51 protein-coding genes and 2 tRNA genes are annotated in these 49742 nt (G+C 54.0%); 31 read left to right on the forward strand and 22 right to left on the reverse strand.

The window, feature by feature from the left end:
• Positions 1-36: 36 nt before the first annotated feature.
• Positions 37-216 (reverse strand): hypothetical protein, encoded by a 180-nt coding sequence (locus H586_RS0110840; RefSeq protein ID WP_027182031.1) that lies wholly within the window; start codon positions 214-216, stop codon positions 37-39.
• Between H586_RS0110840 and H586_RS0110845 the strand changes: the two genes are divergently transcribed.
• From H586_RS0110845 to lptG, 3 genes are read left to right on the forward strand one after another with little or no spacing between them, the layout of a single operon-like run.
• The gene (locus H586_RS0110845) at positions 215-409 is read left to right on the forward strand and encodes a hypothetical protein (RefSeq protein ID WP_027182032.1); all 195 of its coding nucleotides are present in this window, start codon (positions 215-217) and stop codon (positions 407-409) included. The genes H586_RS0110840 and H586_RS0110845 overlap by 2 nt on opposite strands.
• Positions 409-1602, forward strand: a complete 1194-nt coding sequence (gene lptF / locus H586_RS0110850; RefSeq protein ID WP_155891382.1) for an LPS export ABC transporter permease LptF — start codon at positions 409-411, stop codon at positions 1600-1602. Before H586_RS0110845 ends, lptF begins: the two co-directional genes overlap by 1 nt.
• Positions 1599-2678: an LPS export ABC transporter permease LptG gene (lptG, locus tag H586_RS0110855; protein ID WP_027182034.1), complete on the forward strand. Its 1080-nt coding sequence runs from the start codon at positions 1599-1601 to the stop codon at positions 2676-2678. Before lptF ends, lptG begins: the two co-directional genes overlap by 4 nt.
• Before the next feature lie 40 nt (positions 2679-2718).
• Here lptG and yihA read toward each other — a convergent pair whose 3' ends face one another.
• Positions 2719-3375 carry a ribosome biogenesis GTP-binding protein YihA/YsxC gene (gene yihA, locus H586_RS0110860; protein WP_027182035.1) on the reverse strand — a complete coding sequence of 219 codons (657 nt, stop codon included), beginning with the start codon at positions 3373-3375 and terminating at the stop codon, positions 2719-2721.
• Positions 3376-3530: 155 nt separating this feature from the next.
• Between yihA and H586_RS0110870 the strand changes: the two genes are divergently transcribed.
• The 4 genes from H586_RS0110870 (at position 3531) to lolA (ending at position 7863) form a co-directional block, all read left to right on the forward strand.
• Positions 3531-3995: a type II 3-dehydroquinate dehydratase gene (locus H586_RS0110870; RefSeq protein ID WP_027182036.1), complete on the forward strand. Its 465-nt coding sequence runs from the start codon at positions 3531-3533 to the stop codon at positions 3993-3995.
• A 51-nt stretch (positions 3996-4046) separates the two neighbouring features.
• Positions 4047-4604: an elongation factor P gene (gene efp, locus H586_RS0110875; RefSeq protein WP_011367867.1), complete on the forward strand. Its 558-nt coding sequence runs from the start codon at positions 4047-4049 to the stop codon at positions 4602-4604.
• Positions 4605-4713: 109 nt separating this feature from the next.
• Positions 4714-7173 (forward strand): DNA translocase FtsK, encoded by a 2460-nt coding sequence (locus H586_RS0110880; RefSeq protein WP_027182037.1) that lies wholly within the window; start codon positions 4714-4716, stop codon positions 7171-7173.
• Between the two features lie 15 nt (positions 7174-7188).
• Positions 7189-7863, forward strand: coding sequence for an outer membrane lipoprotein periplasmic chaperone LolA (gene lolA / locus H586_RS0110885; protein ID WP_027182038.1), 675 nt, complete (start codon positions 7189-7191; stop codon positions 7861-7863).
• A 168-nt stretch (positions 7864-8031) separates the two neighbouring features.
• Here lolA and H586_RS0110890 read toward each other — a convergent pair whose 3' ends face one another.
• Both H586_RS0110890 and yedF read right to left on the reverse strand, forming a co-directional pair.
• Entirely contained in the window at positions 8032-8910 is an 879-nt protein-coding gene (locus H586_RS0110890; protein WP_081701831.1) for a pseudouridine synthase, read from the reverse strand.
• Positions 8911-8972: 62 nt separating this feature from the next.
• The gene (gene yedF / locus H586_RS0110895; protein WP_027182040.1) at positions 8973-9599 is read right to left on the reverse strand and encodes a sulfurtransferase-like selenium metabolism protein YedF; all 627 of its coding nucleotides are present in this window, start codon (positions 9597-9599) and stop codon (positions 8973-8975) included.
• Positions 9600-9717: 118 nt separating this feature from the next.
• Here yedF and msbA point away from each other — a divergent pair, with 118 nt between their 5' ends.
• Genes msbA through H586_RS19005 form a run of 3 tightly spaced genes read left to right on the forward strand, consistent with a single transcriptional unit; the run spans position 9718 to position 13086 of the window.
• A complete protein-coding gene (msbA, locus tag H586_RS0110900; RefSeq protein WP_027182041.1) occupies positions 9718-11526 on the forward strand; it encodes a lipid A export permease/ATP-binding protein MsbA in 1809 nt (602 codons plus the stop codon).
• An 11-nt stretch (positions 11527-11537) separates the two neighbouring features.
• Positions 11538-12179, forward strand: coding sequence for a lysophospholipid acyltransferase family protein (locus H586_RS0110905; protein WP_011367873.1), 642 nt, complete (start codon positions 11538-11540; stop codon positions 12177-12179).
• Positions 12172-13086 carry a lysophospholipid acyltransferase family protein gene (locus H586_RS19005; protein WP_051363988.1) on the forward strand — a complete coding sequence of 305 codons (915 nt, stop codon included), beginning with the start codon at positions 12172-12174 and terminating at the stop codon, positions 13084-13086. Before H586_RS0110905 ends, H586_RS19005 begins: the two co-directional genes overlap by 8 nt.
• 1591 nt (positions 13087-14677) lie before the next feature.
• On the opposite strand, the gene H586_RS0110915 is transcribed toward H586_RS19005, so the two are convergent.
• From H586_RS0110915 to H586_RS0110925, 3 genes are read right to left on the reverse strand one after another with little or no spacing between them, the layout of a single operon-like run.
• Positions 14678-14980 carry a TRASH domain-containing protein gene (locus H586_RS0110915; protein ID WP_011367875.1) on the reverse strand — a complete coding sequence of 101 codons (303 nt, stop codon included), beginning with the start codon at positions 14978-14980 and terminating at the stop codon, positions 14678-14680.
• A gap of 24 nt (positions 14981-15004) precedes the next feature.
• Positions 15005-15559 (reverse strand): 2-amino-4-hydroxy-6-hydroxymethyldihydropteridine diphosphokinase, encoded by a 555-nt coding sequence (folK, locus tag H586_RS0110920; protein WP_337955688.1) that lies wholly within the window; start codon positions 15557-15559, stop codon positions 15005-15007.
• The gene (locus H586_RS0110925; protein WP_027182042.1) at positions 15538-16704 is read right to left on the reverse strand and encodes an LL-diaminopimelate aminotransferase; all 1167 of its coding nucleotides are present in this window, start codon (positions 16702-16704) and stop codon (positions 15538-15540) included. Before H586_RS0110925 ends, folK begins: the two co-directional genes overlap by 22 nt.
• A 220-nt stretch (positions 16705-16924) precedes the next feature.
• On the opposite strand from H586_RS0110925, the gene xerD reads away from it, so the two are divergent.
• The 11 genes from xerD (at position 16925) to H586_RS20465 (ending at position 28786) form a co-directional block, all read left to right on the forward strand.
• Entirely contained in the window at positions 16925-17854 is a 930-nt protein-coding gene (gene xerD / locus H586_RS0110930) for a site-specific tyrosine recombinase XerD (protein ID WP_027182043.1), read from the forward strand.
• 16 nt (positions 17855-17870) lie between these two features.
• Positions 17871-20567, forward strand: coding sequence for a CBS domain-containing protein (locus H586_RS0110935; RefSeq protein WP_027182044.1), 2697 nt, complete (start codon positions 17871-17873; stop codon positions 20565-20567).
• Between the two features lie 173 nt (positions 20568-20740).
• Positions 20741-21241, forward strand: coding sequence for an HIT family protein (locus H586_RS0110940; protein ID WP_011367880.1), 501 nt, complete (start codon positions 20741-20743; stop codon positions 21239-21241).
• Between the two features lie 10 nt (positions 21242-21251).
• The gene (locus H586_RS0110945) at positions 21252-21632 is read left to right on the forward strand and encodes a lipopolysaccharide assembly protein LapA domain-containing protein (protein WP_011367881.1); all 381 of its coding nucleotides are present in this window, start codon (positions 21252-21254) and stop codon (positions 21630-21632) included.
• A gap of 17 nt (positions 21633-21649) precedes the next feature.
• Entirely contained in the window at positions 21650-22789 is a 1140-nt protein-coding gene (locus tag H586_RS0110950) for a tetratricopeptide repeat protein (protein WP_034619153.1), read from the forward strand.
• Between the two features lie 80 nt (positions 22790-22869).
• Positions 22870-25584, forward strand: a complete 2715-nt coding sequence (gene mutS / locus H586_RS0110955; RefSeq protein ID WP_011367883.1) for a DNA mismatch repair protein MutS — start codon at positions 22870-22872, stop codon at positions 25582-25584.
• A complete protein-coding gene (locus tag H586_RS0110960; RefSeq protein ID WP_011367884.1) occupies positions 25574-26050 on the forward strand; it encodes a hypothetical protein in 477 nt (158 codons plus the stop codon). The genes mutS and H586_RS0110960 overlap by 11 nt, the downstream gene beginning before the upstream one ends.
• A 22-nt stretch (positions 26051-26072) precedes the next feature.
• The gene (lysA, locus tag H586_RS0110965; protein WP_011367885.1) at positions 26073-27320 is read left to right on the forward strand and encodes a diaminopimelate decarboxylase; all 1248 of its coding nucleotides are present in this window, start codon (positions 26073-26075) and stop codon (positions 27318-27320) included.
• A gap of 13 nt (positions 27321-27333) precedes the next feature.
• Positions 27334-27777 carry a methylglyoxal synthase gene (locus H586_RS0110970; protein ID WP_011367886.1) on the forward strand — a complete coding sequence of 148 codons (444 nt, stop codon included), beginning with the start codon at positions 27334-27336 and terminating at the stop codon, positions 27775-27777.
• Positions 27778-27852: 75 nt separating this feature from the next.
• Entirely contained in the window at positions 27853-28545 is a 693-nt protein-coding gene (locus tag H586_RS0110975; protein WP_234702958.1) for a LexA family transcriptional regulator, read from the forward strand.
• A gap of 79 nt (positions 28546-28624) precedes the next feature.
• Positions 28625-28786, forward strand: a complete 162-nt coding sequence (locus H586_RS20465; RefSeq protein ID WP_011367888.1) for a hypothetical protein — start codon at positions 28625-28627, stop codon at positions 28784-28786.
• A gap of 142 nt (positions 28787-28928) precedes the next feature.
• Here H586_RS20465 and H586_RS20150 read toward each other — a convergent pair whose 3' ends face one another.
• The 9 genes from H586_RS20150 to rimI form a co-directional block, all read right to left on the reverse strand.
• Positions 28929-29522, reverse strand: a complete 594-nt coding sequence (locus H586_RS20150; RefSeq protein WP_011367889.1) for a PqiC family protein — start codon at positions 29520-29522, stop codon at positions 28929-28931.
• Position 29523: 1 nt separating this feature from the next.
• Positions 29524-30555 (reverse strand): MlaD family protein, encoded by a 1032-nt coding sequence (locus H586_RS0110990; protein WP_011367890.1) that lies wholly within the window; start codon positions 30553-30555, stop codon positions 29524-29526.
• Entirely contained in the window at positions 30552-31325 is a 774-nt protein-coding gene (locus tag H586_RS0110995) for an ABC transporter ATP-binding protein (protein WP_027182046.1), read from the reverse strand. Before H586_RS0110995 ends, H586_RS0110990 begins: the two co-directional genes overlap by 4 nt.
• A 3-nt stretch (positions 31326-31328) precedes the next feature.
• Positions 31329-32450, reverse strand: coding sequence for an MlaE family ABC transporter permease (locus H586_RS0111000; protein WP_011367892.1), 1122 nt, complete (start codon positions 32448-32450; stop codon positions 31329-31331).
• Between the two features lie 195 nt (positions 32451-32645).
• Complete coding sequence (locus H586_RS0111005) at positions 32646-33788, reverse strand: glycosyltransferase family 2 protein (RefSeq protein ID WP_027182047.1); 1143 nt, start codon at positions 33786-33788, stop codon at positions 32646-32648.
• Positions 33789-33868: 80 nt separating this feature from the next.
• A tRNA-Leu gene (locus H586_RS0111010) sits at positions 33869-33954 on the reverse strand.
• A gap of 6 nt (positions 33955-33960) precedes the next feature.
• Positions 33961-34290: a preprotein translocase subunit SecG gene (gene secG / locus H586_RS0111015; protein ID WP_027182048.1), complete on the reverse strand. Its 330-nt coding sequence runs from the start codon at positions 34288-34290 to the stop codon at positions 33961-33963.
• A gap of 48 nt (positions 34291-34338) precedes the next feature.
• Complete coding sequence (tpiA, locus tag H586_RS0111020) at positions 34339-35091, reverse strand: triose-phosphate isomerase (protein ID WP_027182049.1); 753 nt, start codon at positions 35089-35091, stop codon at positions 34339-34341.
• An 11-nt stretch (positions 35092-35102) separates the two neighbouring features.
• The gene (rimI, locus tag H586_RS0111025) at positions 35103-35585 is read right to left on the reverse strand and encodes a ribosomal protein S18-alanine N-acetyltransferase (RefSeq protein ID WP_027182050.1); all 483 of its coding nucleotides are present in this window, start codon (positions 35583-35585) and stop codon (positions 35103-35105) included.
• Positions 35586-35605: 20 nt separating this feature from the next.
• Between rimI and H586_RS0111030 the strand changes: the two genes are divergently transcribed.
• Positions 35606-36160, forward strand: a complete 555-nt coding sequence (locus tag H586_RS0111030; protein ID WP_011367897.1) for an NUDIX hydrolase — start codon at positions 35606-35608, stop codon at positions 36158-36160.
• Positions 36161-36166: 6 nt separating this feature from the next.
• On the opposite strand, the gene H586_RS0111035 is transcribed toward H586_RS0111030, so the two are convergent.
• Genes H586_RS0111035 through H586_RS0111045 form a run of 3 tightly spaced genes read right to left on the reverse strand, consistent with a single transcriptional unit; the run spans position 36167 to position 39086 of the window.
• Positions 36167-36970 (reverse strand): inositol monophosphatase family protein, encoded by an 804-nt coding sequence (locus tag H586_RS0111035; RefSeq protein ID WP_027182052.1) that lies wholly within the window; start codon positions 36968-36970, stop codon positions 36167-36169.
• A 56-nt stretch (positions 36971-37026) separates the two neighbouring features.
• The gene (gene mreB, locus H586_RS0111040) at positions 37027-38049 is read right to left on the reverse strand and encodes a rod shape-determining protein (protein ID WP_011367899.1); all 1023 of its coding nucleotides are present in this window, start codon (positions 38047-38049) and stop codon (positions 37027-37029) included.
• The gene (locus H586_RS0111045; RefSeq protein ID WP_027182053.1) at positions 38049-39086 is read right to left on the reverse strand and encodes a GAF domain-containing protein; all 1038 of its coding nucleotides are present in this window, start codon (positions 39084-39086) and stop codon (positions 38049-38051) included. Before H586_RS0111045 ends, mreB begins: the two co-directional genes overlap by 1 nt.
• Before the next feature lie 315 nt (positions 39087-39401).
• On the opposite strand from H586_RS0111045, the gene H586_RS0111050 reads away from it, so the two are divergent.
• The 8 genes from H586_RS0111050 (at position 39402) to H586_RS0111085 (ending at position 47330) form a co-directional block, all read left to right on the forward strand.
• On the forward strand, positions 39402-41114 hold the full coding sequence (locus tag H586_RS0111050) for a hypothetical protein (protein ID WP_027182054.1): 1713 nt from the start codon (positions 39402-39404) through the stop codon (positions 41112-41114).
• 62 nt (positions 41115-41176) lie between these two features.
• Positions 41177-42259 (forward strand): glycine cleavage system aminomethyltransferase GcvT, encoded by a 1083-nt coding sequence (gene gcvT, locus H586_RS0111055; protein ID WP_027182055.1) that lies wholly within the window; start codon positions 41177-41179, stop codon positions 42257-42259.
• 65 nt (positions 42260-42324) lie between these two features.
• Positions 42325-43041 carry a 16S rRNA (uracil(1498)-N(3))-methyltransferase gene (locus tag H586_RS0111060; protein WP_027182056.1) on the forward strand — a complete coding sequence of 239 codons (717 nt, stop codon included), beginning with the start codon at positions 42325-42327 and terminating at the stop codon, positions 43039-43041.
• A 23-nt stretch (positions 43042-43064) separates the two neighbouring features.
• Positions 43065-44291, forward strand: coding sequence for a replication-associated recombination protein A (locus H586_RS0111065; protein ID WP_034619189.1), 1227 nt, complete (start codon positions 43065-43067; stop codon positions 44289-44291).
• A gap of 4 nt (positions 44292-44295) precedes the next feature.
• Entirely contained in the window at positions 44296-44946 is a 651-nt protein-coding gene (locus H586_RS0111070; RefSeq protein ID WP_011367905.1) for a glycosyltransferase family protein, read from the forward strand.
• An 18-nt stretch (positions 44947-44964) separates the two neighbouring features.
• Entirely contained in the window at positions 44965-45510 is a 546-nt protein-coding gene (locus tag H586_RS0111075; RefSeq protein ID WP_011367906.1) for a BON domain-containing protein, read from the forward strand.
• Between the two features lie 32 nt (positions 45511-45542).
• Positions 45543-46355: a lysophospholipid acyltransferase family protein gene (locus H586_RS0111080; RefSeq protein WP_027182058.1), complete on the forward strand. Its 813-nt coding sequence runs from the start codon at positions 45543-45545 to the stop codon at positions 46353-46355.
• A 399-nt stretch (positions 46356-46754) separates the two neighbouring features.
• The gene (locus tag H586_RS0111085; protein WP_027182059.1) at positions 46755-47330 is read left to right on the forward strand and encodes a TetR/AcrR family transcriptional regulator; all 576 of its coding nucleotides are present in this window, start codon (positions 46755-46757) and stop codon (positions 47328-47330) included.
• A gap of 60 nt (positions 47331-47390) precedes the next feature.
• Here the strand turns inward: H586_RS0111085 and H586_RS0111090 are convergent, their stop codons facing one another.
• Together H586_RS0111090 and gluQRS are read right to left on the reverse strand one after the other, a co-directional pair.
• Entirely contained in the window at positions 47391-47783 is a 393-nt protein-coding gene (locus H586_RS0111090; protein ID WP_011367909.1) for a hypothetical protein, read from the reverse strand.
• Between the two features lie 68 nt (positions 47784-47851).
• Complete coding sequence (gene gluQRS / locus H586_RS0111095; RefSeq protein ID WP_027182060.1) at positions 47852-48841, reverse strand: tRNA glutamyl-Q(34) synthetase GluQRS; 990 nt, start codon at positions 48839-48841, stop codon at positions 47852-47854.
• Positions 48842-48974: 133 nt separating this feature from the next.
• Between gluQRS and H586_RS0111100 the strand changes: the two genes are divergently transcribed.
• Positions 48975-49051 (forward strand) — tRNA-Arg (locus tag H586_RS0111100).
• A gap of 72 nt (positions 49052-49123) precedes the next feature.
• Here the strand turns inward: H586_RS0111100 and H586_RS20470 are convergent.
• The coding region (locus tag H586_RS20470; RefSeq protein WP_034619192.1) for a DNA-methyltransferase at positions 49124-49742 on the reverse strand (619 nt) is incomplete at its 5' end.

Here is a 49742-nt window from a genome sequence, read left to right on the forward strand (position 1 = left end):
CCCTCCACAAGTCCCAGCACGGCAGCCGTAAGCAGATCAGTCATTAAACAACATCCGGTCGGAAGAGGTGAATAAAGAAGAAAACATCATCAGAGCACGCGAATAGCCTATGCCATGACCGGTTGCAAGCAGCATGGTGATGATGTAGAAAGCGGCATTCACCTGACGGGCGCAATGTGTGCCTGCCGCCAGCCTGCTTTTTCGGAGAGTTATCATGACTACCATTATGCCGAACAGCGAACTTGTGCGCAAAGCCGTCGAATACATTTTTCAGTCGGACAAGCAGAATTCTTCTGTGGAAGAACAGGTCGAGCAGGCGGGTATGCGCTTTAACCTGAGCCCGCGGGAATGTGAAATGCTGGAGCATTTCCTGAAGAAAAACATTGCGGGCGACACCCCGCAGGAATAGTGGAGGGGACTCTGTTCCGTTTTCATATAACGCTGTTGCAGAAGCAGCTGTTCAAAGAGCTTGTCTCTCTTTTCGGCCTCTGCCTCGGCTCACTTCTTTTTCTGATTCTTATCGGCAGAATGCTGCAGTTGCGCGAGCTGTTTCTGGGTCTCGACCTGAATGCGCTCGATATGGCGACACTTTTCGTATACCTGAGTCCGCTTTTTCTCACCCTGATAATACCCATTGCCTGCATGCTCAGCGTGTTTCTGGCTTTTCTGCGTATGAGTACCGACAGAGAGCTTGTGGCGCTCAAGGCCGGCGGGCTGAGCCTGTTTCAACTGCTTCCGGCGCCGCTGCTTTTCTGTCTGCTGTGCGGCCTGCTCAACCTGTATATTTCTCTCAGCGGTGTCGCCTGGGGAATGGGCAATTTTCGCCACACCATAATGGAAATAGCCAACACCCGTGCGAAGATAGTTCTCCAGCCGGGCGTGTTCAATCAGACTGTTCCCGGGCTTACGGTGTTTGCCCGCACGGTGGACAACAGTTCGGGCAAACTTGGGCATGTACTGGTTGAAGATAACAGCAGAGACGAAACAAGTATTCTCATTCTGGCCCCCCGGGGACAGCTGCGCTCGGATGAACAGCGGGGCGAACTGGTTTTTATACTCCACAACGGAAAAATATACCGCCAGCAGGAAGACAGCGTAAGCGTGCTCGACTTTAATGACTACACTGTCCGCCTTGACCTCGGCCAGATTTTCAAAGGGGTGAGTCTGGGAAAAGTAAAACCCAAAGAACTTTCATGGAGCGAGCTGCGCAGCATCGGTCCGGACCACCCGGAAGCCCGAAGGGACAGTAATTTTCTGCGCAAAGTTCATGTAGAGCTTCAAAAACGCTGGGTGCTGCCCATGGCATGCCTTGTTCTGGGGCTTTTCGCCATGCCGCTTGCATGCGCTTTTCAGGGACTGGACAAACAATTCGGCATTCTGCTGGCTCTGGGGATGTTTCTGATTTACTACACGATGCTTTCAGTAGGCCTTTCCACCGGAGAATCCGGCACCGTTCCTCCTGCCGTGGGGTTATGGATGCCTAACCTCATATTCCTTGCCGTAGGGCTTTTCTGGCTGGACAGGGCGGAAAGAGAACGCTCGCTCAATATCATGAGTTTTATTCTGCATGCGAACCTGTTCCGCAAAAAGAGGGCACAGTGAGCATCCTTTCCCGCTATCTGCTCAGAACAAACCTGTTTCTGACCATGCTGACACTGACCATCGGCACCGGTATCTATCTGCTTTCCGACCTGTTCGACAGGCTGGATGATTTTCTGGGAGCCGGGCTGGGCCTCAAAGTTATCCTGACGTACTTTGCGGTCAAAATACCGCTGATCATTTCTCAGATCCTGCCCGCCGTATTTCTGCTGTCGGCAGTCATCCAGCTGTGTGTCATGGCGCGGGACAGAGAGCTGGTAGCCCTTCAGGCGGGCGGCATCTCCTTCCTGCGCCTCGCGCGTTTCTTTATAATTTATGCACTCATCTGGTCAGCTGTTCAGCTGGGTTTTTCGCAGGTGCTGGGCATATACGGAGAACGGGAAGCCAGCAGAATCTGGAAGGAACAAGTCCGTAACCGGGAAATAGACGACGTGCAGCTTACCAACCTGTGGTTCACCGAGCATGGTCGCATCATCCATCTGGAAACGCTGCACCCTGCGGCCCAGAAAGGCTCCGGCATAACGGTCTACGAGCTCACGCCCGACGAGCTTTCCGTGCAGCGGGTGATCCGGGGCAAAAGTTTTCGTGCCGACTCTTCCGGCTGGACTCTTGACGGCTGCGACATTCTTATTCCGGGCAGTTACGAGGTGGCCGCCTCCGAATCGATTGTCCTGCCCATTGAACAGGACGTCAAAGCGTTTTCCATTGTCGATCCGAGAGGCGACCCTTCGCGTCTGCCCCTGTGGCAGCTGCAGGACGCCATAGCCCGCCTTACCGAAAGCGGCTCCAATGTTGAAGCCTTACGCACGGCATGGCACATGAAGCTCTCCTATGCATTTTCGCTGGTAACCATGGCTCTGCTGGCACTGGCACTTATAACATGGCGAGACAGCATATACATAAACGTGGGAACATCACTGCTGCTGGTATTTGTCTTTTACACGCTATTCACCGTAGGGGGTTCTCTGGGCGAGAACGGCATAGTCCCCCCATTGTTTGCCGCATGGACAGCCAACGCGTTTTTCAGCCTTTCAGCCATCGCCAGACTGATTTATGTATCCAGAGCCCGCGCCGCCTGACAAAAAGCCCCGCAGACATCGTCTGCGGGGCTTTTTGTGATCACTCAGCGCGTTCGCTTGCCGCTTCCGGCTCATCAGCCGGTTCCGGCGCCCCGTCTGACGGTGTGTCAAAAGCCATATCCGGAAAAGCCAGCCGGTGCAGTTCCTGCCACAATTTATCTTTCCCCATACCCGTCTTGCTGGAAAAGAGCAGGGGCACCTCACCACCCAGAATGGTCCGCCATTCCCGCTGACGCAGCGACCGTTCCTGCTGTTTGCATTTGTCGGCTTTGGTCAGCACTGGCAGCAGCGGCAGCCCGGCCTGCCGTGCAAATGCAGCCAGTTCCACATCAAGCTTCTGAGGTGAAAGACGGCAGTCGAGCAGAATGGCAATGGCACACACGGCAGGCGTTTCCACAAGGTAGCGACGGATGAGCTTTGCCCACTTTTCGCGTTCTGCCTTGCTGCAGCGTGCGTACCCGTAACCGGGCAGGTCGACAACATAATAGCCGTCGGGATCAACCTTGTAAAAATTGATACTTCTGGTCTTGCCCGGCGTGGAGCTGGTTCTTGCCAGCCCTTTACGTCCGGCAAGAGTATTCACAAGCGACGATTTACCGACATTGGAACGGCCCGCAAGAGCTATCTGGGGGGCGTTGAATGATATGAGCTGTTCCAGTGTGTAGATGGTATTTTCAAGTACTAGCTTTGGTTGCATAATATATGGTTCGTTAAAGGTGGTCGGAAAATGGCGGATAACGTGGTGCTTGACAAGATAATGACCTTGGGAAAAAATATTCCGCTTTTCGCAGGGCACCTTCTGTCAATGAATGCTAGCAGAACCGGCTTGCAAAAACAAAGAGGTTTTTTGCCGTGAACCGTTTCAGAATTCTCGTGATGAACGGGCCGAACCTCGGCCATCTGGGTCAGAGACAGCCGGAAATCTATGGCAGCACGGGCATGGACGCTCTTCCCGGTATGTTAAAGCGCCTGATGGGCGAGCAGGCAGAAGCGCTGGAACTGGAATATTTTCACAGTAACAGCGAAGGGGCTCTTATAGACAGGCTCGAACGGGCACGGCAGGACGGAACAGCCGGAGTTGTTCTGAACGCAGGAGCTTATACACACACAAGCCTTGCGCTGGCAGACTGTCTGGCATGGATAAACCTGCCGTGCGTGGAAGTGCACATAAGCAATGTTCTGGCACGGGCAGAGCAGCTGCGTCACCGCAGCCTCATCGGCCGTCATGTCATCGGCGTTGTGGCCGGTTTTGGCATGGCAAGCTATGCCCTGGGCGTGCAGGCGCTTGTAACGCACCTGCAGGACACTCAACAGTAAACTGGCATCACAGGCCTGCGGGCTTTATATCAACTTTTTCGGAGGCATCCCATGTATTCCACTACCGATTTCAGACGCGGCCTGCGTATCGAAATTGACGGCACCCCTTTTGAAATTGTCGACTTCCAGCACTTCAAGCCCGGCAAAGGCGGGGCCATTGTGCGTACCAAAATGCGCAACCTGCTCACCGGCCGCATTATGGACAACAACTTCCGTTCCGGCGAAAAAGTTGGCCGTCCCGACATGGAAAACCGCGACATGCAGTTTCTGTATCGTGAAGACGCCAATCTTGTTTTCATGGACATGACGACCTATGAGCAGATTTACATGCCGGAAGAAACCACGGAAGGTAAAGCAGGATTCCTCAAGGAAGGGCAAACCATCCGCGTACTGCTGTTCAACGGCACGCCGCTGGCCATCGAACTGCCTGCAGCGCTGGTGCTCGAAGTGACCGAAACAGAACCCGGTGCAAAAGGCGACACCGTCTCCAACGTGACCAAGCCGGCAACCCTTGAAACCGGTATCGTCATTCAGGTTCCTATTTTTGTGAACCAGGGAGACAAGGTTAAAGTAAACACGGACACCCGTGAATACATGGGACGGGAATAGCCCCCGGCGTCCTGTCCCGCCGGCGTTATTGCCCGCGGCTATGGACGCAGCATTTTGATTACGGTAAGGGATATGGCTGAAGAGGCTGTATCCCTTCTTTCTTTAACCTTTGATCTCTTTTTTCCGGAGGCCGACCATTTCAAAAGGCAACAGACTGGCGCGTGAAATTTTCGCGCTGTTTCTCGTCTTTTGCGGGGCAGTCCTGCTACTGAGTCTCATCTCATACAGTCAGGCAGACCCAAGCTTCAACCATGCCGTCAGCGGACGTTCCGGCTTTGACAACTGGGCAGGGCTCGCAGGTGCATATCTTTCCGGCCTGCTGGTCGACATTTTCGGCCTGTCCGCCTTTCTCTTTCCTGTCGCGGTATTCGTTTCCGCGGCACGCCATTATCTGAAAGCCGGCGACATTCTATGGTGGCGATGGGTGGGGCTTACCCTGCTGGGTATGTGCATAGCCTCCTTCACGTCGGCCATCCATATCGGCATAGGCGATATCACCGGCGGCGGGCTTATCGGACACGAGCTTTCGCGGCTGGGTCAGCGGTATCTTGGGACAGCCGGCGCTGTTATTCTGTGGATTTTCGCCTTTCTTGTGTCTGTACAGCTTGCCGTGGGATTCACATGGGTTGCACTCTTCGCAGTGCTGACAGAAGCTGCAGGCTCATTTCCCCTTCCTGAAGGCTTAAAAAAGCGCAGTTTCCGTTCTGCACGCAGCAAGGCTCTGCCGCAAGCCGACCTGATTGTCATGGCGCAAAAAGAGCCCGAAGAGCGCCCCCGAGGCGTTGCAATCGCGCGCCCCCGGCGTGCTGCGGCGGCCTTACGAAACTTCTGGCATATATTCTTTCCTGTCGAAAAACAGAGCCGGCCAGAAGCCCGGACGGCTTTTGCGCGGCTCGAATCTGACACGGAAGATGATTCGCCGTCGGAAAGCTCAGCCTCTGCCTCTCCGCTGCCGGCGGAAAACAGCGGGGCAGAAATATCAGCCGACGGCAATTCCGCGCAGTTCTACATCGGCCCTGAAAAAGACGAACCCGCCCCTCTGGCCGAGTTGCAACCGGAAACCGCACCTTCACAAGGCACGGCGGGCCGGACATCCTGCGGTGCAGGGCAGCGGCCCAGACGCAAGGTCAAACTGCCGTCCGCATCCATGCTGGAAACACCTAAAGGTATTGATAAAAAAACGCCCAAGGCAGTACTGGAAAGTAAAGGTCAGACACTTGTCTCTTGCCTTGCGGACTTCGGTATACAGGGAGAACTTGTCCGCATCACCCCCGGCCCCGTGGTCACCATGTTTGAAATCAGACCCGCTGCCGGGGTCAAAGTAAGCCGTATAGCCAATCTGAGCGACGATCTGGCTCTGGCACTCAAGGCCATTGCTGTCCGTATACAGGCCCCGATCCCCGGCAAAGACACCGTCGGTGTGGAAATTCCCAACGAGGATCGCGAAACAGTAAGCCTTAAAGAACTGCTGGGGTCAGAGCCTTTCGGCAAAGCGGAATCCTATCTGACCATGGCCATCGGCAAGGACATTTCCGGCATTCCCACTGTGGCAGACCTTGCCAAAATGCCCCATCTTCTGGTGGCCGGTGCCACTGGTGCCGGTAAAAGTGTATGCATCAACTCCATACTTATGAGCTTTCTGTTCAAAGCGCGACCGGAAGAAGTACAGCTGCTGCTGGTGGACCCCAAGCGCATCGAGCTGGCGGTTTATGCAGACCTGCCGCATCTTGTCCATCCTGTGGTCACCGACATGGCGCACGCTAAAAATGCTCTGGACTGGGCTGTGCATGAAATGGACAAACGATACGAAGCCATGGCCCGGCTGGGAGTTCGCAACGTCACCGGATACAATCAGAAAATCGAAAGCTTCGGCGATGCCGTACCTGCTGAATTCTGCGACCTTGAAAAGCTTCCTTATCTGGTCATCATCATTGACGAGCTTGCAGACCTGATGCTCACCGCGGCCAAGGAGGTCGAAACAAGCATCGTCAGGCTGGCACAGCTTGCCCGTGCAGCCGGAATCCACATGATTCTGGCCACGCAGCGTCCCAGCGTGGACGTTGTAACAGGGCTTATCAAAGCGAACTTCCCCTGCCGCATATCTTTTCAGGTCACCTCCAAACACGATTCGCGGACCATTCTCGATACCGTGGGAGCAGAACATCTGCTGGGACGGGGCGACATGCTGTTTAAACCGGGAGGAGGGCGTCTGCAGCGCATGCACGGTGCCTTTGTCTCCGACGAGGATGTGGCAGCCGTGGTTGAATACTGGAAAGAGCGTCAGGCCCCCAGCTACAGGGTAGACTTTTCGGAATGGGGCAGTCCGTCTGCCGACGATTCCGGCATAAACGGGGGCGCCGGGGACAGTCTGGGCGACGACCCGGTGTACGCCGAGGCAGTGCAGTTTGTCATGAGTCAGGGCAAGGCCTCGATATCTCTCATCCAGCGGCGGTTCCGGATTGGCTTCAACAGAGCCGCCCGCTATGTGGAGCAGATGGAGCAGGACGGTATCATAGGCCCGGCTGATGGCAGCAAGCCCAGAACAGTCCTCGGAGCCAGAGAGAATTAATTACCGGAGAATTCCATGCACAAACAACATATTTTAGCAATTGTCTTTTTTATCGCAGCGCTGGCTCTCACCGGTCAGGCCGCAGCAGCCCCTGACGCGGTAGCAGCGCTGGAAAAAAAAGTACGCAGCTATACTTCTTTTAAAGCAGATTTTGTACAAACACTCACCCACAGACAAAGCGGCACCACAGAAACAAGGCAGGGAAGCATCATCTTCCGCAAGCCGGATTCGCTGCGCTGGGAAACCGTACATCCTTCGCGCGAACTTATTGTTGTTACAGACTCGGCGGTGTGGAATTACATTCCCGACGAAGAGGTCGCCTACAAATATCCTCTTGATATTCTGAAAGATTCTGACACCATCATGCGCTTTATCACAGGCAGAACGAATCTTGATTCAGACTTTGAAATAGAAGTCGAAGAAGAGCAGGGCAGTACCAGAATCCATCTGTATCCTTATCATCCGCAGCAGACTCTCACGGAGGCTGTTCTCTGGGTGGACACACAAAGCGGTGAGTTGAAAAAAGTGGCCGTCACAGACTTTTACGGCAATGAAAACATGCTTGAATTTTCGGACATGCAGTTTGACATCGAGTCTGGAACAGACAGTTTCCGTTTTTCGCCGCCCGCCGGAACAGATATTGAAGACAGGACCTCGGACAAGGTGATGGAAAAAAAACTTTTTCAGTAAAAAATGCTGACAGGTTATTCAGTAAAAAGGCCCTCTGGTGGACAGCGTCCACCAGAGGGCCTTTTTATGCACAGCTTGGTTGCTGGCCACGCTGCAAGAGATATAAGAGGAATGAGCCAGAAGGCTACAGGCAGCCTCCCGACTGACAAGACAATCCACGCCAATGTCTTACAAATCCACAGAAGCCTTCAGCGCCGCAATTTCACTGTCAGTCAATTCCCGTACTTCACCCGTACGCAGTTCTCCCAGCGACAGCGGTCCCTGCCTGACTCTGTGCAAAGAAAGCACTGTCAGACCGGCATCCCTGCACATCCTGCGAATCTGCCGGTTGATACCCTGAAAAAGAGTCATCTCCAACAGCAGCCAGTCATGATGCCGGCTCAGCACCTCTACCTCTACGGGGGCAAGCTTTTCCCCCTCGGCAAGCGTCATCCCTTTTCGCATAGCCTGCAGATCGTTGTCCTGCACCACGCCTCTGACCTTTACCAGATATGTCTTGGGCAGATGCCAGGAAGGGTGAGTAAGTCTGTGGGTCAGCACGCCGTCATCTGTCAGCAAAAGCAGGCCCTCTGAAAAAAAATCCAGTCTTCCTACAGGAAAAAGTCTTTTTTTACGATGTAATGGGGGCAGAATATCAATGACAGTCCTGCGCCCTTCAGGATCACTGACGGTAGTGACCACTTCCACAGGCTTGTGCATCATCAAATAGGTATGGCTACGGGAGGAAGAAGACTTCAAGAAAATCTTTTTACCACGAACGCAGAGCTCATCCCTGTCCGGAACAACTTTCACGCCGGGGGTATCCACCACAACCCCGTTAACCGTTACAACCCCCTGAGCCACAAGTTCATCGGCTGCACGACGCGAACAGACTCCGGCATCGGCCAGTGCCTTGTTAATCCGCACAGACTGTTCCGCCTCATGTCCGGCAGGAGCATTGCGTTGTGCCAGTGCACCGGAACGGGCCGTACGCGGGGCGGAAAGGCCGCTGCGTGCAGGCTTTTGTCGTGCCCGCGCTTTATTTACGAGATCATTTTTTTTAGTCATATATTCTTCAAGTTAAACTTTAAGGCACAATTATATGCCCGCCCAGAACCGACCGGAAGCCGTCAGGGACGGATAACTTTTGTAGCCAATTGCAGACTTGTCACAACATCCAGCATGTTGGTCGTCTGTCCGGCCGCTTTGCGTTCCAGCAGACCGAAAAAGTCAAGGCACGTTCCGCAGACCAGAATGTCCACCCCGGCAGACTCAAGCTTCTGCAGTTCAGGAAGTGCTTCGTGGCCGTCCGAAGCGAGCTTTACGCCGCCGTTAAGCAAAACAACCCGCCACAAGGTACTGCCCAGCTCGGGCAGCGTTGCCAGAAAGTTTTTCATCAGCCTTGTTCCGAGTGTATCATCTCCGCTCCCCAGCACTTCAGTGGTAATCAGAACAACCGTTTTTTCATCCAGAGCACGCAGTTCTTCAGACGAAAGCACTTCGCACTGTTCGCAACCGCTCTGAGCCCCGACAGAAGGTTCAAGTACAGCTTGAAGTTTCCATGCCCCCTGCGGAGTTTCCGTTGCCGTCACCGCATACCCGCGGGTACCCAGAAAACGCGTTACATTCTCTTTTGCCGCAGCGTTATCCACAATGACAGCCATCTGTGCGGGAGACCGGGTATCAATACAATCCTTGCACTTCAGCACAGGCTGGGGGCAGGGAAGGTTCTGGCAGTTCAGTTCAATTTCTGGCATTATGCGACTCCTGTTTTGGACGGGTACAAGAATAAGTCCGGCGCACAACGTCCGGCAGAGCCTGATATTGACGGCATTAACCGCAAAAAGCAACGGCCGCACGCCGTAACGGATATCGATGTCTACAGCACAGCGAGAGCAGCACACAAAAAAATCGGAAGGGCGCATACTCTTCCGCCGGATACTCGGTTACTTCAGTTCCTACAAGCTTCATATAACCATTGCCACGCTGGGCATGCTTTCAGTGGCTGCGTGCACCGGTGCTGCCGCGTATCTGGTCAAACCGGCGCTGGACGACATATTCATCAGCAAAAACGAAACCATGCTGCTGCTTGTGCCCTTCGCCTATATTGTCATCATAACCATCAAGGGCCTGGGGCGCTATGTTCAGAACTATTTCATGCGCTACTGCGGGCTCATGGTGCTTGAACGCCTGCGTAACGAACTGTACCGGAAAATAATCTGCCTTCCGACCCGCTTTTACGAAGAAAATCAGGTCGGCATGCTGATGTCCAGAATAATAAACGATGTCATGCTGATACGGGCAAGCCTGCCGTCTGTCGTCATGATTGTACGACAGGTGATCACCATGTGCTGCCTCATCGGTGTGGTGTTCTATCAGGACTGGTTTCTTGCCATATGGGCTGTGCTGGTACTGCCGCTTGCGGCCTTTCCGTTCATCTACTTCGGCCGTAAACTGCGTAAGCTGAGCCGGCGCAACCAGAACAAACTTTCCGACATCTCTATCTTTCTGCAGGAAATTTTCAGCGGCATCCGGGTAGTCAAAGCCTTTGCCACCGAAGACAAGGAAGCTGCGCGCTTCAAGCAGGAAAACAACCGCCTTGTCAAAATAGCCATCAAAGAAACCGTCTTTAGCGAACTGTCTTCGCCTGTGATGGAACTGATAGGTGCGGTGGGGATAGGACTTGTCATCTGGTACGGCGGCAAACAAGTGATAGACGGCGTTTCCACACCGGGAACGTTTTTCTCGTTCGTTGCCGGACTGGTCATGTTATACGACCCTGTAAAAAGCCTGAACTCGGCAAACATGGACATCCAGCGGGCTCTGGCCGGTGCTGAAAGGGTATTTGAAATCCTTGATTCCAAAGATATTGTTGTAGAAAAAGACGGCACCGTACCTTTTTCCGGCAGCTTTGAAGAAATTCGGTTTGAAAACCTGACGTTTCACTACGCAGGCTGTCCCGCCCCCGTGCTGGACAACATAAACCTGACCGTCAGACAAGGAGAACGGGTTGCCATTGTTGGCCCCAGCGGGGCCGGAAAAACGACCTTTGTCAACCTGATACCGCGTTTTTATGAACAGACAGAGGGCCGGATTCTGCTGAACGGAACAGATATCAGAGAATACACCCTGGCCACACTGCGTCGTAACGTGGCCATGGTGTCGCAGGATTCTTTCCTTTTTAATATTCCTGTAATGGAAAACATTGCCTACGGCATGGAAAGCACCTCGGAAGAAGCAGTTTACGAAGCAGCCCGTGCGGCATACGCACACGATTTCATCCTGCAGCTTAAAGACGGGTACCAGACCGTCATCGGCGAAAGAGGCGTAAAGCTTTCCGGCGGGCAGAAACAGCGGCTTACCATCGCACGGGCGATTCTTAAGGACGCTCCGCTGCTGATTCTGGATGAAGCAACCAGCGCACTTGATTCCGAGTCGGAACGCATTGTCCAGAAAGCACTGGAAAATCTGATGGCACACCGGACGAGCATAGTCATTGCGCATCGTCTTTCCACCATTCTCGGAGCAGACAGAATTCTGGTGATGGAGAAGGGCAGGATGGTGTCGCAGGGACGTCACGAAGACCTGCTGGGATCGTGCCCGCTGTACACACGTCTGTACAATATGCAGTTTCAGACAGAGCACACAACCGAAGACAACGGTTGTGCACTGCCGCAGGCATAAAAAGGCGCAGTATGAAAATAAGTCCTTCTCTGGTCTGTCCGCCCTTGTATACGCTATACAAGTTATGGTGTTCCACACTCCGGTATTCCGAAACCGGCCGGGAAGCAGTGGACGCGCTGTGGAATCAGCGGACTCCCATGGTCTTTGCTCTGTGGCATGACGAGCTGTTTCCGCTCATGCACATCAAACGCCAGCTGGACATTGTAACGGTTGTCAGCCAGAGCAGAGACGGCGAGTATCTGGCCGGAGTACTGCGCAGACTGGGGCTGCGCACCGCGCGGGGCTCAAGCTCGCGCGGAGGAGTTAAAGCTCTGCTTCAGGCATCACGCATGATGCGCAATGAAGGCATCTGCGGCTGCGTGACCGTAGACGGCCCGCGCGGACCACGCCATGTGGTGAAAGAAGGGGCGCTGTTTCTTGCGGCCAGAACGCCCGCGCAGGTGGTTCCTGTGCGCATATTCATGCAACGGCGCAAGGTATTTGAAAAAGCGTGGGACCAGTTTCAGCTGCCTGTACCGTTCAGCAGCGTCCATATTGTCTTTGGTGAGCCGTATGCACCGCAGGCAACGGCTACAGACCAGAACATGCTGGCAAGTGCAGCGGCGCAACTGCAGACAAAACTCAACTCCCTGAAGAACCCGTACCATGTTTGATTTCGCCTCAGAAAGTGCACTCTTTATCGGTAGCAGAATAGGCTTTTCCACGGTTCGCAGATGCGGAAGGGGGCTTGGAACGCTGCTGTGGCACATTCTTCCGGACAGACGAAAGCTGGCCGTAGAATCTATACAAAAACGTCTGGGAGCCGGCAGACGGCAAGCAGAGGCAATCGCCAGAGAAAGCTTTAAAAGCAATTGTCAGTCGTTTGCCGAAATCCTGCTCAACCCCCGCCTGAAAGATTCTCTGCCCCCGCTGACCGACATTGACGATGCAGAGCAGCTGGCGCGCGTTCTGGCGCTGCCGCGCCCCATAGTGGGCATTACCGCCCATCTGGGCGCATGGGAAATGCTGACCGGCTGCCTGTCCCAACACGCACACTGCGGCAAAGAGCAGCTTGTGGTCACGCGCAGGCAAAAAAACATGTTTTTTCAAAAGGCTATTGTCGCTCTCCGCAGCGCAAACAATCTGCGTATAGTAGATCATAGAAATGCTGCGAGGCCCGTGCTCAAGGCGCTGAAAAACAACGCCATTGCCTGCTTTCTGGCAGACCACAACTGCAGCGAAGCCGAGGCATTGTTCCTGCCCTTTCTCGGCAAAACCGCAGCAGTCAACAGAGGCCCTGCCATTCTTGCTGTAAGAGCAAAAGCCCTTGTGCTACCAGCATTTATGATAAGAGCTCCAAACGGCAGATTCCGTTTTCATCACTTGCCGCCACTGGACACCACGGAGCTTGAGGGTACAGCCGACGAGCGCGTCGAGGCCGTAACGCGTTACTATAACAGTGCCATAGAGTCGATGGTCAAAAAATACCCAGAACAGTGGTTCTGGATGCACAAACGCTGGAAAACCCAGCCATCCGGGTCCCGCCGAGTCCAGACGGAGAAGAATCAGGGGACAGAATAAATGAATGCCGTAAAGGGATCTGCGGAGCTCTGCAGTCCCCGGCATCCATACCTCAAACAATCTGAAATTCCGGCGACGGAGCTGCCATTCCACAATTATAACAGGGTCCTGCGATGCGGAACGCTTATGATTACAGCATGTCCCGCTTGAAAGACTCCCGTTGAGCGATACAATAAAAGTCCTGCAACTACGCCTTGATCCCCAAAGCCTGACATCAAACTCCGGCATGTTCTGACACAGAACCATGCCATACAACTGAAAAAAGCCACTGGACCCCATCTTTTAAAACACAAAAGAGATGGGGTCGTTTAATTGTCTCCTCGAAAAGTGAATGCAGGGCAGTTGTGTAAATTGCCCGGCTACGCTGCCCCACAGCATGCCCCCAAAAAGCGGATAACAGCTGGTAACTCTTTCAAAATAATCACATTAAGCCTGCAGTCCGCAAACAGCAGCCGAAGCAGAGTCCCGACCGTAATAGCGCGGCTACAAGGCTTTATTTCAGGAAAAAATTAAAGAAATTGCCGGCAGAGAAACCTTCCAGATTTTTAGGGCAAATTACTCAAGAACGCCATCCCTCCCGTAACTCAGCAGTCTCGTATCCATACGGTGGCTCAGAAGCTTGCAACCGCGACGGGGGCAAATCAACAGGAGCAACAGGGGGGCATGGCAGGGCAGACCCGGAAGCAGATCCGCGATGGACAGACCTCGAAGGGTACGGACACATGGATTGTGAGCCGTATCCGGCCATTGCAGGCGCCCAAAACACGCAGACGCAAGATTATACACAATGACAAAAAAAAGGCCTTAGAAAGACATTTAAGCAGCCTTTTTCAAACACGACCAAATCCTTCAAGTGGGCACTTTAAATACATCACTTACCGATTGTTTCACAAAAAGTATTAAAAACATATTTGCTCTAAATAATTCAACATCTCATTACTTAAAGTTAACATAATTTACATTATGAGACATTAGTAAAGGTAAAGTTCAAGTCATTATCCCGCTTTTCTGTCAGCCTCCGCCGGCGTTTTTCCCTGCCCATCTTCAGACCTCAGACTCTTAAAATCTCTTCGCCAGCCAGCCCAAACCAAGGCACCTGCCTACGGGTTCCCCCAAAACCGGAAGACGCCGGAAGACGACAAATCCGGCAGCCAGCTAAGCCCCCCCCCTATGAGCGCCGTCCGGCTCCGGCGGCATGAGCAATCGGGCTACCTCCGCTTGTCAGGGCTCTCGGCCACTATCTTGAAGAATTCACACGGATCCCGCACAATGCGCTTCCTGCAGTTCCCTGATGTCAGCGATCTTCTTTTGCCATATGCCTCACTCAGTCTTCACTATCTATCTGTTTCTTCACTCTAATATTCCAAACCACAGTTATTGGGCCTGCCTGCGGTACTTGGTGGTATATGGATGCCATGGCCTGCACTTGCCAAGACAAACGCTGCCAGAGCACGCGGTCTGCGCATGATTCGGCTTAATACTCCAAACTGCCGTTTCCGAGCCCACCATGTACAAAAAAAGCCCGCGACAATTACTGCCGCGGGCTGGAAAGGCCTTCTCTGCATCTGCAGGTTGCCAAATGTGCCGGTTTCTATTCCGGTTCTTTTTCTGTCTGAGCTGTGGCCGGAATTTCTCTTCCGCCCCCTTTCAACTGCTCAAGAAATTTGTCACGGCATTCATAGCTGCAAAAGCGGTGAACAGTTTCGCCGTCGCGGACACTTATGCCCCCGTCACTTTCAACATATGCCCCACAAACCGGATCTTTCACCATTTCTCCGGCTGCGTACATACGTTCTTTTTCCTTGTCACCATCCTGCGATTTACGCTTCTGGTCATTGGTCAGCATGCGGAAAAGCAGGTAGCCGGCGACAGCGATAATCAACCACTTGAGCATGAACGATCCCTCTCCTTGTGCAGTTTATTGCCAGATACAGTCTCTTTCTACGCGGAACTGCAGCTGAGCAAGACGGCTGCGGATAGCTCCGGCAGAAAACAGGCTGTTTTGCCTGTCTGCCGAGACCGATGTAACATCTTCCGGTTCCTCATAAACCTCAAGAAGCGGAACCAGAACAAACGCTCTCTGCCACATACGCGGATGGGGAAGCGTCACCAGAGAAGAAGAGCTTTCCACATCTGCAAACAGCAGCAGATCAATATCTATCACCCGCGGACCAAATCTGTCAGCCGGGTCCGCCACATCACGCACCCGGCCCAAAGCCGTCTCGCAGTCCAGCAAAGACTGCATAAGTGCTGCCGGAGTCCATCCGGAACAACGGCACCTCAGCACCTGATTGGCAAACCACGGCTGATTCTTTTTTTCCTGCGGCTCTGTGCGGTAAACAGAAGACCTTTTTTCCACCGTAAGGCCGGACAGGGCTGCAATGGCAGCCACTGCCCTTTCCAGATTTGCATCTGTATCGCCTTGATTGGAGCCAAGGCAGATATAAACGGTTACAGGCTGGCGATTCGGGATACGGCCTCCTCAAGTCGCTCGTCATTGACTGTAAGAGAAATACGGAAATACCCTTCGCCTGCCGCACCAAAACCGTTGCCGGGTGTCATCACCACGCCGGTCTCCTGCAACACGCGGGTCACAAAGTCCGAAGAGGTATAGCCTTCGGGCACTCTGGCCCAAACATAAAGTGAGGCTTCGGGCACACGGCAGGTAATGCCGATTTTATTCAATGCGGCAATAACGGTATCGCGACGCTTGCGGTAAATGTCACGGATTTCTGCGAGAAAAGCGTCACCGTCGCGCAAGGCCACGATGGCGGCCTCCTGAACGGCCTGAAAAGCGCCCGAGTCCATGTTTTCCTTGACTTTGCCCAGACCGGCCACCAGAGAGGCATTACCCACTGCCATGGCGACGCGCCAGCCCGTCATGTTGTAGGGCTTGGAAAGCGAGTTGAACTCTATGGCCACATCCATGGCACCGGGAATTTCCATAATGGAAAGAGGCCGGTTGTTCTCGTTGTAATACATCTCGGTGTAAGCGGCATCGTGCACCACAATAACATTATGCTTTCTGGCAATGCCGATCAGCTTTTCAAAAAAGCTGCGCGGTGCCATAGCTGCAGTGGGGTTATTGGGATAGTTCACAAAAATGCAGCGGGCTTTTTCCCATGTGGCTTCATCAACGGCATCGAGATCGGGCAGGAAATCATTTTCTTCCAACAGCGGAAGTTCCTGCACCACCCCACCCATAAAGCGGGAAGCAATGGCGTACACGGGGTAGCAAGGCGGGCACACCAGTACCAGATCACCCGGATTGACAAAGGCTGTGGGAAAATGCGCAATGCCTTCCTTGGAACCGATAAGCGTCAGCACTTCGGTTTTCGGGTCAAGTTCCACCGCATACCGCCGCTTGTACCAGTTGGCCACTTCCTGACGGAAAGCCAGCATACCGGTATACGAGGGGTACTGATGATTTGCCGGTTTTTCAGCCGCCTTCTTCAGGGCTTCGATGACGAAGTCCGGTGTGGGCATATCGGGATCGCCTATGCCAAGGCTGATGATATCCACGCCCCGGGCGGCAACTTCCGCTTTAACCTTGTCTATCTGTGCGAAAAGATAGGGAGGAAGCGTCGCAAGCCGGTCAGCGAGTGTAAACTGGGTCATTCGTGTTGTCTCCTTGGGATTTTCATCCCCGCCGGTATCTCAAGGCTCTGCCATAAGCCCTGTTTTCTGTTCATGCCGTAACTGTCCGGGCGTTCCGGCTGAGTCTGACAAAGTAACTGTTGTCGTAACCGGAGTCAATTTTTAGCTCTTGTTCCGAATTACAGCCCTGTGTAGTATCCTGAAAACATACCCTGATCAATAGACCCAGATATAGAATACCATGCTGAAAAACTCTCAGAAAAATGAAGCTGCCGCCCCGCCCCACCCCATTGTTGACAGCTTTCTGCAGCATCTGCTTATTTCACGCGGACTTTCTGAAAACACGCTGTCGTCATACGGCACGGACCTTCAGAGTTTTCTCGATTTTCTGCACCAGAAAAAAAGCCGGCTTGAAGATGTGACGGACCAGAGCCTGCTTTTATATATCATGCACCTGCGGCGCAGAGGGCTATCAAGCAAGTCGCTTGCCCGCCAGCTTGCCGCGCTTCGCGGACTGTTCCGCTACGGCACAGAACAGAATCTGCTGAGTGAAAATCCTTGCAGATTTCTTGAAAATCCGAAAATTCCCAAGTCATTGCCCGAGTACCTCTCGCAGCAGGAAATTGCCGAAGTCCTCGCACAGCCCGACCTTAAAGAAAAGCTGGGCTTCCGCGACAGAACCATGCTGGAGCTTCTGTACGCTGCGGGGCTGCGGGTATCAGAACTTATCACTCTCAAGCCCCTCGATTTCGATCCGCTTACAGGGCTTGTCCGTGTTTTCGGAAAAGGGGCCAAAGAGCGCACGGTGCCGGTCCATGCAACCGCGGCCCGTTTTCTTGGCGCATACCTGCGCGACTGGCGCCCGGCTTTCAAACCCGTGGAAGATATTCTTTTCCTCAACCGCTCCGGCAAGGGGCTGACCAGACAGGCAGTCTGGAAGATTGTCAGGCGGCATGTGGCAGATGCAGGCATACACAGGCAGATATCACCGCACACTTTCCGGCACTCATTTGCCACCCATCTGCTGGAAGGCGGCGCCGATCTGCGTACGGTCCAGCTGCTGCTGGGCCATGCCGATATCGCCGCCACCGAAATTTATACCCACGTAGAAACAGAACGCCTGCGCAGGATACACAAACAGTTCCATCCGCGCTCCAAAATCAAAATCTAGCGACGGTCAGAAACGTATGACGACTTCACCCCCTCTTATAGCCGCCCCCGTGGTTGTGACCGCCCATGCCAATGCCGATTTTGACGCGCTGGCTTCCATTATCGCCGCAGGCAGACTATACCCCGGTGCCACACTGCTTTTCCCCGGCAGCCAGGAACGCACCCTGAGACACTTCTTCATCAAAAGCGCCACCTATCTTTTCAACTTCCGGCAGGCAAAGGACATTGATGTAACCAGCGTTGAAAAGCTGGTCATAGTCGACACCCGCCAGCACTCAAGGGTGCCTCATGTTCATGCTATACTTGAACGTCCGGAAGTTGAAGTACACCTTTATGACCACCACCCCGACACGGACGAGGACATACAGGGAAGCCTTGTGACGGTCCGCCAGTGGGGAGCCACAGCCACCATCCTGACCACCGAAATACAACAGGCCGGACTCGCGCTTACTCCGGATGAAGCCACCATCATCGGGCTGGGTATTTTTGAGGATACCGGCTCCTTCACCTTTGCCTCAACCACCGAACATGACTTTGCCGCCGCAGGCTGGCTGAAAACGCAGGGAATGGACCTGAACACCATTTCTGAACTGCTTACCCGTGATCTGACCAGCGAACAGATATCCGCCCTTAATGAACTGCTTGAAACAGCGCACACGCACGACATCAACGGTGTTCCCGTTGTGATAGCCGAAGCCAGCATGGATGAATACATGGGCGACTTTGCCCTGCTGGCCCACAAGCTGATGGATATGGAAAACATCAGCGTGCTCTTTGCTTTGGGACGCATGGAAGACAGGGTACAGATAGTGGCCCGCGCACGCTCTTCAGACGTTGATGTGGGAGCCATATGCTCCGGTTTCGGCGGTGGCGGACACACATACGCAGCTTCAGCATCCGTCAAATTCAAAACACTTTCTCAAGTAAAGGATGAACTTTTTACGCTTCTCTATTCCGCGGTCAACAAACAGCTGACTGTCGCCTCCATCATGTCTGCGCCGGTCATTGCCGAACCGGAAACGGCAACCATTGCCAAAGCGGCGGAAACCATGCAGCGCTTCGGCCTGAAGGCCGTGCCGGTGGTGATGCCGGGTACCGCACGCTGTACGGGCTACATAGAATACCAGACCGCCACCCGCGCAGTCGCTCACGGGCTGGGCGCAGCCCCCGTGACCGACTACATGAACCGCCATGTGCATACTGCATCGCCCGAAGACGACCTGCACACCATGATGGAAATAATAGTAGGTCAGCGTCAGCGTCTGGTGCCCGTGGTGGACGAAAACGGCAACGCCATCGGAGTGATCACCCGGACGGATCTCATCAATACAATAATTGAAGAGCCCGCCCGGATTCCAGAAACGCTTCAGCCCGACAGAAAGCGTGACCGGAACATCCGTTCGCTGATACGTGAACGGCTGCCCCGCATGCACTGCGGCTGGCTGGAAGCCGCAGGAAAGCTGGGGGATGTTTCAGGGGTCGCGGTATACGCTGTTGGCGGCTTTATACGCGACCTGCTGCTGGGCAGGCCCAATCTGGACCTTGATCTGGTTGTTGAAGGAGACGGGATAACATTTGCCCGCAGACTGGCAAAACAACTGAACGGACGCATACGCGAGCACCAGAAGTTCAAAACCGCAGTTGTAATCTTTGATGACGAAAACGGTGTAGAAAGCCGGATAGATGTGGCTACGGCCAGACTGGAATATTATGAATACCCTGCGGCCCTGCCCACTGTAGAGCTATCTTCCATCAAGATGGATCTCTTCCGGCGGGATTTCACCATTAACGCTCTGGCAGTTCAGCTCAATGAAAGCAGTTTCGGCAGACTGGTGGACTTTTTCGGCTCGCAGCAGGATATCAAAGACAAGCGTATCCGGGTACTCCATTCGCTGAGCTTCGTGGAAGACCCCACCAGGATTCTTAGAGCCATCCGCTTTGAAAAACGATACAATTTTGCTATAGGCCCGCAGACTTCACGGCTCATCAAAAACGCTCTCGGTCTCGGACTCATGGAAAAGTTGTCCGGTTCACGCCTGTTCCACGAACTGCGCCTTATCACTGAAGAGGCCTCCCCGCTTGCCTGCTTTAAAAGGATGGAAGAGTTCGACCTGTTGCGCAGTGTGCATCCGGTGCTGGCACTGAGCTATGGCAAAGAACAAATTATCGCCGACGTGGAAAAGGTGCTCGGCTGGCACAGGCTGCTGTATCAGGACCCTGCGGCGGAAGCATGGACTGTGCATCTGCTTGCCTTGTGCCACAATGCCAAATATGCCGACGTGCGCGATCTGCTTAAAAGACTGTATCTGCCGCGTAAGCAGAGCCGTGATTTTATGCTGCTGCGTGAAAACACCCGTGAAGCGGCGGCCCTGCTTTCCACATGGCTGAAAAAAGACCGTTCCATGAGCGGACTTTACAACATCCTGCATTCTTTGCCGCCCGAAGGCCTTCTTTACATCATGGCAAGAACACGTGTGGATGAAATCCGCAAATTCGTCTCGCATTACCTTACCAAGCTGCGGGATATCCGGACAGACATCAGCGGCGAAGACCTGCAGGCCATGGGCGGGCACCCCGGCCCTTGCTTCGGCAAGGTGCTGAACCATGTGCTGGCAGCCAAACTGGACGGAGCAGCCCACAGCCGTAAAGAACAGCTGGAGCTGGCCCACAGCATGCTGCGCCGCTATAATTACGGCCGCGACGAACAGCAATAGCAGCGCGGCACCGGGCACTAATCACTGCAAGGATTTGATTGCGTTCAACGTATTGACTGTGTAGGTAGTTTCAACACCGGTATCATACGGCACAGGCGGCGTTTGCCGCGCTTGCCGCCCGTTTCAGGCGCTTATCATGCAGACGGCCTTGCGGGAAATCAGACGGAGAAAATATGAAAACACTATGGGCACCATGGCGCCTTGAGTACATCCTCGGCCCCAAACCGGACACCTGCGTTTTCTGTCTTCCCGAACACACGCAGGAAGATGAGGAAAGGCTTATTCTGTATCGGGGCAAGTTCAACTTTGTCATCATGAATAAATTTCCGTATAATAATGGTCACCTCATGGTAACCCCTTATCGCCATGTGATGAATCTGGCGGAACTTTCAGTGGATGAGGCGCATGAGAACATGGATCTGATTCAGGCATGCGTCCGCATCCTCAATGAGCGTTTTTCTCCGCAGGGCATCAACGTGGGGCTGAATCTGGGAGAAGCTGCCGGGGCCGGAATCCGTGAGCATCTGCATTTCCATCTTGTGCCCCGCTGGAACGGAGACTCTTCGTTCATGGCGGTGATGGACGAAACGCGCGTCATACCCGAGCATCTTAATGCCACCTATGCCGCACTGAAACCGTATTTTGAAAGGCTGCCCGCGGGCGAACAACTTTAGGAGGAGATATATGCGTTTCATTAAAGTATTAGGACTGGTGCTGCTGTTTTTTGTATCCATGCTGTTCTTTGTTCAGAACACGCAGGTGCTTTCACAGCCCATCACGCTCCGGTTCGATCTTTTCATGGGGGCCTGGCAAACCATTCCCCTGCCCTTCTATTTCCTGCTGCTGCTCGGCTTTCTGGCCGGTTCGCTTGCAACGCTGGTGTATTTCATCGCCGAGCGTATCCGTCTGGGTGCGGCCCTGCGCCGTGCACGCAAGCAGATAGGCCGTCTGGAAAAAGAAGTTAACTCGCTGCGCACCCTTCCGCTTGAAGAGTCCGCTCAGCTGCCTGCCGCCGAAGAAATGCCTGCACAGCCCGCAGCAGAAAAAACGTCCGCCAACGCTTAACCACAGCGGAGAATGATGTGTCATTTCTGTCACGCTTCAAACTGCCCCGCATAAAGCTTCCGGATTTTCTGTCTTCCCCCGGCGACAGAAACATCCTGACGCCGCCTCAGGGAGAAGACCCCGGAGAGCGTGACAGACGCGCGGCCATCAGTGCGCTCAGCCGGGCAGTCCGCAACGACCCCGATTCCGTTGAGATTTATCTCGCCCTGGGCAACCTTTACCGTGCCCAGGGCGACATAGAGCGCGCAGTCCAGTTGCGCAGCACGCTGATTGCGCGCCCCAGCCTTGAAGACCGCCTGAAGGCCAGAGTGTACTTTGAGCTGGGACACGACTACAAACGCGGCGGATTCATCGACCGGGCGCTGCAGGCTTTTGAGCAGGCCAGAAGGTTGAGCGGTGAATCTGACGAAATAACCCGTGATACGGCAAGGCTCCACGCGGAAAGCGGAAACTTTCTGCAGGCGGCCACACTGTTCGGCAGGCTGGGAATGCGTATCCCGCAGGCACACTATCTGGTGCGTCACGCGCAGGAGGTCATGCAGTCTCATGGCGAAGCCGAAGCCCGAAAATTTTTGTCTAAAGCCCTGAAAGCCAATCAGAGCAGCATTGAAGCCCGTCAGGAATTGATAGGCCTGGCCGCGCGCAATGAGGACTGGCGGGCAACACGCAAGCGGCTGGATGAGGCTCTGAAAACTGTTCCTGCCGACCTGCGCTTTCTTCTGCTGGAAAATCTGCTGCAGCTTTCGCCTTCCGGCAGCAGCACCGCCACGCGGACCGAAGATTTCCGCGTTCAGCTGTGCAAAGCAGTACTGCCCGTGCTTGAGGCACAGTCGCCGGATCTTTTGCTGCAATATTACGGCGCGCTGTACCTGCTGCGCTGCAACGATACAGAAACGGCCAATGCGTGGCTGGCCAAAACCATGGTGCTCAGCCCGGACTTTTGGGCGGCCCGCCTTGCGCTGCTTGATATTGCCATGAAAGAGCAGCAGCTTTCGCCTGTCTTCAAAAGCCAGCTTGAATTTTTCATTGAGCAGGCACACCATGTGAAAAAGTTTGTGTGCCGTGCGTGCGGCCTGCACCGCAAAACCACATTCTACCGGTGCCCGCGCTGCCGCAGCTGGCACTCCATTGCGTTCAGGACCTCGCTGCAGGACTGATTTCCCGCATGCGCAAAGCATTGTTCATCAACAATATATTTTAAATTAAATAAAATACATACGATTGTTCATCTGAATAAATGACTAGCCATTCTCCAAAGCTGACCCCGATGTTCGAACAATACATGAACATCAAGGCCGAGTATCCTGACGCCCTGCTCTTTTACCGTATGGGCGACTTTTACGAGCTGTTCTTTGAGGACGCGGAAGTCGCTGCCCGCGAGCTGCAGATAGCCCTGACATGCCGCAACCCCAATGCCGAAAACAAAGTGCCCATGTGCGGTGTGCCCCATCACTCCGCACGCAGCTACATCAGCCAGCTGGTGGATAAAGGCTACAAAGTCGCCATCTGCGAACAGATGGAAGACCCGCGAGAAGCCAAGGGGCTGGTGAAGCGGGGAGTCATAAGAGTTTTGACCTCCGGCACTGCGCTGGAGGACGAAAACCTTTCCCCCAAGGCTCACACCTATCTCGGGGCATTGTGCTGGGACAAGTCGGAAGGAGCCGGCGGATTTGCATGGGTGGACTTTTCCACAGGCGAGTGGTCCGGACTGCAAAGCCGGAAAGAACAGGAACTCTGGCAATGGGTTCAGAAAATGGCGCCCCGCGAATTGCTGCTGGCCGACACGCTGACACCGCCTGCATCGCTGGAACTGACCGAAACCCAGTTCAGCAAAGTGCCGGAACGCGCTTATTTTGATTACAAACGCTCGGCGGAAAAGATCATGTCTGCCCAGCAGGTTGCCGAACTCGGCGCACTGGGGCTGGAAAACCGCAAAGAACTCGTCCGGGCCTGCGGGGCGCTGCTCACATATCTTTCCCAGACACAGAAGCAGGACCTTAACCACCTTTGCCAGTTCAAGCCGCTGAACCTGAACCGACATCTGCTGCTTGACGAAATAACCGAGAGGAATCTCGAGCTTTTCAGACGGCTGGACGGTCGCAAGGGCAAAGGCACCCTGTGGCATGTTCTGGACCATACGGTCACCCCCATGGGCGGAAGACTGCTGCAGGAACGCCTGAAACACCCGTGGCGCGAACAGGCCCCCATTGACGAAACGCAGGAAGCCGTTTCGCACTTTTTTGCCCACAACACACTGCGCAGACAGCTCAGAGAAGCACTTGATACGGTTTATGACATCGAGCGGCTGAGCACCCGGATTTTTCTGAACCGGGCAACCCCAAGGGATTACGTGGCGCTGCGGCAGAGCCTGAAAGCACTGCCGGCAGTAAGAGAACTGCTGGAGGCCCCGCAGACAGGAGACGGCAGATACGCCACTCCGGAAGAACAGCTGGGGGCCGCCCTGCCGCCCTTTCTGCACAGAATGCTCAAAAGCTGGGATGACCTTGCCGACTACCACGATCTTCTGGAAAAAGCGCTGGTAGACAACCCGCCCCACGTCATCACGGAAGGCGGACTGTTCCGTCAGGGATTCCACCCTGCTCTGGACGAGCTGATGGATCTCTCCGAACACGGAGCCTCGAAATTGCATGACCTGCTTGCAGAGGTACAGCAGACCACAGGCATCAGCAAAATAAAACTCGGCAATAACAGAGTGTTCGGTTATTATTTTGAAGTACCGAAGTCTGTTTCGGAAGAACTGCCCGACACCTTTGTTCGCCGTCAGACGCTGGCCAACGCCGAACGGTATACATCAGAGCGCCTCAAGGAGCTGGAAGAAAAGCTGTTTTCAGCAGCCGACAAGCGCAAGACCATGGAACTGAAGCTGTTTCAGCAACTGCGCGAGCATGTGGCCCAAGCCCGACCGAGAGTGCTTTTCATGGCGGATCTGCTGGCCACCCTTGACCACTGGCAGGGACTGGCGGAAGCCGCCCGGCACTGGAACTGGGTGCGCCCGGTTCTGCATGACGGGCAGGATATTGTCATCCGCGAAGGACGCCATCCTGTGGTGGAAGCCGTACAGGGACCTGCGGGATTCATCCCCAACGATCTGCGCATAGATGACCAGCGCCGCCTGCTGCTGATTACCGGCCCCAACATGGCCGGCAAGTCCACAGTCCTGAGACAGGCTGCGATTATCTGCATTCTTGCCCAGATAGGTTCTTTTGTTCCTGCACGGGAGGCGCGCATAGGGCTGTGCGACCGTATTTTTTCGCGTGTGGGGGCTTCGGACAATCTGGCGCAGGGGCAGTCCACATTCATGGTTGAAATGATGGAGACAGCCCGTATTCTGCGGCAGGCCACCAGGCGCAGTCTGGTCATACTTGATGAAATCGGCCGCGGCACATCAACCTTTGACGGACTGGCTCTGGCGTGGGCTGTAGTTGAAGAACTTATGAAAAAACAGCAGGCCGGCATACGCACGCTGTTTGCCACCCATTACCACGAGCTGACGTCGCTGGAGGGAACCATTCCCGGCGTGCACAACATGAACATCGCCATAAAGGAATGGGGAGGCGAGATTGTCTTTCTGCGCCGGCTGGTGCCCGGTCCTTCCGACCGCAGCTATGGTGTAGAGGTGGCAAAGCTGGCCGGAGTACCGCAAAACGTGGTGCAACGTGCCCGACAGATTCTGGAGTTACTGGAGCAGAAAAGCAAAGCTGACGGAACCAGACGCCCGGCATCATACCACGAAGCCCAGCCGCTGCTGCCGGGTATGCCCGAACCGCCATCAACAGCAAGTGCAGAACCACCTCAGACCGTCACGCCGCCTGAGCCTCCCGTGCTTACCGCCCTGCGTGACCTTGACACGGACAACCTGACACCACTGGAAGCCCTTACCGTCCTGACGGAATGGAAAACTTTATGGGGAGCCGGAAAAAATGAATGCTGAACGCAGAACCACACACGCACGGACTTTGTGCAGAAGGCTGCTCTGCCTTTGCGCCCTGCTGACCCTTGCCTTTTCGGCCACCGGTTGCGGCAAAAAAGGGCCGCCGCTGCCTATGGACAAGCCCGGCACATTCACATGGGTTACCGCACAGGCTGTTCCCGCAGGGGACGGTTGCATAGGTTTTTCCGGCTCACTGCAGGGTGACATGCTGCAGCTTGATTCCGTGGTTATAGAACTGGAAGCTGTTGCGGAAGATGCAAACTGCCCCAGTTGTCCTTTCAAGCCCACCATGCGCCGGACATACTCTGCCGGTATGCTGGGCCTGCAGGGCGAATCCACAGAGTTCATGCAGACTATCTGCGTTGACGATGACGCGGCAAGCTACCGCTGGAGATTTGTGGCCAGAAGCACCCACCGCAACGCCCCGTACGGGCTGAGCACCATCAAGATGATGACTTTGCGCTAGCCGCAGATCAAAAGGAGTTTCCATGCATCATTTCACATACCGCGACAATGAACTCTTTGTGGAAAATGTAGCTGTTCAGGAACTTGTGGCCACATACGGAACTCCTTTGTACATATACTCCAAAGCGACTTTTCAGCGCCATTTCACAGCGTTTGATTCAGCATTCGGTGCGCTGCCCCACCTCACCTGCTATTCGGTGAAAGCATGCTCCAACATGCACATTCTGCGCTTTCTCGGCAAAATGGGCGCAGGCATGGACATTGTATCGGGCGGGGAGCTTTTCAGAGCGTTGCGGGCAGGTATTCAGCCAGCCAAAATCGTTTACAGCGGAGTAGGAAAAACACGCACTGAAATTCTGCAGGCACTGGAAGCTGGCATCCTGATGTTCAATGTGGAATCCATGGGAGAGCTGGAAAAAATAAGCGAAGTGGCCAACCAGACGGGTCACACAGCCAACGTAGCTCTGCGCATCAACCCCGATGTGGACCCGCATACCCACCCGTACATATCCACCGGACTGAAAGAAAACAAATTCGGTCTGGACATGGAACAGTCCTATGCGGCTTATATGCGTGCCATGGAACTGCCCGCCATCACACCCATGGGTATTGATTGCCATATAGGTTCACAGCTGACCAGTCTGTCACCATTCAGAGAAGCTGTCGAAAAGATACTTCTTTTCCGGGAAAAGCTGTGCTCTGCAGGACTGTGCATTGACTACATAGATCTGGGCGGAGGACTGGGAATACCGTATGACACCGAAGAACCGCCTCATCCGCAGGAATTCGGCAAGCTGCTTACTGATATGCTTTCGGGACTTGGCATCACATTGATACTGGAACCCGGAAGGGTCATTGCAGGCAACGCGGGCATTCTGGTCACCAAAGTCCAGTACACCAAAAAAACCGCTACCAAAGAATTTGTCATTGTCGATGCCGCCATGAACGATCTTATCAGACCTTCTCTGTACCAGTCACACCATCATATTGCCGAAGTCAGCCCCAGAGGCAGGGCAAAACACACGGTGGATGTTGTGGGCCCCATCTGTGAATCGGGCGATTTTCTGGCACGCGACAGGCTCATGCCTGCGGTGGAACCGCGCGAACTGCTGGCGGTGTTCTCCGCCGGAGCATACGGGTTCACCATGAGCTCGCAGTATAACTCGCGGCCTCGTGCCGCTGAAGTTCTGGTGCGGGGTGATACTGCTCACCTCATCAGGCGCAGAGAGACCTATGAGGACCTCATTGCGCCTGAAGAAACACGTTCTTAAAAGCGGAGGCACTATGAAAGGCCAGCGTAACATCGGCATGGTGGCGCATGACGAACGCAAAGAAGACCTGCTGGACTGGGTGCAGCACAACCTGCAGGCTCTTATTCCGCACAGGATATTTGCCACCGGCACCACTGGCGGGCTGTTGCGTCAGCGCTTCGGCGACCTGACCATAACCCCCATGAAAAGCGGCCCGCTGGGCGGAGACCAGCAACTGGGTTCCATGATTGCCGAAGGCAGGCTGGATATGCTTTTCTTTCTCATCGACCCCATGGCACCTCATCCTCATGATGTTGACATCAAAGCACTGCTGCGACTGGCAGTGCTGTATAACATCCCTGCAGCCTACAATCGCTCCACAGCGGACTTCCTTATTACCAGCCCGTTTATGACCGGAGAGTATATTCCTGAAATAAAAGATTATACTCCGTACGTGAAGCGTCTTGGCGCTAAATAGCAATCTGCACACGTTAACAAAAATTAACTTTATGCGCTCTGACCGTTGACATCTTTGGAGCGTGCGTTTACAAAAGTGAACACCAAACAGCAAAGCAACAAGGACACCATGGAGAAGCTGTCTTTTGATACATTCTTCCGGCGCGTGAAAGAATCGACCGAAATAAACACCCAACAAGCGCTGGCCAGGGCGCTGGGGGTTAACAGGTCCGCCGTTTCACAGGCCAAACAGCGTGAAAAAGTGCCTGAGAAGTGGGTACTGAAAATCGCACGCATGTTTGCGCTGTCCCCTGACTGGCTGGAATCAGGCTCTGGCAGCCATGCGCTCCGCACTGCCGCTTCCGACATGGCGGACGGAATTTTCATTCCCGTACCTAAAGTGGAGGCAAAACTATCTGCGGGGGGCGGCTCGCTTGAAGTGGGCGCCACTGCGACCGGAGAGCATCTGTTCCACAGTACATGGTTGCGCCGTAAAGGAAATCCCGCAGACATGGTACTGATGGATGTGGTGGGAGACAGTATGGAACCGGAAATATTTGCAGGTGATACTGTGCTTGTTGATCAGGGAAACCAGACATTGCGCAACGGAGCCATTTTCGCCATGGGCGTGGATGACTCGGTACTTGTGAAGCGCGTACAAAGTGCCCCCGAAGGTCTGGTACTGCTCAGCGAAAACCCGTCATATTCTCCGGTGCTTCTTCAGGGCGATGAAATTGAAACTGTCAGGGTGATTGGCAAAGTCATCTGGATAAGCAGAGAGTACCGCTGACAGGACAATATATATACGGGCGGCCCGCCGCCCTTTATTTTACAAAAACATGTTCACTTTTTGCAACAAGGAGACCGCCATGCAAAAACGATTCTGCACTTGCGGAACAGCAGTCTGGGTTTGCTACCTTTTCAACTCATGGAGCAGCGTGTTCTTCAATTGCGAAGATGAAGACTCTTCTGCCCTGCTTGCCCGTTGTCCCTGCTGCGGCAACAAGCTGGATATCAATCAGCTCAAATAGCTGCGGCTGTGGTGTTAATAAAAGTTAACACGCACTGCTCCGCAGCAATGGCTGACTGCGCATGCTGTCCATTCCCCGAACATAAAAGCCCGCCGGTGTGGTGTCGGCGGGCTTTTATGCACATGGCAAAAGAACGAAAGAGTCAGATGGCAGGCACGTTGCGCGCGATGTCTTCTGCCAGCAACGCCAGCAGGCGGCTGTGAGCCTGCACATATCCGCTGTAATTATTCTGTTGCGCAGAAAGCCTGTTCACAAAGTAGTGCCACTCCCCGGTATCCGCACCACCGCTGTCCAGCCGCCACATGGCTTCCATTGTCACATCACCGTCTGTCGAAGCATCCAAACGCAAAATGACAATCTTCACCCGGTCTTCACCGGCCGCATAGCTTTCTGTGACAACAGCACGGTTCGTATCACCGGCAAGTTTTCTGGCCAACATGCGCGAGATGGAATCACGCAGCGGCTCAGCCCAGTAATCAAACTCTGCAAGATAGATCCGGCCTGCATCTCCGCGTACAACGATATTCGGACGATCCAAATACGGCGGAATTTCGACCTTTTCCAGCCACAGCACTGCGCGGGCTTCCTGCGGCACCGCGGCCGGCAGCACGTCATCAGCAGAAAGCAGATAAAATCTCGTGGGGGCGCTTTTTCCCGCACAACCTGTCAGCAAACCTGCAGCAAACAGCAGACATAACAAAGCCCGCAAAACTCCGGAACAGACACTCATACGCATGCTACCTCCTGTACTCACCTTTGCCCCGGATCAGGGCTTCCGGATGCCGCTCAAGATAATCAGCCCACACCCGCAACGAACGGGCTGCGCCTGTAAGCTCTCTCAACGCTTCCCGCATATCACGCACGATGGCAGCATCAGGGGCTGTAAGCGCCTCCACACCTTCCATCGCTTTTTCCGAACGCCGGGCAGCGGCCTCCAGTGCATCCAGCGAAGCGCGCATGGCAACCGCCGTTTCCTCGGTCTGTGACTTCAGAGTATCCGCCAGTGAACCGTATCTGCCGAGCACATCTTGCGACTTCTTACCAAGCGGCTCCACAGCCGCATGCGTGTCCCGCATCAGTCTTTCTGCAGCCGACACAGCCAGACGGGCCTCCTGCGCAAGGGCAAGAAGCTCCGCGGGCAAGGCCTGTGTTTCAGGTCTGCTGACCAACCTGTCCACAGCCTGCAGCGTGTTCGCAAACCGTCCTGCAAGCTCTTTGACGGGAATCTGCTCAAGCGTTCTGGCAACCTCTTCCATGGCTGATGATATAGTGGGAATTTCAGGCAGCCGCGCCCTTTCATGCAGGACAGGTCTGGTATCGGGATAAAAATCCAGCGTGATGACAAGCTGACCGGTCACAAAGCTTTGCAGGTCAAGGCGCGCCCGCAGCCCGTTGCCAATCAGCCGGTCTAACACTCCCTGCTCTCCAACGCCCAGCATCTGTTCAAGAGAAGCTTCGCCCGACGTGACTGCACTGGAAGAAACCACCATCTGCCTGGTATCAAAATCCACAACCACCGGTATGGTAAACTCCAGAGCTTCCGGATCGGTATAAATGGAAATACTGGAAACTGATCCCACTTTCACTCCGCGGAACATCACGGGAGAACCTATGGTCAGCCCTTTAACGCTTCCCTTGAAAAACATGACACACTGCACGGTTTCGGTAAAAAAACGCCCCGAACCGAACAATGCCACAGAAGCCACTGCAACAATCAATGCGCCGGAGACAAACACTCCCACCACAAAAGAATTTTTAAACCTGCTCACCGTACCTCCTGCACATGTCCCTGACCGCGGGTCAGGAACCTGATCAATGCCGGATCATCAGAAGTATTTAATAATGTTTTGGGATTTCCGGAAGCAGTCATTGTACGCCTGCTCACATCCAGAAAAATGGAATTAGTGCCAATGGCAAAAATACTGGGCAATTCGTGTGTCACAAGGACAACAGTGGCATCCAATGATTCGCGGATTTCCAGTATCAGTTCATCCAGCAGGTACGCGCTGACCGGATCCAGACCGGCTGAAGGCTCGTCAAAAAAGAGGATTTCAGGGTCAAGAGCCATGGCTCTGGCCAATCCGGCCCGCTTGCGCATTCCGCCGCTGATTTCAGAAGGGTAAAAGTCAGCAAATCCTGCTAATCCCACCAGTGCAAGCTTGAATTCAGCAAGCTCGCGGATTTCCTTTTTATTCAAGGAAGTATACTGTTCCAGCGGCAAAGCAACGTTTTCAGCCAGAGAAAGCGAGCTCCACAATGCGCCGCTCTGGTACAGCATGCCGGTTTTGCGCAGCATGTCGCGCCGTGCGCCGGCATCAGCCTGCCACAGGCTTTGCCCCTCATACAGCACCTGTCCTTCATCAGGGCTTTTCAACCCCACAAGAACCTTAAGAAGAGTACTCTTGCCGCAACCGCTGCCCCCCATAATGACAAAAATATCCCCCCGCCTGATGCTGAAGGACACATCCCGCATCAGAACAAAATCACCATAGGCCACTTTAAGCCCGCGTACACCAAGGTGTTCTGAATCTGTGCTCATAGATTATATCCCGAGAATATTACACAGAAACGTTATAACAGCAGTAGCTACAACGATACTGACTATGCTTGACACAACAGCAGACGTTGTCGCCTTACCCACAGCAGAAGCACTCCTTCCACAGTGTATCCCCATATAGCAACTGCACACGGCAACAACAAAACCAAAAACCACACTATGTGCAATACCTACCCCGAAGTGGGTTAAAGAAACCGTCTGCCACGTCATATTGAAATACTGGTGCAGATTGATGTCCAGCATCAGCCAGCCCACGGCCGCCCCCCCCACGATACCCATAAGATTGGCATACACGCACAGCAACGGCATCATGAGTACCAGAGCCAGCATCCGTGGCAGAACAAGAAAATCCAGCGGAGAAATTCCGAATGTGGAAAAGGCGTCGATCTCCTCGTTGACCTGCATGGTTCCCAGCTCGGCCGCAAATGCAGCCCCGACGCGTCCGGACACAATAATAGCGGTCATCACTGCACCCATGACACGCAGCATGGCAATCCCCACAAGGCTCGCCACATAAATCTCCGCACCGAACATCTTAAGCTGCACCGCGCCCACAAAGGCAAAAATCAACCCGGCCAGCATGCTGATAAGCGAGACAATCGGCAGCGACTGCGCACCGCAAAACCGGAGTAATGCAAAAGTATCAGACCAGCGGAACACTGCTCTTCCGATGCACATCCGTAAAACGGAAAGAGTTACATCACCGATGAACTCCATGACCGAAATCGTACCGGCAAACGCGGCATGCAACGCTTCGCCCATTCTGGCCGATAACGGCGATTTTCTGCTGACGGCTGCGCCTTCTCTTTCAGGAACCTGCGCCGCCAGTGAGAGCAACCGCAGCACACCGTCGGGCAACCCGGATGTGTCATACGCAATACCGCGGCCTTCAAGCGTTTCCAGCACAGAACGGCAAAATGTGAGAAAGCGGCTGTCCCATGCCGTCAGTCCGGCACATGAAAACGAAACAGCCCCTCCGCGGCAATCACTTTCCAGCCGGAGCGCGAGCTTTCCGACAGAAGGGACAGTGTCGTGCAGCGTCCATCTGCCCTGAAAAACAATCACACAGCGTCCCGCGCCGTCATGCTGCAGATCAACTCTGGCCATAAGGAAACATTCTCCACGCAATGGTTCTTCAGCAAAACTACTCAATACCAACTACGCCAAAAGAAAAGACATGGCTATATGTGAACAAAAAAAGAGGGGCCGAAGCCCCTCCTGACATGTCACACGGCACCCTTTAGCTGATGATGCGGCACGACTGAACTATGGTTGCAGAATTCATGGAAGCATTACCGGGAGTTACCAGGGTATTCCCTGCTCTGACAGCCTGCGGCGGGCTCGCCGCTCAAGGCTGCGCAAAAGAAATCTGGTTTTCAAAGAACGGAGCGTGCAGAGAGCCTTGATGCGCCGCCGCAGTGTGTGAAAGCTGTTTTCCTTGTCGGCTGCTTTCCGCTTCAGTCCTTTAGCTTTCCAGATATCCAGCTGAGCCTCTATCTCCTGCATATCCTTGCTGATAAAAGCATCTACCAGCGGCAGAAAGGCCGTCTGCTCCTTAAGCTGCGGAGCAAGAAAATCCGAGCGGAACCATGCAGGCTCAAGGCCTTCAAACAGGGTCAGACAATGACTCACACACCGCTCCCGCCAGACAGCATCCTCGCCTGTCATCCGCGGAGCCAGCTTTTTTATATCTCTGAACAGATTTTCATTAAGATACTTCACAAGCGGCTTTACCGCACCGGCATCAAGCAGGATGCGTTTGACCTCTATGAAATGGGCTATCTGATGATCCACTTCAAGGGGTAACGCCATGGATGTCCGTTTGTGATCCTGACGGAAATAGTACATGAAATGGCCGCACTGAGAAAATCTGTTCACAGAAGTCAGAGCCTGATACATACTGCATACATCCTGACCGAGCTTGAATGCAGGATGGGTAAGGCCTATACGGCGCAGGAAACTTGTTCTGAAAATCCAGCGCCAGAGAACCTTGCTCTTCCAGTATGCAGGGTCGTCAAACGTAATGCCGGAAGCCTCCGGAAGATAAAAATACCTGCGGGTATTAAACGTTTTTTCGGAAAAAACCACCGCGTTGCCGCACACCATGTCCACATCGTCACGATAGGCAACGGCAAGCATTTTCTGCGCAGCATCTCTGTCCAGAAAGTCATCGGCATCAAGCCACAGCAGATAGTCGCCGCGTGCAAGCTGCTGACCGACTTCACGCGTGACTCCGGCGCCCCTGTTTTCCTGATCAAAAACCTTTACCCGGCTGTCCGCCTCGGCATATATGCCTGCAACATCAAGAGTCCTGTCAGCGGAACCGTCATTGACGACAATGACTTCAATATCGCTTTCTGTCTGCCACAGACACGACTCCAGCGCCACCGGCAACCAGCGTTCCATATTATAAGCCGGAATCACTATCGACAATTTAGGGGCCATACCTTCTCCGTAACGCTGAAAACATAACGCGTGTACAAAAAAAGCGCTGCAGCTTTCCGCCGCAACGCTTTTCCGCTCAATGGTGCCGAGGGCGGGACTCGAACCCGCACGGACGTAATCCACTACCCCCTCAAGATAGCGTGTCTACCAGTTCCACCACCTCGGCAAATATCTACTGATCGGAAGCAGCAGGCTTTTCAGCAGGTTCTTCGATAGTTACCGGAGCCTGCTTGGGTTTTTCAACCTGCACGTCGATTATGCTCGACTCTGCACGGTGGCTGGCACCGCTGATGTAGTTATAGCTCAGAGACGTGACAATAAAAAGGGCGGCAACAACGGCAGTCAGCTTTGCCAGCATGCCGCCGGCACCCGCCCCGCCGAACATGGAAGAACTGCCGCCACCGAAAATGACGCCCATTCCTTCCTTGCCGGACTGAAGCAATACAAGCACCGTCAACACGATACAAGCGACGATGTGGAGAGTGAGAATCACAGTTTGCACGGTTCTTGTTCCTCCTCGGAGCTATATGCGATTCCGCACCGGCGGAAATCAGGCAAGAATTATCCGGCTGAAGCTTTCAGCCTGTAAAGAAGCGCCACCTACCAAGACTCCGTCCACATTGTCAAGAGAAATGATAGCGGCCGCATTGTCGGGCTTTACGCTGCCACCGTACAGAATACGCATGGAATCAGCCGCTGCGGGCAACAATTCGCGCAGCATACCGCGCACCACAGCGTGGGTTGCGGCAATTTCGGCGGTACCGGCAACTTTGCCTGTACCTATGGCCCAGACAGGCTCATAAGCTATAGCCAGCCGTTCAGGAGCAATACCGGCCGGCACACCGGACAGCCCCTCGGAAAGCTGTCCGCGAAGCACCTTTTCCAGCTGCCCGCCTTCACGTTCTTCCAGCGTTTCGCCGATGCACAGCACCACATTCAGGCCTTTTTCCAGACAAAATGCGGTCTTCTGCCCCACAAAGGCACTGCTTTCACCCAGAACGCTCCGGCGCTCCGAATGTCCGGTCAACGCCCACGCGGCACCTGTAGACGCGATCATCCCCGGCGATATTTCGCCGGTATACGCTCCTTCATCTGCGGGATAGACGTTTTGAGCTCCGCAATAAAAACCGGCAACACCGGAAAAAGCCTGAGCAACCTGTGCAAGCCCCACAAAAGGCGGAAAAACAAGTACCTCACGGTCATCCGGCACTGTCCCCACAGCTTTTACAAGTTCTCCGGCGGTAAGCGCAGCTTCCTGCGGGGTCTTATACATTTTCCAGTTTGCAGCCATCAGTTTTTTCATAGTCTGATCTCCTAAAGTTCCGGACTTTGTTTTTCCGCGTTGTGCGGCGGAACCTGCCGCGTGTAAACCAGAGCATCTTCGCCGGTATCCTGATAATACCCTTTACGCACTCCCGCCGGTTCAAACCCCAGCCGCTCATAAAGCCGAATGGCAGACAGATTACTCCGCCGCACTTCCAGGATTGCTTTTTCTATGCCCATCCTTGCAGCCACTTGCAACATCATTGACAGCAGCTTACAAGCATAGCCGTTGCGGCGGTGGGCCGGGTGAGTCGCTATGTTCAGAATTTCCAGCTCACCCGCGGCATGATAGATAGCAATATATGCCACCAGCGTCTCCGACAGCCTCAGGCCGAACACGGCAAACACATTCTGCGTAAAAGCCAGCTCAAACTGCTCTTTTGTCCACGGCGTGGCAAAGCACATTTTTTCCAGAGCTACAATTTCGGCACTGTCTTCAGCCGAAAGACGATAAAAAACACAACCGGCAGCCATAAATCCCTGCGTGATACAACATGCGAAAAACAGAAAAAAAAACCGGCAATTCACCAGACGCCGGCACCATGCACCTTGTAGAAGTAGTGGACGCTCTGGGACGCCCTCTGCTGGTTATGCCAGCAGAATCGGTCCATCGGCAAGGGCTTAACCATAAAATCATCCTTGTGCTGCTTTACGACCTGCAAGGCAGACTGTACCTGCAAAAGCGCGCCGCCTCCAAGACGGTCTACCCCGGCAGATGGGATCTTTCCGCCACAGGACATGTGCAGGCCGGCGAAGCCGCCATGGACGCAGCCGTACGTGAACTGCGCGAAGAGCTGGGCGTTGAGCCGGTCAGCATCAAGGAGCTCTGCAGAGTCGCAGCCTGCGCCGAAACCGGCCATGCGTTCACCACCCTGTTCACAACAGGACGCATTTCAGCCGTCCCTTCTCCCAACCCGGCAGAAGTTGCCGAGGGAATGTTCATCAGTGCGGATGATCTCGATGCCACTGTCAACCACTTCGGCGAAATGCTCACTCCGGCTGTTCACTGGGCGTACACCAACGGTTTTCTGTTCCGACGGTCTGCATAAACACCACTACACCGCCAGCAGGCCGGCAGCGGCCCCGTGCAGCACCCCGTTGGTAGCCAGAATGCCCAGCGGATCAAACGCATATGCACTCCGGCCGTCAAAAGCAGTGACACGCCCGCCCGCTTCCTCCACCAGAAGCCAGCCGGCAGCGGTGTCCCACGGTTTCAGTCCGCGCTCATAAAAAATATCGTAATGGCCGGCAGCCAGATAGGCAAGATCAAGCGCAGCGGCACCATAACGGCGCACACCTCTGCATTGTTCAAGGCTGTTTTTCAGCCATGCCAGCACATCCCCGCTTTCTTCCGCCACCGAATAAGGAAAACCGGTGGCCACCAGCGCATCAGCCAGAGAACCGGTGGTTGTAACCCCCAGCCGCACAGGAGCGGCATCTGAACCGCCGCACTGCCGCCAGGCCCCTGCGCCCCGCACGGCCCAGAAGCATTCGCCCATCACAGGGTTATTCACGATGCCCGCCACAACCTTTCCGTCGTGCCACAGCCCCAGTGACGTGGCTACAAAAGGCAGCCCGTGGGCAAAATTTGTCGTCCCGTCCACCGGATCCAGAATCCATGTCCATTTGCCCAGAGAAGCGTCGGGAGAAGTCTCTTCACCCAGAAAAACGGCATCGGGAAGAATGCGTTTCAGCGCATTGCGCAGAAACTCTTCCACAGCGAGGTCAGTGGCTGTCACCAGATCGATCCTGCCTTTGAACCTGATCGTGCGGGGCTTATGCCAGTGTTCCAGTATAATGCCGCCCGCCTCACGCACCGCATTTTTTGCCGCTGCACATAATTCTTCTGTCTGCTGCATCTGCGCCCCGTAAAAAAAGCGGCCTTTCAGCCGCTTCATCTTGTTATAATTCAAGGCTAGTTAACATAAACTCTGCTGTAAAATTTCTTATCATCCAGAGTTCTGCCCGTGCCCCGCACAACCGTGGTAAGAGGCTCGGAATCTATGGTGACCTTCAGTCCCGTCTCTGCCGTGATCAGGCGGTCAAGCCCCTTGAGCAGGGCACCGCCTCCCGCCAGAAGAATACCGTGTGTCACAATGTCGCCTGCAAGCTCAGGCGGAGTTTTTTCAAGAGCCTTGCGGACGGCCATGACTATAGCTTTCACGGGGTCCTGCAGTGCCTCACGGATTTCAGAGTCAGTCACCTCCACCGCTTTAGGAGTGCCGGTAACCATATCTTTACCGGATACACTCATGGAAAGCGGTTCGGGCAGTTCAAAGGCCGAGCCCACGGTCATCTTTATCCGTTCGGACATATTCTCGCCGATAAGCAGCTGGAAACGTTCCTGCATAAACCGCTGCACAGCCTGGTTCATGGCATCGCCGGCGACGCGCACTGATTCTGCATACGCTATGGCGGAAAGTGAAATAACCGCCACTTCAGTGGTGCCGCCGCCGATATCAACAACCATGCTGCCAAACGGCTCGTTAATGGGCATATCAGCGCCTATGGCCGCCGCCATGGGTTCTTCTATCAGCTTGACATCGCGTGCGCCTGCCTGCTGGGCAGATTCGATAACCGCACGCTTTTCCACCTGCGTTATCCCCGTGGGCACGCAGATGACAATTCTGGGCTTGGCCATGCTCATCCCGGAAATAACCTTGCGGACGAAATACGCTATCATCTGCTTGGTCACTTCGAAATCAGCGATGACTCCGTCCTTCATGGGACGGATGGCCCTGATACGCTGCGGAGTTCTGCCAAGGAACTCCTTGGCCTCCTTACCCACAGCCAGCACGGTGTTGCGCTGCTGGTCTATGGCAACCACAGAAGGCTCGTTAAGAACTATGCCCTCGGTTCTGGTATACAGCAGCGTGTTGGCCGTACCCAGATCCATGGCCAGGTCCTTGCCCAGGAACCCGAAAAGTTTTCCAAACATTATATATCCCCGGAGGTGGTGGTATCAGAAGGTTCGCGTGCTCCGGAACCGGCCGCACGCTGCTGACCGAGCTCGTTTTCCAGATCGTGCAGCTGGCTTCTCAGATACAGATTTTCAAGAAACAATGCCAGATGCCCGGCGGCCATTTGAGAAAAAATCCTGACTTCGTCTGAAACTTTTCTAGGCGTTTCGTGCGCCAGACACAGTACGCCCCGCGTTCTTTTATGAACATGCATAGGCAGACAGATAACACTGTGAAACTGAGGTGTCACAGCATCTTTGCCAAACAGCGGCGCCACCTGAGACCCGGATGCGTTGCTGTCCGTTATCACAGGCGTGCCGTTTTTAAATACCCAGCCGATAAGACCGGCACCCAGCGGCAGCTCGCTTGCTGCATGGGCATTCTCAAAAGGTCTGGTCTGCCCTTCCACAAAATATGTTCCCGCTTTTTCGTCAAGAACACAGAAATACGCGTGGCTGAAGCGGGCTGTTTCCGCAACTATGGACAGAAACTGCGCGAGAAAAGGCTTCCAGCGGGTCACACGCTTGCGCAGCTCGTAAAGAAGCTGCAGGGCGTTGTAATAAGATGAAACACTCGCTTTTTCTTCAATGGCGCAGGAGCTGTCCTTCATGTCGACAATCAGTTCTCCGAACAGCTGAAGAATTTTCTGATCCTTGTCGGAAAAAGAGTACTGCCGCTTGCTGTCAAGACAGATCGCTCCCATGCCCTTACCCAGCGGATACCCCATGAACGCCTTGATCTTGGATTCCTCGTTCTGCATGTAATAGCCAAGGAAACACTGCCGCTGATCAAAATTGTTCACCAGCATGGGCTGCTGGTTCCGCAGTATCCAGCCCACAAGCCCCTGCCCGGGCATGATGGTGCAGGCGGGGTTTATCTTGTCACCCAGGCTGAATCTGGCAGCGACGGAATATGCTTCTCCGCTTCCTTCCGGAAGAAAAAGCACGGAGGAGTACGCATCAAAAACGCTGCTGATGATGCCGAGAATATGCTGATAGCAGGAATTAGTGCTCATAGAATTAGTGACCGATACATGCCGCCGGACAGTCGGGCCGGAATAAATCCGGCGCGAACCGGACGTTGAGACAGTCGGGACAAAACTACCTTTACAAGACATCAGGACGGCTTTCAATGCCGGTCTGCAAACTTACGCGCTTAAAGAGACGTTCAGCAGTGTGAAAACTTCACGGAACCGGCACTATCATTCAAAAAACAATTTTTTGTAGAATATTTTTAGAAAAAAAACTAACATAAAAGATAGCCGGACATGACTGACGGCACACGTGCGGCTTTAGTATTTCATCACATTTATACCGCCACCTTTGCACATATGCTTACACGCTGGGAAGATTCATTCAGGGAGTGCGGCCTCCCGTGGAAGGACGATGTCTCGTTTGACGAGCCGCTTTCCGTCACGTCCCTTGACCAGCTGCGAGACTTCCTTGACGTAGTTCACATACGCCATTGCCTTCTGCGTCCCTTTTTTGAGCAACAGGATTACCCGCTCATCGATTCCAGAGAGCTGCTGCCCTCGTTTGAAGGCGATCTCATTGAATATAAAAATCTGCCGGGGTTCTGCATGGTGGCTTTCGGCAGACCCATGAACTACTTTCAGGAAATTTTCCAGTACGACAAACTGCACAGCCTGCTGGATGTGACCGGCAAAGCCGAAGGACAGGCATGCCCGCTGGAAAACAACATCATTGTGCAGAACACGACAACTCTGCAGAACAGACTGCCCAAATCCCTGCACGATGAGTTTCGCTCACGCTTCGGCAAGACTGATGTTTCACAGCTGGAGTACTACCCCGCACTCATGCCGCTGCTGCTTGAAATGGACCGGGGGCAGGTCATGGCGCAGGACAGTTTCGGCTTTTATCATCTTGCCGGCGTCTATGCCTCATTCCCTTCCGACCTGGATTCGGAAATCAAGCGGTTCGGCCTGCACATCGGCAAATTTGCCGTAGGTGACAACGAGCTGTACGAACGCAACCGCCTTTTCGTCTACCAGTTTTTAATGGAACTGTACGGCTTTCCCATTGTGTCCGAACGACGCACCTCAAGCGCGCTTTTTGCGCGCCGTCTGCACAAGCTTGGTGAACACTTCATGGTACGGGTGCTGGGACAGACCGACAGAACCATCACAACCATCAAAAACGGTTCGAACCTGCGGCATTACCCCACTGTGGACAAAATAGCACTGGTTCCCGTGGAACCAGAACAGACCGATGCCATAGCCGACCTGGCACAAGGCGGATACTTTGTCGACGAAAAGCGGCGCGTCATCATACTCAAGGTTACGTACCGCCAGCATAAATTCAATGCCGACAACGTGCGGCAGGAGCGTGCTCTTTCGGTTGAAAGGCAGGAGGTCATCCATCCGGTAACGGGGCAGACACTTACGCATCTCAATATCATTAAAGATACCAGCAATATGTTCCTGCGCCTGAACGATATTGTGCGTGGTGAGTATTCCGGCAGAATAATCTACAAGCGCAATGAAATCATCGAGAACACCGATACAGACGAAAAACGCCTGAAATTCCTGTACGCATGGCTTTCCAAACATCAGCGCAGAATCATCGGCTACAGTGATGAATTTTATGCCAATGTTGTAAAAGTTCTGGACAATTACCTTCTTTCGCCGGACAGATACGAGGTGTTCGGCAGCATGCACGAACTGTATCAGGAAGTCTGGTCCAAATACAGCTACATCCAGCAGGCGCGCAAAGTACGCTACCTTGAAGATATTCAGGACAGAATATATAAGGGCGAGCGTATTTCATACGGCACCATGCTGCGAGAGGCCGTAGAGTTGCTGCGCAACCTCAAATTTGAAATAGTCAGCTACTTTGACCAGCTGGTAGCCAGTGTCATCGCCACCGGCGAATCCATGCTGAACGACCGTTATCTTGTCAGAAATTATATTGAAAAACGTGACGAAGAACTGACGGAATACGGGCGGGACATAAAACGCCTTTACGGCAAACTGGTGGCGCTCATTGACGAGTTCAGAGCCATACGCCGCTCGCGCCGGGAATAACCGTCCGCCTACCTCACACCACTCCTGCGGCGCAAGCCGCAATGACCGCAAGGAGAAATGCCTTGGCCCAACTGCACACCACCCCGCTTACAGCATGGCACCGCGCACACGGCGCTAAAATGGCCCCCTTTGCCGGCTGGGATATGCCCATCCAGTATTCCGGCATCATTGCCGAACACCAGCACACCCGCAATGGCGCATCGATTTTCGATATCTGCCATATGGGCGAATTTCTTCTGAAAGGCGAAGGAGCCCGCGAAGCGTTGTCACAGGTGGTCACCCACAATCTGGCCACCCTTGCACCGGGCAAGTGCCGGTACGGCTTTCTGCTCAACGAACAAGGTGGCATTCTTGACGACCTGATCGTCTACTGCCTGAACACCGACGAGTACATGCTGGTGGTCAACGGTGCCTGCACTGAAAGCGATTTCGAGTGGATACAGTCCCACATGCCCGCAACTGCCGTGCTGGACGACGTTTCCTCCGCCACGGCAAAAATAGACCTTCAGGGCCCTGAGTCCTTGAATGTACTGGAAAAATGCTTTGCCCGCGATTTCCGCTCACTGGGCTATTTCGGATTTGAACAGGTGACACTGGACGGTGCCTGCGTCATTGTAAGCCGGACCGGATACACAGGCGAACTCGGGTATGAGTTTTATCTGCCCTGGACAAAAGCCCTGATGCTCTGGGAACTCCTGCTGCAGGACAGCCGTGTGCAGCCCGCCGGTCTCGGGGCCCGCGACACGCTGCGGCTGGAAGTTGGCCTGCCTCTTTACGGTCAGGATCTTGATGCCGCGCACACCCCTGCCGAGGCGGGATACGGCATGATGCTGAAATCAGAAGCGGCTTACATAGGCAAAGGAAAAGATACTCAAATCAGAGAGCAGCTCATTCCCCTTATTATCCGCGGAAGGCGCAGCGCCCGTCACAATGATATAGTCACCCTGCCCGACGGCCGGGAAGTGGGCGTTGTCACCAGCGGCTCTTTTGCACCATCTGTGGGCAGCGCTGTGGCTCTGGCGTATATCAACGCAGAATATGCAGACAGGCAGAAATTCCTTGTGCAGGCAGCCCGTACGGCGCTTGAAGCTGAAAAAGCCGACCTGCCTTTTTATAAAAAAGGCACAGCGCGCATCAAGCTGTAACCACAGAATTCCGAAGGCTCCACCTTTTACAGGCACGGCTTTCCGTGCCTTTTTTCATAGAGCTTATGAGAACGTTTTTTCTTTCACCGGACGAATGGGACAGACAGTGCACTCTTAGAGGCTCCGAAGCACACCATATGATAAAGGTGCTGCGGATGCGTGCAGGAGACACCTGCCGGATTCTGGACGGCAAAGGCCGTGAAGGCTTATTCATAATACGCGGTATGGATAAAAACAGTGTGCAGCTGGAGCTTGCAGAAACTGTCATGCACCCCGAACCGCATTCGCGCGCGTATATTGCCCTGGGCTGGGGCAAATCAGTAAGGCGCAGCTGGATTTTTGAAAAGGCAGTGGAGCTGGAAGCTGCGGGAATCTGGCTGTGGCAGGCGGCACGCAGCCAGTCAAAAATGCCTGACATGACAAAAGAAAGCTGGCACAGCCAGCTTGTTGCAGGTGCAAAGCAATGCGTCAACCCATGGATTCCCGAACTGAAATCGGTGGCCGCTGGGGTGACCGGACTGGTCGAACTGGCTCAGGGCTTTGACCGTAAATTCATTCTGTGGGAAGGAGAAGCCAGAGAAGCGTTGCTGTCTGGCGAAACCCTCGGCACTTCAGGTGACACTCTGTTTGTAATAGGCCCCGAAGGCGGCTTCGCAGATGACGAGGTCAGCCTGCTGAAAGAAAGCGGCTTTGCAGCCGCCAGTCTGGGCAACAGAATACTGCGCTGGGAAACGGCGGCACTTCTTTGCCTTGGGCTGCACTTCTGGAGCAAACAACGATAAACCGGAGCATTCCCCTGTTACACCTGACACAACCACAGCAGCCCCTGCCGGAAAAAATCCGGCCGGCCGATCTGGAAGGCTTTGTCGGACAAACACACCTGCGTGACAGGCTGCGGGCGCTTATGAACGCCTCGCGTCTGCCCAGTCTGTTGTTTTTCGGCCCTCCGGGCTGTGGCAAATCAACCATAGCACTGCTGCTTGCCCGCAACACCGGCCAAAAATACATCCGTATCAGCGCGCCGGAAGCCGGTCTGCAGCAGCTGCGCAAGTCTCTGGCGGGAGTCCGCATCCTTGTGCTGGACGAACTGCACCGATTTTCCAAGGCGCAACAGGACTTTTTCCTTCCCGTGCTGGAAAGCGGCGAAGTCACACTGCTTGCCTCCACAACGGAAAATCCTTCTTTCAGCGTAACGCGGCAGCTGCTTTCCCGAATGCATGTTCTGCGACTGAAACCGCTGGCCCACAGCGACCTGCTGACTCTGGCCCGCAGAGGAGCCGAGGCTCAAGGCGCTGCACTGAAAGACGATGTGTGCGAAATGCTTGCCACGGTGGCCCATGGCGATGCCCGCACACTGCTTAATCTGGTGGAGTATGTCGCCGGACTGCCCGAAGAAAAACAGACCCCCGAAGCCGTTAAAGCTGCTCTGCCAGAGCTGGTCATGCGTCATGACAAAGACGGCGACAGCCATTACGAAATTGCTTCAGCGCTCATCAAGTCCATCCGCGGAAGTGATCCCGACGCGGCTCTTTATTACCTTGCCTGCCTGCTTGAAGGCGGAGAAGACCCGCGTTTTATCTGCCGGCGGCTCATTCTCTCCGCATCGGAAGACATAGGTCTTGCAGACCCGCAGGCTTTGCCGATGGCTGTATCCTGCCAGCAGGCAGTTGAATTTGTAGGCATGCCCGAAGGCTTTATTCCGCTGGCGGAAACCGCCGTTTATCTGGCTCTGGCACCCAAAAGCAACAGCACATATGCAGCGTACCTCAATGCCTCGAAAGAGATACGGCTGAACGGTCCCAAACCTGTGCCCATGCATCTGCGCAATCCTTCCTCCAAGCTCCAGAAAGACTGGGGCTACGGCAAAGGGTATCTGTACCCGCACAACTATCCCGAAGGCTGGGTGGAACAGACATATCTGCCGGACGGATTGCAGGAGCGGGCTTTTTACCACCCCAGAGAAAACGGCCATGAACAAAGGATGGCCGCGTGGTGGCGCCGTCTGCGCAGGCCCCGCCGTACAGGAAAATAGCACTATGCCGGCAATACGTTACAGTGTTATCACACCCAGCCGCGGCGACCGTCCCGCAGCACTCGCACACGCCATAGACAGTGTTTTCGCAGCGGCAGACAACGCCGCATTGCCGCATGAACAGATTGAGGTGCTGGTTGGCTTTGACGGGGTGAAGGGCAGACGCGTGCATACCTCTTCAAGTATCCGCTATTATGACTTCCCTGCGGATAACGACTACGGAAACGCCATAAGAAACGGTCTGCTGAAAGCCTCCAAGGGGACGAAAGTGCTGTTTCTAGATGACGATAATGCTCTGACAGAACAGGCATTTGCCGTATACGAATGTTTTACGCACATAGAGATGCTCGTGGCACGCATCGATATCAGCAGGGCTCACCCGAAGCCGTGGATTCCCGTAATCGAGCAAGGTAAGGAGCCATTCTTTCAGGGGAACGTCGACCCGCTCTGTCTCTGCCTTTCACGCGAGCTTGTGACTGTGCGCTGCGGTGGCTGGCTGGGCACTGGTTACGAAGCAGACTATCTCAACATGTTCCGTTATTTCAGGCGGACAAAGAGTATTCACTACACGGAAAAACTTGTCGGAATATACGACGCAGGACGAGGGCTTGATGACGGCGCGCTGAACTTCCGCCAGCAGGCACTGCTTTCCTGACAGACCATGGAGATACCAATGAAAAAAATCATGCTGTTTCTGGCTGTAGCTTATTGCGCCTTCATGCTGAACGGCTGTGCCGTTTATAAAGCCAGCGTGGATGAACGCCCCATCAAAACCATTTACAACGATGAAGTCATCACCGCCAACATCATGGCCGCATACCTTAAAGACGATGCCAAAAAAATTCTTGATATTTCCCCGGCATCTTATGAAGGCCATGTGTATCTTGTCGGAGAATATGCAACCGATTACCAGAAGCAGCGGGCCATCGAACTGGCGCGGAAGACCGATGGAGTCCGCTCTGTCACCTATTACCTGCTGCCCAAAAAAGCCGGCAGCAGCTGCGGTACCACGGACAATATTGAAATTCAGGCCAAAGTGGATGCCAAGCTGATCGCTGACGACCGCATCTGGTCTACCAACGTGGATGTGAAAGCCGTGCAATGCAATGTGGTTCTTCTCGGCATTGTGGGCACACAGCAGGAAATTTCCAGATCAGTGGCGCATGCCCGCAGTGTTCCGGGCGTTCGCAGTGTCCGCTCTTATCTGCGTGTGAAATAACTACGCAAAATATACCAGCCGGAAGCATACACATGAATACGGATGTACATGACTTTACCGACGACTATCAGACACCGGAAGGCAGGGCCGGTGTTTTTTCATCGTTATTTCCCAATGTAAGCTTTTACCTGCGCATGGCTCTCACGGTGCGTCACGCTGCAGCATTGAGCAAAAAAAACTGCTATGACAGCCAGCAATGGGTCCGCAGCAGCCTGAGAATAGTCCATGCACTGGAACGCGCCGGCGGCTCGGTCATCACAGAAAACACTAAAGCTTTCAAAGCAGCTCAGGGGCCTTGTGTTTTCATCGGCAACCACATGAGCACCCTTGAAACGTTCATTCTGCCCTGCATTATCCAGCCTCACAAAGACGTGACATTCGTCGTTAAGCAGAGTCTTGTTGAGTATCCTTTTTTCAAGCACGTACTGCTGACCCGCAACCCCATTACCGTAACCCGGACTGCGCCGCGCGAAGATCTGAAAGCAGTTCTTGAGGGCGGAGAACAGAGGCTGGCTCAGGGACTTTCAATTATCGTTTTCCCGCAAAGCACCAGAAGCTACACACTGGACCGCACACTTTTCAATTCCATAGGCATAAAGCTGGCAAAACGGGCGGGAGTGCCCGTGGTGCCCGTGGCTCTGGATACCCGGGCCTGGGGCATAGGAAGGCTGTGCAAAGATTTCGGAAGTATTCGCCCTTCCATTCCGGCCAGATTCCGGTTCGGCGACCCCATAACCGTCCACGGAACAGGAAAGAACGAACATGCTCAGGTATGCGACTTTATAGAGGACGCGCTGACCCGGTGGCGCACCCAGCCTGAAGACACTCAGAAAATCATTGAGTGATTGAACACTTTTTTCTTGTGAAGTTTTTGTCATAAGCCTTGACAAGCCGACAGGCGGGCGTTACCTCTTTATCTACCAACTTGGTTGAATAAACAATCAGCGCTTTCCTGTCCCGAAGCACTTCCGCAACGCTAAAGGACAAAGCGGGTGCTCACTCAATTTTTCTGCTTAACCAGAATTATTATCAGGCGCCGGTTTCCGGAAAACGCTCCTCACAGGCCTCTCACGAGGCCTTTTTCTTTTTCTGAGAACCATTGTCAGCGAGCATGACTGATTGACTGATGAATACAAGTAATATAAAGCATTACAACCTGAGTGAAGAAGAAGTTCAGTAAGAGCGCTTCTTGGGCGTAGGAGCGGTTCTTACCTCCCTGCCAACCTAAAAAGACGGGCACTGCTATGACAATGACAAAAAAAGACGCGCTGCTGCTGGCAGCGAAGGAACTCTTCGGGGAGTACGGTTACTCTGAAACCACATTCAAAAAAATTTCCGAACGGGCCGGAGTGGCACTGGGGTTACTGACACACCACTACGGCAACAAAGAAAAGCTGTTCCTCGCAGCCGGTCTGGACGTGCTGGACAGATTTATAGTCTATCTGCAGGACGCATGTGCCAAGGGTAATAACGGCTACGAATCCGTCATGAACTTCTGTCGCGCGTATCTTGACTTCTCCATCGACAAAAACGAGCACTTCATGGTTCTTGTACGCTGCTCACCTTACAGCGATATGAAAACCAAAACAGACCGCGACATAATGTACGAAAAGTTCAATCAGGCTCCACGGGAACTTGAATATCATGTCCGCCGCGGCATTGAGGACGGTTCGCTGAAGTCTCTGCCCGCCTACGAAACTACCACGGTTCTCACCTGCAACCTTGTCGGCTCTATCCGTACAAAACTTCTCACTCCTTATGCCCCCCCTTCTCTTTATGATGATGTGCTGGAATTCATTTCCAGAAGCATCAAAGCCTGATGATAAAAAAGGGGGTGCCCAAAGCACCCCCTTTTCTTGTAACGCATAAAAACGCGGCGGCTATTTGCGCCTTGTTATAACAAGGGGAATACAATGCCGCTCTCTTGATTCTTCCCGCGTCCTGCCAAGTTCCCACTGCAACTCCTGTACAGGTACCCCGGCTGCAGCCGCAATCTGTTCCACAACTCCGGCAACACCGATAACGGGATGGCGTGAAAAAACCTGAGGCAGACCATAGGTCAGATTGCAGGCAAGACACATTCCCGGCTTTTCTTCCAGAACAAAAGCAAATTCCAGAATGCCGGAACTGGCGGAAACAAACTCCAGCCGGATGGTATAAGCTCCCTCTTCCGCTCCGCCGAACAATGCGTCAAAAAACGCATCGGTCCGTTCAGCAGGAAAAAGAGCTGCCATTTTTTCAGCAGTAAAAACAGCTTGTGCATTTTCAATCATAGCATACCTTCCTTGCAATAATACCGGAGCAGATATCCGGACATCCCGCCTACCATGTAACCATCAGGCTATGCAAGAGAACCCTGCTCCGATATACCGGCAAGCAGCGAAAGGATATCATGATCGAGCCGGATATCCTCATGTGGCAGATTCTCTTTCCGAAAGCGGGCCGCAAGCAGTTCAGGCCGGCATGGCACACAGGTTTCCAGCAAACCGGCTTTCCACCCTAAAAAACCGACAAGCGCCTGCGGTGCAACGCCTGCTTCACGCAGCCTGCGCAGTTCGAAGTGACCGTGACGCTTGGCCAGCCTTTCTCCCTCCGCATCAAGGACAAGGGGGACATGAATATATGCCGGCGGTTCGGCTCCTATGGCCTCATAAATAACAAGCTGCCGCGGCGTACAATGCAGAATATCACGCCCGCGGACGACCTGATTGACCTGCATTGCGGCATCATCCAGCACAACGGCAAACTGATATGCAAAAACTCCGTCAGACCGGCGGACAGGAAAATCCCCGCCCCATTCAGCAGGAGCATACCTCTGCCTGCCGTACACTGCATCCACAAAAGTCCGCGGCTTCTCCCCACAGCGCATACGCTGTGCAGGTGCCCGCCCGGAAGCTTCACGGTGCCGTTGCCCGGCTGCATCAAGGTTGCGGCATGTTCCCGGATAAACAGGAACATGCTCCCCCAGATGCGGAGCAGACGCCATGGACCGTAGTTCCTTACGGGTGCAGTAACACGGATACACTTTACCGCTGCGGATAAATTCATCAAGCACCTGACCGTAATACCCCAGCCTGTCACTCTGCCTGTAGGGGCCAAAGGCCCCACCGCTGTCGGGGCCCTCGTCCCAGTCAAGGCCCAGCCACTTAAGGTCCTCTACAATTCCAAGCTCAAATTCCCTGCGCGACCGGTCAGGGTCGATATCTTCCATGCGCAGAACAAGACTTCCCCCCTCAGCCCGCACGGCAAGCCATGCGATCAGAAAGGCCCATGCGTTTCCTATATGAAGATACCCTGTCGGACTGGGAGCCAGCCGTCCCCGAACGCCCATAACAGCCTCTTTTACATCTCTGTGTTAACAATTAAAGCAACCGCTCGCCTGAAGCAGAACCTGCTTACGCTCTTGCCGGTATTTCAGCAAACTTGACAAGTCGCCTTTCGTCATATATCCCCCAACATCTCCGGCGCTCGTAGCTCAGTCGGATAGAGCGACGGCCTCCTAAGCCGTAGGCCACAGGTTCGATTCCTGTCGAGCGCACCATTAAAAACAAGGGGTTAACACTTACAAAAAGTGCTAACCCCTTTCTTTTTGCTAACCTATAGCTAACAGTCGCTAGCAAAAGCTTTCTTTTTCACCACCAAAAACCCGCCTACACGCTACCTCATAATACCCGTTATCCATCTCAACGCCGATAAACTTGCGGCCTGTAGATAGGGCCGCTGCCCCTGTCGAGCCGGAACCCATGAATGGGTCAAGCACTACTCCGCCTTCAGGGCTAATGGCCAGCAGGTCTACCAGTAGAGGAAGGGGTTTTTCTGTCATGTGCTGTTTCCGCTGGTGACTAACAATGGAATGCTTAAACACGCCGGGAAGGCACTGGCGGTGGCACGGCTGAAACTTGCCCTTAACGCCTACCAGCACATATTCACACTGATTCCTGAAGCCGCCTAAGGTCGGCCGGGCAGTCGGCTTATCCCACACAACAATATTGCGCCACAGCCAACCGCCAGCTTGCAGGGCATCAGTCATGGCAGGAAGTTGCCGCCAATCTGTGAATGTCATCAGTACAGAACCGGGCTTGCTAACACGGTAGCACTCTGAAAGCCACAGTGTTGCCCATGTGATAAACGAGCGTTGATCCCGGTTGTCACCGTGAAAGTCGTGGTGCTTTTTTTGAGCATCTGAACTTTGATACTTTACGCTTGGGGGCTGTTGCCGTTGTCCGGCGTAT

Source organism: Oleidesulfovibrio alaskensis DSM 16109 (assembly GCF_000482745.1).
Lineage (GTDB): Bacteria > Desulfobacterota > Desulfovibrionia > Desulfovibrionales > Desulfovibrionaceae > Oleidesulfovibrio > Oleidesulfovibrio alaskensis.

Coding starts and splice junctions, on each gene's coding strand:
- efp (WP_011367867.1), top strand. CDS start 4,047: ATGTATTCCACTACCGATTTCAGACGCGGCCTGCGTATCGAAATTGAC.
- H586_RS0111070 (WP_011367905.1), top strand. CDS start 44,296: ATGCCGGCAATACGTTACAGTGTTATCACACCCAGCCGCGGCGACCGT.
- H586_RS0110845 (WP_027182032.1), top strand. CDS start 215: ATGACTACCATTATGCCGAACAGCGAACTTGTGCGCAAAGCCGTCGAA.
- H586_RS0110970 (WP_011367886.1), top strand. CDS start 27,334: ATGAAAGGCCAGCGTAACATCGGCATGGTGGCGCATGACGAACGCAAA.
- H586_RS0111060 (WP_027182056.1), top strand. CDS start 42,325: ATGAGAACGTTTTTTCTTTCACCGGACGAATGGGACAGACAGTGCACT.
- H586_RS20150 (WP_011367889.1), bottom strand. CDS start 29,522: ATGCGTATGAGTGTCTGTTCCGGAGTTTTGCGGGCTTTGTTATGTCTG.
- H586_RS0110840 (WP_027182031.1), bottom strand. CDS start 216: ATGATAACTCTCCGAAAAAGCAGGCTGGCGGCAGGCACACATTGCGCC.
- mreB (WP_011367899.1), bottom strand. CDS start 38,049: ATGTTTGGAAAACTTTTCGGGTTCCTGGGCAAGGACCTGGCCATGGAT.
- H586_RS0111090 (WP_011367909.1), bottom strand. CDS start 47,783: ATGATTGAAAATGCACAAGCTGTTTTTACTGCTGAAAAAATGGCAGCT.
- H586_RS0110960 (WP_011367884.1), top strand. CDS start 25,574: ATGAATGCTGAACGCAGAACCACACACGCACGGACTTTGTGCAGAAGG.
- H586_RS0111085 (WP_027182059.1), top strand. CDS start 46,755: ATGACAATGACAAAAAAAGACGCGCTGCTGCTGGCAGCGAAGGAACTC.
- H586_RS0111080 (WP_027182058.1), top strand. CDS start 45,543: ATGAATACGGATGTACATGACTTTACCGACGACTATCAGACACCGGAA.
- H586_RS0110995 (WP_027182046.1), bottom strand. CDS start 31,325: ATGAGCACAGATTCAGAACACCTTGGTGTACGCGGGCTTAAAGTGGCC.
- yedF (WP_027182040.1), bottom strand. CDS start 9,599: ATGCCAGAAATTGAACTGAACTGCCAGAACCTTCCCTGCCCCCAGCCT.
- tpiA (WP_027182049.1), bottom strand. CDS start 35,091: ATGAAAAAACTGATGGCTGCAAACTGGAAAATGTATAAGACCCCGCAG.
- lolA (WP_027182038.1), top strand. CDS start 7,189: ATGCACAAACAACATATTTTAGCAATTGTCTTTTTTATCGCAGCGCTG.
- H586_RS0110935 (WP_027182044.1), top strand. CDS start 17,871: ATGACGACTTCACCCCCTCTTATAGCCGCCCCCGTGGTTGTGACCGCC.
- msbA (WP_027182041.1), top strand. CDS start 9,718: ATGTCTACAGCACAGCGAGAGCAGCACACAAAAAAATCGGAAGGGCGC.
- lysA (WP_011367885.1), top strand. CDS start 26,073: ATGCATCATTTCACATACCGCGACAATGAACTCTTTGTGGAAAATGTA.
- H586_RS0111045 (WP_027182053.1), bottom strand. CDS start 39,086: ATGAGCACTAATTCCTGCTATCAGCATATTCTCGGCATCATCAGCAGC.
- yihA (WP_027182035.1), bottom strand. CDS start 3,375: ATGCAACCAAAGCTAGTACTTGAAAATACCATCTACACACTGGAACAG.
- H586_RS0111030 (WP_011367897.1), top strand. CDS start 35,606: ATGCGAAAAACAGAAAAAAAAACCGGCAATTCACCAGACGCCGGCACC.
- H586_RS0111075 (WP_011367906.1), top strand. CDS start 44,965: ATGAAAAAAATCATGCTGTTTCTGGCTGTAGCTTATTGCGCCTTCATG.
- gluQRS (WP_027182060.1), bottom strand. CDS start 48,841: ATGGGCGTTCGGGGACGGCTGGCTCCCAGTCCGACAGGGTATCTTCAT.
- H586_RS0110915 (WP_011367875.1), bottom strand. CDS start 14,980: ATGCTCAAGTGGTTGATTATCGCTGTCGCCGGCTACCTGCTTTTCCGC.
- xerD (WP_027182043.1), top strand. CDS start 16,925: ATGCTGAAAAACTCTCAGAAAAATGAAGCTGCCGCCCCGCCCCACCCC.
- H586_RS0111000 (WP_011367892.1), bottom strand. CDS start 32,450: ATGGCCAGAGTTGATCTGCAGCATGACGGCGCGGGACGCTGTGTGATT.
- H586_RS20465 (WP_011367888.1), top strand. CDS start 28,625: ATGCAAAAACGATTCTGCACTTGCGGAACAGCAGTCTGGGTTTGCTAC.
- rimI (WP_027182050.1), bottom strand. CDS start 35,585: ATGGCTGCCGGTTGTGTTTTTTATCGTCTTTCGGCTGAAGACAGTGCC.
- H586_RS0111035 (WP_027182052.1), bottom strand. CDS start 36,970: ATGCAGCAGACAGAAGAATTATGTGCAGCGGCAAAAAATGCGGTGCGT.
- mutS (WP_011367883.1), top strand. CDS start 22,870: ATGACTAGCCATTCTCCAAAGCTGACCCCGATGTTCGAACAATACATG.
- H586_RS0111005 (WP_027182047.1), bottom strand. CDS start 33,788: ATGGCCCCTAAATTGTCGATAGTGATTCCGGCTTATAATATGGAACGC.
- H586_RS0111050 (WP_027182054.1), top strand. CDS start 39,402: ATGCTTACACGCTGGGAAGATTCATTCAGGGAGTGCGGCCTCCCGTGG.
- H586_RS0110945 (WP_011367881.1), top strand. CDS start 21,252: ATGCGTTTCATTAAAGTATTAGGACTGGTGCTGCTGTTTTTTGTATCC.
- H586_RS0110905 (WP_011367873.1), top strand. CDS start 11,538: ATGAAAATAAGTCCTTCTCTGGTCTGTCCGCCCTTGTATACGCTATAC.
- H586_RS0110940 (WP_011367880.1), top strand. CDS start 20,741: ATGAAAACACTATGGGCACCATGGCGCCTTGAGTACATCCTCGGCCCC.
- H586_RS19005 (WP_051363988.1), top strand. CDS start 12,172: ATGTTTGATTTCGCCTCAGAAAGTGCACTCTTTATCGGTAGCAGAATA.
- H586_RS0110925 (WP_027182042.1), bottom strand. CDS start 16,704: ATGACCCAGTTTACACTCGCTGACCGGCTTGCGACGCTTCCTCCCTAT.
- H586_RS0110890 (WP_081701831.1), bottom strand. CDS start 8,910: ATGACTAAAAAAAATGATCTCGTAAATAAAGCGCGGGCACGACAAAAG.